The sequence below is a fragment of the Hymenobacter sp. FMD4 genome (genome assembly GCF_058932745.1).
The window spans coordinates 1-56,651 of sequence record NZ_JBZYWH010000027.1 but is presented as its reverse complement, the minus strand read 5'-3'; the positions used below and the strand labels follow the sequence as shown (position 1 = coordinate 56,651).

General features: G+C 58.5%; 49 protein-coding genes and 1 tRNA gene (1 of these 50 running past the window's edge). 19 read left to right on the top strand and 31 right to left on the bottom strand.

The window, feature by feature from the left end:
• On the bottom strand, positions 1-3,818 hold the 5' portion of the coding sequence (locus tag AC5FXY_RS19230; protein WP_493558340.1) for a DUF4394 domain-containing protein. 604 nt of this gene lie to the left of the window's left edge; only the first 3,818 of its 4,422 coding nucleotides appear in the window; its start codon is at positions 3,816-3,818; the stop codon falls past the left edge of the window.
• Between the two features lie 584 nt (positions 3,819-4,402).
• On the opposite strand from AC5FXY_RS19230, the gene AC5FXY_RS19225 reads away from it, so the two are divergent.
• Together AC5FXY_RS19225 and AC5FXY_RS19220 are read left to right on the top strand one after the other, a co-directional pair.
• Complete coding sequence (locus tag AC5FXY_RS19225) at positions 4,403-6,292, top strand: PAS domain-containing protein (protein ID WP_493558339.1); 1,890 nt, start codon at positions 4,403-4,405, stop codon at positions 6,290-6,292.
• 114 nt (positions 6,293-6,406) lie between these two features.
• Entirely contained in the window at positions 6,407-6,823 is a 417-nt protein-coding gene (locus tag AC5FXY_RS19220; protein WP_493558338.1) for an OsmC family peroxiredoxin, read from the top strand.
• A gap of 259 nt (positions 6,824-7,082) precedes the next feature.
• Here the strand turns inward: AC5FXY_RS19220 and AC5FXY_RS19215 are convergent, their stop codons facing one another.
• From AC5FXY_RS19215 to AC5FXY_RS19205, 3 genes are all read right to left on the bottom strand, one after another.
• Complete coding sequence (locus AC5FXY_RS19215; RefSeq protein WP_493558337.1) at positions 7,083-7,688, bottom strand: TetR/AcrR family transcriptional regulator; 606 nt, start codon at positions 7,686-7,688, stop codon at positions 7,083-7,085.
• A 184-nt stretch (positions 7,689-7,872) separates the two neighbouring features.
• The gene (locus AC5FXY_RS19210; protein WP_493558336.1) at positions 7,873-8,409 is read right to left on the bottom strand and encodes an MOSC domain-containing protein; all 537 of its coding nucleotides are present in this window, start codon (positions 8,407-8,409) and stop codon (positions 7,873-7,875) included.
• A gap of 42 nt (positions 8,410-8,451) precedes the next feature.
• Positions 8,452-8,934: a DUF2231 domain-containing protein gene (locus AC5FXY_RS19205; protein WP_493558335.1), complete on the bottom strand. Its 483-nt coding sequence runs from the start codon at positions 8,932-8,934 to the stop codon at positions 8,452-8,454.
• 548 nt (positions 8,935-9,482) lie between these two features.
• Here AC5FXY_RS19205 and AC5FXY_RS19200 point away from each other — a divergent pair.
• On the top strand, positions 9,483-10,208 hold the full coding sequence (locus AC5FXY_RS19200) for a Dps family protein (protein WP_493558334.1): 726 nt from the start codon (positions 9,483-9,485) through the stop codon (positions 10,206-10,208).
• A gap of 309 nt (positions 10,209-10,517) precedes the next feature.
• A tRNA-Leu gene (locus AC5FXY_RS19195) sits at positions 10,518-10,599 on the top strand.
• 70 nt (positions 10,600-10,669) lie between these two features.
• Here the strand turns inward: AC5FXY_RS19195 and AC5FXY_RS19190 are convergent.
• The 4 genes from AC5FXY_RS19190 to AC5FXY_RS19175 form a co-directional block, all read right to left on the bottom strand.
• Positions 10,670-12,238 carry an NFACT RNA binding domain-containing protein gene (locus AC5FXY_RS19190; protein ID WP_493558333.1) on the bottom strand — a complete coding sequence of 523 codons (1,569 nt, stop codon included), beginning with the start codon at positions 12,236-12,238 and terminating at the stop codon, positions 10,670-10,672.
• A gap of 283 nt (positions 12,239-12,521) precedes the next feature.
• Positions 12,522-13,289: an MBL fold metallo-hydrolase gene (locus AC5FXY_RS19185; protein WP_493558332.1), complete on the bottom strand. Its 768-nt coding sequence runs from the start codon at positions 13,287-13,289 to the stop codon at positions 12,522-12,524.
• A gap of 103 nt (positions 13,290-13,392) precedes the next feature.
• Positions 13,393-13,770, bottom strand: coding sequence for a response regulator (locus AC5FXY_RS19180; protein WP_493558331.1), 378 nt, complete (start codon positions 13,768-13,770; stop codon positions 13,393-13,395).
• A 59-nt stretch (positions 13,771-13,829) separates the two neighbouring features.
• The gene (locus tag AC5FXY_RS19175) at positions 13,830-17,903 is read right to left on the bottom strand and encodes a PAS domain S-box protein (protein WP_493558330.1); all 4,074 of its coding nucleotides are present in this window, start codon (positions 17,901-17,903) and stop codon (positions 13,830-13,832) included.
• Between the two features lie 139 nt (positions 17,904-18,042).
• On the opposite strand from AC5FXY_RS19175, the gene AC5FXY_RS19170 reads away from it, so the two are divergent.
• Entirely contained in the window at positions 18,043-19,176 is a 1,134-nt protein-coding gene (locus AC5FXY_RS19170; protein ID WP_493558329.1) for a glycosyltransferase, read from the top strand.
• Positions 19,173-20,087 (top strand): tRNA (adenosine(37)-N6)-dimethylallyltransferase MiaA, encoded by a 915-nt coding sequence (gene miaA, locus AC5FXY_RS19165; protein ID WP_493558328.1) that lies wholly within the window; start codon positions 19,173-19,175, stop codon positions 20,085-20,087. The genes AC5FXY_RS19170 and miaA overlap by 4 nt, the downstream gene beginning before the upstream one ends.
• Positions 20,088-20,149: 62 nt before the next feature.
• On the opposite strand, the gene pfkA is transcribed toward miaA, so the two are convergent.
• Positions 20,150-21,121, bottom strand: coding sequence for a 6-phosphofructokinase (gene pfkA, locus AC5FXY_RS19160; RefSeq protein WP_493558327.1), 972 nt, complete (start codon positions 21,119-21,121; stop codon positions 20,150-20,152).
• 272 nt (positions 21,122-21,393) lie between these two features.
• Here pfkA and AC5FXY_RS19155 point away from each other — a divergent pair, with 272 nt between their 5' ends.
• Positions 21,394-21,858, top strand: coding sequence for a tellurite resistance TerB family protein (locus tag AC5FXY_RS19155; RefSeq protein ID WP_493558326.1), 465 nt, complete (start codon positions 21,394-21,396; stop codon positions 21,856-21,858).
• 82 nt (positions 21,859-21,940) lie between these two features.
• On the opposite strand, the gene AC5FXY_RS19150 is transcribed toward AC5FXY_RS19155, so the two are convergent.
• The 4 genes from AC5FXY_RS19150 to AC5FXY_RS19135 form a co-directional block, all read right to left on the bottom strand.
• Entirely contained in the window at positions 21,941-23,137 is a 1,197-nt protein-coding gene (locus AC5FXY_RS19150) for an aspartate aminotransferase family protein (RefSeq protein ID WP_493558325.1), read from the bottom strand.
• A gap of 162 nt (positions 23,138-23,299) precedes the next feature.
• On the bottom strand, positions 23,300-23,788 hold the full coding sequence (locus AC5FXY_RS19145) for a hypothetical protein (protein ID WP_493558324.1): 489 nt from the start codon (positions 23,786-23,788) through the stop codon (positions 23,300-23,302).
• A gap of 24 nt (positions 23,789-23,812) precedes the next feature.
• Positions 23,813-24,304 carry a hypothetical protein gene (locus tag AC5FXY_RS19140; protein ID WP_493558323.1) on the bottom strand — a complete coding sequence of 164 codons (492 nt, stop codon included), beginning with the start codon at positions 24,302-24,304 and terminating at the stop codon, positions 23,813-23,815.
• Between the two features lie 30 nt (positions 24,305-24,334).
• A complete protein-coding gene (locus tag AC5FXY_RS19135; protein WP_493558322.1) occupies positions 24,335-24,880 on the bottom strand; it encodes an RNA polymerase sigma factor in 546 nt (181 codons plus the stop codon).
• A 249-nt stretch (positions 24,881-25,129) separates the two neighbouring features.
• Here AC5FXY_RS19135 and AC5FXY_RS19130 point away from each other — a divergent pair, with 249 nt between their 5' ends.
• From AC5FXY_RS19130 to AC5FXY_RS19120, 3 genes are all read left to right on the top strand, one after another.
• Entirely contained in the window at positions 25,130-25,699 is a 570-nt protein-coding gene (locus AC5FXY_RS19130; protein WP_493558321.1) for a hypothetical protein, read from the top strand.
• A 197-nt stretch (positions 25,700-25,896) separates the two neighbouring features.
• A complete protein-coding gene (locus AC5FXY_RS19125; RefSeq protein ID WP_493558320.1) occupies positions 25,897-26,538 on the top strand; it encodes a double zinc ribbon domain-containing protein in 642 nt (213 codons plus the stop codon).
• Between the two features lie 147 nt (positions 26,539-26,685).
• Complete coding sequence (locus AC5FXY_RS19120) at positions 26,686-27,210, top strand: hypothetical protein (RefSeq protein ID WP_493558319.1); 525 nt, start codon at positions 26,686-26,688, stop codon at positions 27,208-27,210.
• Between the two features lie 16 nt (positions 27,211-27,226).
• On the opposite strand, the gene AC5FXY_RS19115 is transcribed toward AC5FXY_RS19120, so the two are convergent.
• Complete coding sequence (locus AC5FXY_RS19115) at positions 27,227-27,967, bottom strand: DUF481 domain-containing protein (protein WP_493558318.1); 741 nt, start codon at positions 27,965-27,967, stop codon at positions 27,227-27,229.
• A gap of 289 nt (positions 27,968-28,256) precedes the next feature.
• On the opposite strand from AC5FXY_RS19115, the gene AC5FXY_RS19110 reads away from it, so the two are divergent.
• Positions 28,257-28,529: a DUF4242 domain-containing protein gene (locus AC5FXY_RS19110; RefSeq protein WP_493558317.1), complete on the top strand. Its 273-nt coding sequence runs from the start codon at positions 28,257-28,259 to the stop codon at positions 28,527-28,529.
• 55 nt (positions 28,530-28,584) lie between these two features.
• Here AC5FXY_RS19110 and AC5FXY_RS19105 read toward each other — a convergent pair whose 3' ends face one another.
• The 6 genes from AC5FXY_RS19105 to AC5FXY_RS19080 form a co-directional block, all read right to left on the bottom strand.
• Positions 28,585-29,541, bottom strand: a complete 957-nt coding sequence (locus tag AC5FXY_RS19105) for a transketolase family protein (RefSeq protein ID WP_493558316.1) — start codon at positions 29,539-29,541, stop codon at positions 28,585-28,587.
• Between the two features lie 53 nt (positions 29,542-29,594).
• Positions 29,595-30,374, bottom strand: coding sequence for a phytanoyl-CoA dioxygenase family protein (locus AC5FXY_RS19100; protein WP_493558315.1), 780 nt, complete (start codon positions 30,372-30,374; stop codon positions 29,595-29,597).
• A complete protein-coding gene (locus tag AC5FXY_RS19095; protein WP_493558314.1) occupies positions 30,371-31,780 on the bottom strand; it encodes a vWA domain-containing protein in 1,410 nt (469 codons plus the stop codon). Before AC5FXY_RS19095 ends, AC5FXY_RS19100 begins: the two co-directional genes overlap by 4 nt.
• Before the next feature lie 162 nt (positions 31,781-31,942).
• Positions 31,943-32,827 carry a transketolase gene (locus tag AC5FXY_RS19090; protein ID WP_493558313.1) on the bottom strand — a complete coding sequence of 295 codons (885 nt, stop codon included), beginning with the start codon at positions 32,825-32,827 and terminating at the stop codon, positions 31,943-31,945.
• A 170-nt stretch (positions 32,828-32,997) separates the two neighbouring features.
• Positions 32,998-33,447, bottom strand: coding sequence for a thioredoxin-dependent thiol peroxidase (gene bcp / locus AC5FXY_RS19085; RefSeq protein ID WP_493558350.1), 450 nt, complete (start codon positions 33,445-33,447; stop codon positions 32,998-33,000).
• 158 nt (positions 33,448-33,605) lie between these two features.
• On the bottom strand, positions 33,606-34,181 hold the full coding sequence (locus tag AC5FXY_RS19080) for a lipocalin family protein (protein ID WP_493558312.1): 576 nt from the start codon (positions 34,179-34,181) through the stop codon (positions 33,606-33,608).
• 235 nt (positions 34,182-34,416) lie between these two features.
• Between AC5FXY_RS19080 and AC5FXY_RS19075 the strand changes: the two genes are divergently transcribed.
• On the top strand, positions 34,417-34,920 hold the full coding sequence (locus AC5FXY_RS19075) for a cupin domain-containing protein (RefSeq protein WP_493558311.1): 504 nt from the start codon (positions 34,417-34,419) through the stop codon (positions 34,918-34,920).
• Positions 34,921-35,005: 85 nt separating this feature from the next.
• Here the strand turns inward: AC5FXY_RS19075 and AC5FXY_RS19070 are convergent, their stop codons facing one another.
• From AC5FXY_RS19070 to AC5FXY_RS19060, 3 genes are all read right to left on the bottom strand, one after another.
• Positions 35,006-35,173 (bottom strand): hypothetical protein, encoded by a 168-nt coding sequence (locus AC5FXY_RS19070; protein ID WP_493558310.1) that lies wholly within the window; start codon positions 35,171-35,173, stop codon positions 35,006-35,008.
• A 51-nt stretch (positions 35,174-35,224) separates the two neighbouring features.
• On the bottom strand, positions 35,225-36,934 hold the full coding sequence (locus AC5FXY_RS19065; RefSeq protein ID WP_493558309.1) for a phosphoglucose isomerase-related protein: 1,710 nt from the start codon (positions 36,932-36,934) through the stop codon (positions 35,225-35,227).
• 240 nt (positions 36,935-37,174) lie between these two features.
• Positions 37,175-37,411: a hypothetical protein gene (locus AC5FXY_RS19060; RefSeq protein WP_493558308.1), complete on the bottom strand. Its 237-nt coding sequence runs from the start codon at positions 37,409-37,411 to the stop codon at positions 37,175-37,177.
• Between the two features lie 384 nt (positions 37,412-37,795).
• Here AC5FXY_RS19060 and AC5FXY_RS19055 point away from each other — a divergent pair, with 384 nt between their 5' ends.
• Positions 37,796-38,653, top strand: coding sequence for a WG repeat-containing protein (locus AC5FXY_RS19055; protein ID WP_493558307.1), 858 nt, complete (start codon positions 37,796-37,798; stop codon positions 38,651-38,653).
• Positions 38,654-38,697: 44 nt separating this feature from the next.
• Here AC5FXY_RS19055 and AC5FXY_RS19050 read toward each other — a convergent pair whose 3' ends face one another.
• Both AC5FXY_RS19050 and AC5FXY_RS19045 read right to left on the bottom strand, forming a co-directional pair.
• Entirely contained in the window at positions 38,698-40,665 is a 1,968-nt protein-coding gene (locus tag AC5FXY_RS19050; protein ID WP_493558306.1) for a M23 family metallopeptidase, read from the bottom strand.
• 218 nt (positions 40,666-40,883) lie between these two features.
• Positions 40,884-41,579 (bottom strand): fumarylacetoacetate hydrolase family protein, encoded by a 696-nt coding sequence (locus AC5FXY_RS19045; RefSeq protein WP_493558305.1) that lies wholly within the window; start codon positions 41,577-41,579, stop codon positions 40,884-40,886.
• A gap of 162 nt (positions 41,580-41,741) precedes the next feature.
• Here AC5FXY_RS19045 and AC5FXY_RS19040 point away from each other — a divergent pair, with 162 nt between their 5' ends.
• Positions 41,742-42,533 carry a M48 family metallopeptidase gene (locus AC5FXY_RS19040; protein ID WP_493558304.1) on the top strand — a complete coding sequence of 264 codons (792 nt, stop codon included), beginning with the start codon at positions 41,742-41,744 and terminating at the stop codon, positions 42,531-42,533.
• 13 nt (positions 42,534-42,546) lie between these two features.
• Entirely contained in the window at positions 42,547-43,107 is a 561-nt protein-coding gene (locus tag AC5FXY_RS19035) for a hypothetical protein (RefSeq protein WP_493558303.1), read from the top strand.
• A gap of 309 nt (positions 43,108-43,416) precedes the next feature.
• On the opposite strand, the gene AC5FXY_RS19030 is transcribed toward AC5FXY_RS19035, so the two are convergent.
• Both AC5FXY_RS19030 and AC5FXY_RS19025 read right to left on the bottom strand, forming a co-directional pair.
• Positions 43,417-44,130, bottom strand: coding sequence for an alpha/beta fold hydrolase (locus AC5FXY_RS19030; protein WP_493558302.1), 714 nt, complete (start codon positions 44,128-44,130; stop codon positions 43,417-43,419).
• A gap of 133 nt (positions 44,131-44,263) precedes the next feature.
• Positions 44,264-45,646, bottom strand: a complete 1,383-nt coding sequence (locus AC5FXY_RS19025) for a UDP-N-acetylmuramate--L-alanine ligase (protein WP_493558301.1) — start codon at positions 45,644-45,646, stop codon at positions 44,264-44,266.
• A gap of 282 nt (positions 45,647-45,928) precedes the next feature.
• Between AC5FXY_RS19025 and dnaB the strand changes: the two genes are divergently transcribed.
• Together dnaB and AC5FXY_RS19015 are read left to right on the top strand one after the other, a co-directional pair.
• A complete protein-coding gene (gene dnaB / locus AC5FXY_RS19020) occupies positions 45,929-47,464 on the top strand; it encodes a replicative DNA helicase (protein ID WP_493558349.1) in 1,536 nt (511 codons plus the stop codon).
• 123 nt (positions 47,465-47,587) lie between these two features.
• A complete protein-coding gene (locus AC5FXY_RS19015; RefSeq protein ID WP_493558300.1) occupies positions 47,588-48,247 on the top strand; it encodes a hypothetical protein in 660 nt (219 codons plus the stop codon).
• A 66-nt stretch (positions 48,248-48,313) separates the two neighbouring features.
• On the opposite strand, the gene AC5FXY_RS19010 is transcribed toward AC5FXY_RS19015, so the two are convergent.
• The 3 genes from AC5FXY_RS19010 to AC5FXY_RS19000 form a co-directional block, all read right to left on the bottom strand.
• Positions 48,314-49,573: a PepSY-associated TM helix domain-containing protein gene (locus AC5FXY_RS19010; protein ID WP_493558299.1), complete on the bottom strand. Its 1,260-nt coding sequence runs from the start codon at positions 49,571-49,573 to the stop codon at positions 48,314-48,316.
• 89 nt (positions 49,574-49,662) lie between these two features.
• Complete coding sequence (locus AC5FXY_RS19005) at positions 49,663-52,200, bottom strand: TonB-dependent siderophore receptor (protein ID WP_493558298.1); 2,538 nt, start codon at positions 52,198-52,200, stop codon at positions 49,663-49,665.
• Between the two features lie 239 nt (positions 52,201-52,439).
• Positions 52,440-53,474, bottom strand: coding sequence for an LLM class flavin-dependent oxidoreductase (locus tag AC5FXY_RS19000; RefSeq protein ID WP_493558297.1), 1,035 nt, complete (start codon positions 53,472-53,474; stop codon positions 52,440-52,442).
• Between the two features lie 103 nt (positions 53,475-53,577).
• Here AC5FXY_RS19000 and AC5FXY_RS18995 point away from each other — a divergent pair, with 103 nt between their 5' ends.
• Both AC5FXY_RS18995 and ygiD read left to right on the top strand, forming a co-directional pair.
• Positions 53,578-54,168 (top strand): Crp/Fnr family transcriptional regulator, encoded by a 591-nt coding sequence (locus tag AC5FXY_RS18995; protein ID WP_493558296.1) that lies wholly within the window; start codon positions 53,578-53,580, stop codon positions 54,166-54,168.
• A gap of 342 nt (positions 54,169-54,510) precedes the next feature.
• Positions 54,511-55,341 carry a 4,5-DOPA-extradiol-dioxygenase gene (ygiD, locus tag AC5FXY_RS18990; RefSeq protein WP_493558295.1) on the top strand — a complete coding sequence of 277 codons (831 nt, stop codon included), beginning with the start codon at positions 54,511-54,513 and terminating at the stop codon, positions 55,339-55,341.
• A gap of 157 nt (positions 55,342-55,498) precedes the next feature.
• On the opposite strand, the gene AC5FXY_RS18985 is transcribed toward ygiD, so the two are convergent.
• The gene (locus AC5FXY_RS18985; protein ID WP_493558294.1) at positions 55,499-55,777 is read right to left on the bottom strand and encodes a hypothetical protein; all 279 of its coding nucleotides are present in this window, start codon (positions 55,775-55,777) and stop codon (positions 55,499-55,501) included.
• Between the last annotated feature and the right edge of the window lie 874 nt (positions 55,778-56,651).

The window sequence follows — 56,651 nt, the reverse complement described above, 5'->3', positions numbered from 1 at the left end:
ATGCTCGCATCGAAGCCGGCGGTGGCGCCGGGCTCCAGGTACACCACGGTTTCATCGGCCGAGCCGGTGGCGCCGCGCAAGTCCAGGCGCACCAGCGGGCCGGTGATGGCCGAATTACGCTGGAACACGGGGCTGGCGTAAGTGGTCAGGCGGGCGGCGTTGGTGAAGGAGAGCTGCGGAATCACCGTGGCCGGGGAGTTGCTCACCCGCACGAAGAAGCCCTGGCCCACGGCCAGCTGGTCGGTGCCGCCGTTGGTGCCGGTGCCGTTGGCCACGTAGCTGGAGTAGGTACCAGCGTACTGGCCGGTGGAGCGGTACACGTACACGGCGGCGTCCACGTTGGTGCGGCCCACCAGGTCCCAGTCGATGGGCGAGGGGTAGGGGTTGCCGAGCAGGTGCCAGCCCGATTCGGTCTGCGTGCCGCGCGTCAGGCCACCGACGGTGATAGGCCCGTTGTTCAGGGTGCCCACGAAGTCCACTGTCTGCGAGGCCGGGATGTTCACCGTGTAGCCGCGGCCCACCACCAGCGGGTCGGCCAGAGACGAGGGGGAGAAGTAGCCGCGGTCGAAGTCCTGCGGGAAGGGGTTGCCGCTGCTCGTCACGCGCTGCTCGTTGTAGCCGAACACGGTGGGGAAGGGCGTCACCAGGGTGGGCGTGGGCGAGGTGTTGTAGGCTGGGTTCACTACCGGGGTGTAGCCCGGCGTGGCCAGGTCGCCCACGTTTGAGCCGCTTACCGGCGACGAGTAGTGGCGGTAGCCCGGGCCGCCATTGCTGCCCCCATCGATGGCGCGTTGCACGGTGGCAGTGCCGGTGACGGCGCCGTTGGCATTCACCACGTGCGCGGTGCCCGTGGCGTTGGAAAGCAGCGTCAGGTTGCCGTTCGAGGCCAGGTTACCGTTGAGCAGCAGCACGCGTTGCACCTGCACCGGAGCCGCGGCCGTTACACCAGCTGGGCCGGCCGTCAGGTTGTTAAAGAAAGTAGTAGTACCGCTGATGGTCTGAGCAGCCGAACCGTTGAAGGCAATGGTGCCCGTGCCGGTGCCCAGGGTAGTGCCACCGTTGTTGGTAAAGCTGCCGTTTACCGTCAGCGTGCCGCCGTTGGCCGTGGTCAGCGTAGCGCCGCTGGCCAGCGTCACGTTGTTGGCTTGCTGGCCGTTACTCACCACCGGGTCGTTCGCTACGTTCGGGATGGTCACGTTATCCGTGGCCATGGGCACCTGCGGCGGCAGCCAGTTAGCGGCCGTGCCCCAATCGGTGCTCACGGCGCCAGTCCACGTCAGGCCAGCCGTGATAACCGGGCCGGGCGTTAGGAAAGCGGCCAGACCGGTCAGGTTGGAGCCGTTGCCGATGCGGCCCACCGGGTTGGCGGCGCCCGAAGTCAGGTCGATGGTGTAGAGGTTGTCAGCCGTGCTACCCGTAGGCGCTGCTACCAAGAAGGCCGTATTTACGGGCACGGCCGGATTGGTCAGGTCGGAATACACGTCGAAGTCCACGCCGGCTGTCACTGCAATGCCAGTGCTGCCTTGGTCCACGTAGGTGCCAGCATTGGCATCGGTGGAGCGCAGCAGCACGTTGCGAGCCTGGTCGTAGCCAAATAGGGTAGTCCCCGTGTTGGCGTTGTTGTCGTTGTTGATGTAGGCCACAGCCGACAGCGCCGGGGCACCGGCGGGGTTGCTCAGCGTGCCATCGGTGATGAAGGTGCCGTCGGCCGGGTTCATGCGCAGGTTGGCCTGGTTGGTAGCCGACGTGATGCGGATGCGGTCCGGCACGGGGTTGAAGTCGAAGCCGATGCCAGCAGCGCTGGCGCCTAGCGGCATCGCCTGCACCCCACCCACGGCCGATAGGGCGCCAGTGGTCAGGTTCAAGGTATACAGCTGGCCCTGCTGGGCAGCGGCATCGTAGCCCAGGGCGTACAGCTCACCGGTGGCGGGGCGGAAGTCAGTGCCCACCAGCACCTGGGTGCCTTGCAGGCCGGTGATGTTCACCGCCGTGCGAATAACGCCGGGGTTGCCGGAGTCAAACGATACCAGATTGCCGCCGGCCACGCCGTACAGCAAACGCCCGGTGAGGGCAGCCGTGGCGTTGGGCCCGTTCAGGAAGGCGGCTACATCGCGCACCGGAATACCCAGGCCGATGGTGCCCACCAAAGAGGGGTTGCCGGAGCCCAAATCCAGGGTGTACAAGTTGCTGTTGGCCTGTCCGCCGGGGTTAGCCGTTAGGAAAGCGCGGTTCAGCGAAGCGCCGCTGTCGAAGTAAATATCCAGGTCAACGAGGGCGTTGGCTGGATTCAGCGTCAGCCCCGTGGTGTTGCCCACGGTGTTGAGCGTGCCAGCATTCGGCGGATTTTGGATTGCCAGAATGCTCAGCGCTTCATCGATGTCAAAAAGCGTGGTGCTGGTGCTGCCCGGGTAGCTGTTGGTGTAGCCCACCGCGCCGATGCGCGGCGTGGCTCCGGCATTCGGGTCGCCGGCGGCGTAGGTGAGCTGGCCGTCGGTGGCGGCCAGGGCGCCGTTGTTGGGATTGAGGCGGTAGTCGGCCCGGTTCGTGCTGACGACGCGGATGCGGTCTACCGTGGGGTTAAAATCGAAGCCGATGTTATCGGAAGCGCCGCCCAGCTCCAGCCGGATAGCCGCCCCAATGGCCGTGGCCGCGCCCGTCGCTGGGTCGATGACGTAAAGCTGCGTGTTGGGGCCAGCTGTGGTAGCATCGTAGCCCATGCCGATGAGCTGCCCGGTGTTCGGCCGGAAGTCGGTGCCCACGATGCTCTGGCCTGCCGTTACGCCGGTCAGCGGTACGGCGCTGTTGATGAAGTTCGGCGTGCCCGAGTAAAACGAGAGCAGCGTGTTGTTGGTGTTCAGCGCGTAAAGCAACTGCCCGCTCGAAGCCGGCGTCGTGCGGTCGATGCGCACGGCAATATCAGTGATGCCCACGCCCGTGCCGGTAATCGCGCCGGAAAAGGTGGTAGCACCTGTCGTCAGGTTGAGGCGGTAGAGCAGCGAAATGAAGTTGCCGCTGCCATCTACTTGGTTTACGTTCAGGTAAGCGTTTTCAGCACCAGGCGACACAGTGAAGATGTCCAGATCAGTGCTAGCACCCGGGGCGTTGATGGGGGTGGCGTTGCCACCAGCCATGGGGTTCAGCGCAGCCACGGTGCTGAGCGTACCGGCGTTGGGCGAATCGGAGCGCAGCAGCAGGGAGCGTTGCTCGTCCACGTAATATAGCGTGGTCGACGCGGTTCCAATGTAGGAATTGGTGTACCCGGCTGCGCCCACGAAGGGGTTTTGGCCTGCGTTGGGGTCGCCGGCAGCGAAGGCCAGCGCGCCATCCGGAGCAGCTATAGCGCCGTTGTTGGGGTTGAGGCGGTAGTTGGTGTCGTTGGTGCTAACCACCCGAATGCGGTCTACCGTCGGGTTGAAGTCGAAGCCAATGCGCTCGGTAGCGCCGCCCAACTCTAGGCGTACCGCGGCAGCCCCAACGGGCGTAGCCACAGCCGTAGTTTGGTTGAGCACGTACAGGCGGGCGTTGGGGCCAGCCGTAGTGGCGTCGTAGCCCAGGGCAAACAGCTCGCCGGTAGCCGGCCGGAAATCCAGCCCTACCAACGTTTGCCCCGGCGTGATGCCAGTAATGGCCATGCGCGTCTGCGATGTAGCTGGCGCCGCTATGTTCACGGAGGTAAGATCGGTGCCAGAAAGGCCAAAGACTACTTGCGCATCGGCGGGGTTAGCGGCCAGCAATAAGCCCAGCAGCCCTGCCGACAGCACGGCGCGCCGGGTTCGGGAAACACAATTCAGCGGGGACCAAAGTAGGGGTGTAGGCATAAGCGACTAAATGGTAAATGAAGTGAGGAAACGGGGCTGGTAGTCTAGCCCGTCGGAAGGCAACAGCAAGACATACGGAAACGTAATCCAGATCGGATTGCATTATTCAATTAAATTGCTGTTAATAATAAAAGAATCGTCTAATCTGCTTTTCAGGTACTTGAATCAGTTACCAAAGGCTACGAAGCTGGCTTACGGTTATAGCAACAGCTCAGCGCACAAGGGCGACAGGTACTTGCAAACTTGCACCAGGGAAAGAGCTATTGGAAAGAAAACCAGAGAGCTGCACAACTGACTTAAGCCTGCGGATTAGCCGTAGCTAATGCTAGTCTTGAGCTACGCCGCAGCGCCGCCCCATTGCGCGTCGCATCGTTGCTGACGTTGTTAATCTAAATCGTTAACTGTCCCCGTTGGTAGCAGCAGTGGCAAAAGCTTTCCTACTAATGAATCAATTCTTTACCTTGCCAGTACAAGCTACGTGCAGGGGCGCCGGGCCTTTCTGCATGGAGCATATTATTAGTTTAACTCTTGTTGCTCATGCTACGCGCTGATTTTTCAGCGTGCAGCTGACGCGTTGTGTATTCATGCCGTTGACTCCTGAACACCAACCCAGCTACGAACGCCTGCAGACCGCCGTCGATGCGGCAGGGGTAGGTACCTGGGACTTGAACCCCCTCACGGGGGAATTAATCTGGTCGAGCCGCTGCAAGGAGCTTTTCGGCTTGGCGCCTACGGATGAGGTCACGTATGAGCGCTTCTGGGAAGCGCTGCACCCCGACGACCGGCCCCGCTTGGAAGCAGCCGTGCAACAGGCCCTAGACCCCACAGGCCAAGGCATCTACGACGAGGAATACCGCACCTTGGGGCTGCGCGCCGACAAGCCGCTGCGGTGGCTGCGCGCCACCGGGCGGGCCTTCTTCAATGACCAGCAGCGTGCCGTACGCTTTATTGGCACCGTTGCAGATATTACGGCCCAGCGCCTGCGCCACCTGCAACTGCAGCGCCTCCACGACTCGCCCCTTATTGGCGTCGTGTACTGGGACCTGGACAAGCCAGAGGTGGTGGAGGCCAATGGAGAGTACCTGCGCATCGTGGGCTACAAGGCAAAGGATTTGGCGGCGGGCAAGATTAACTGGGTCGAAATGACCCCGCCCGAGTACCAAGACGCCGACAGGCAGGCCAAAGAAGAGCTGCGTCGTTACGGCCAGCACCGGCCGTACAGCAAGGAATACATTCGGGCCGATGGCAGCCGAGTGCCGGTGCTGCTGGGCGGGGCGTTGGTCGAGCCAGGCTCGGGACTCGGTATTTCGTACTGCCTGGATCTATCGGTGCAGCGTGAGGCGCAGCGGCGCAGCGACGCCCGTGAGCGGGAGTTTCGCTTCTTGGCCGATACCATCCCCCAGATGGTGTGGACCTCCGACGTTTCCGGTAGCAATACCTACCTCAATCAGCGCTGGACGCAATACACCGGCCTCAGCCTTGATGAAAGCCTCGGCAGTTATGCCTGGCAAGCCGTGCTGCACCCAGCCGACCAAGCCGCCAGCCTGGAGCGGTGGCGACGCAGCCTGCGCACTGGGGAGCGGTTTGAGACGGAGTACCGCATCAAATCCCGCACCGGAGAATACCGGTGGTTTCTGGGGCAGGCCGAACCGCTGAAAAGTGCCTCTGGCCAAGTCGTAGAGTGGTTTGGTTCGTGTACCGACATTCATGAGCGGAAACAAAGTCAGGAAACCCTGCGGGCTAGCGAGGAGCGCTACCGCCTGACGGCCCTGGCCACCAACGATGCGTTGTGGGACTGGGACTTGGTCACCGATACCCTTACCTGGACGTCCGCCATCGAAAGGGTGTTTGGGCACGAAGCGCACCAAGTCCAAAACAACATTCACTGGTGGAGCGAGAACATCCACCCCGACGACGCGCAGCGCGTGCTCGAAGGAATACACGCCGCCATAAACAACGGCGCTGCAGGCTGGCATGATGAATACCGCTTCCGGCGAGCCGACGGCGCCTACGCGTTTGTGAGCGACTGTGGCCGCATCGTCCTCGATGAAAACAGTAAGGCGGTGCGCATGATCGGGGCCATGAAAGATGTAAGTCAGCAGCGTCAGGCCGAAGCTGCCTTGCATCGGTTCCAGGCCGCATTTATCGCCCTCGCAGATACTTTGCCGCAGCTGGTTTGGCTGGCCACCCCCACCGGGGAGGTGTATTGGTGCAACCAAGCCTGGATCCGCTACACCGGCGCCGATCCTGCGCAGCTTCACAATCAAGGCTGGTTGCCTTTATTGCTCCCGGAGCAGCAGTCCCACGTGCAGCAGAGCTGGCCAGCCAGCCAGCACGCCGCCCAGCCCTACACCGAGACGCTCAGCCTGCGCAATACCGATGGGCAGTACCACTGCTTTCGGGCGCATATCAAACCCCTGCACGACGAGTACGGCCAGCTTCAACACTGGCTTGCAACTTTCTCAGCTGTGTAAGAAGGTTAGGGTCCACGAACAGCCGGGGCCCTCACTCCGGCTGTTCGTGGACCCTAGCATGGGCCTGTTGGTCAGGTGAATCTGGATTTATACAATTGTACGCTAAGCCTTACTATGTCTATCAAGCGCTCCGCTACCGCCCTGTGGCACGGCCGTGGTACCGACGGCTCCGGCCAAGTGACGACCACCAGTACCGTGCTGCAGGAAACGCAATTCAGCTACCATTCCCGCTTTGAAGAAGGCATTGGCACCAACCCGGAAGAGCTAATGGCCGCCGCTCACGCTAGTTGCTTTGCCATGAAGCTGGCTTTCAACCTACAAACTGCGGGGTTTACGCCTGAGTACATTACCGCCCGTTGCGAAGTGGTACTTACCGATGGCTGCATTACTGAATCCAACATAACGGTGGATGCGGCCGTGCCCAAGCTGGCAACCGAGACGTTTTTGGAAATGGTGAGTGATGCCCGGCAAAATTGTCCGATTTCCAAGGTGTTGCGGGCAGATATCAAATGCGCCGCTACACTAGCCTGACGCGCGCGGCGCCGCCATCGGGGCGTGCTTTGCCATGCGTCGTAACAGTCTCTTTACCATGTTATGTGGCCTAATCGCATCAGCGTCGCTGTTAGGGAATTGAGCAAGCCGTGTACCGTCACGTTTCTTGCCGTATCAATGACCTATCTGGTGTGGGATGAAGGGAAAGGCGCCGCTGAGCTATTTCCAGAAGCTATGCGAGCTGATGTGCATACGCGCTATCGGGAACTGTCCTCGGCGGCCGACGTCATGCCATGGCTTATCTCTTCAGGCCGTTGAGCAGAAGCGTGAGGGTATAAGTCATCTTTTCCTGCACCGGGGCATAGTCCACTTCGTGGGCAAAGCGGGTGCGGGAGCGTTGCACAGCCTCTTGCTTGATCCCGTCGGCTACTGTCAGGAGCGCATCGGCGGCGCGCTCAGGCTGCATTTTTAAGAACTCACGATCCTCCATGCCTTCCTGCAGCAACTGTCCCAAAAACGTCAGTTCCTGTTCGCGTACTGCTTGGTACACGTCGTCGAACATGGGTTCCAAACGCTGCAGGCTCTCGATGCTGAGTTGGTGCAAATTCAGCACTTGGCGGTAATAATCGAGGCGACCGGTCAGGTAAGCTAGAATTTTATCGGTCGAACGGGTAAGCGGCTGCACCTGCTCTTGCAACGCCTCAAGGTAGCGCTCAGCCTCACGCAACACCACCTGGATGAAGAGGTCTTCCTTGTTCTTGTAGTAATAGTACAAGGACGCCTTATTCAGCCGGGCTACGTCGCCAATGTCCTGCAGCGTGGTCTTTTCGTAGCCAAAGCGGCTGAAGCATTGAGTAGCCGCCCGCAGAATATTTTCGCGCTTGTCATCCCTCTTGGCAGTCATAGTGGGCAAATGTAAAACTACTCTTGACTTTTCAAACGTATTGACATAACGTTTGAAAAGTCAAAATATAAGATGCGAGCGTAGTTCAATAATTTATAGTACAGTAGTTCGATGGCCGGGAAAAGCAACGGGCTACCCCGGCTTTCAGAGAAACCGGGGTAGCCCGTTGTCGGGGGTAATTGTACTAATTGCCTAATAGTTCGCGACTGACCTCCATGCTTACTGCGTCTCCAAGGCGGATGATGCCGCCCTGGACGATGCGGGCTGTAAGGCCCCCGTGGCCGCGCATGGCGTTGTAGCCGCCGGCGCCTAACTCTTCTTCCATGCGGGAGCAGGGGTGGCATTCGCCGGTAACTTCCAGAATTACCTCCTCGCCAATGCGCACGCGCTGGTTTTTAAGCGCCAGCAGATTTATACCACTCACAACAAGGTTGCGCCGTAGCTGGCCGGGGTCGATGGGCACCTGCAAGCCCAAAAAGCCAGCGACGGCGTTAAGGTGTTCGTGCTGGATAAGCGTTATCTGGCGTTTGCCGCCTGGCCGCGGGCGGGCGTGGTCACCGGCCAGATGGGCATCGGTTAGGGCCTCGACCTGAGGCAGCGCGAGCAGCGGCTGGCGCCGCGCCGGGCGCACCCCAATCCATTCCACGCGGCCCGTCTGCGGCAGGGTAGCCAACAGCCGCGCCACTAAGGATTTGTCGTCGCCGAAAAAAGGAAAAGCCATGCGCAGAAGGAGCCGATTGAAGAACCTTGTACGCTGCCGGGGCTATTCGTGGCTGTCGCCTGCCTTGTCGTCGTGGCCGCTGTCGCCGTCGATACCACGAATTTCGGGATGATTGATCTGCCCGCCTTCGAGGCCAGCGTGAGCCATCAGGCCGAAGCTTACGGCCGCTCCCAACAGAGTCAGCCGGCTCAGCATGGCGGTGCGGGAGTTGTTGCGTAGCGCCAGCGTAACCAGGGCCAGCGCCCCCGTGGCCTCCAGTACCCAAAAGGCCAGCTCGGCGGCTTCTTCGTGCTCATGAATCAGCTCATGCGTCACGCCCGGACGGTCTTCCACCAATTCCTCCGCACCTTCGCCTGTTAGCTGCACCGGAATACACAACAACGCCGACACCAACATGGCTACCAGCCCGGCACGGGTGAGTACTGCCTGGCGCTGCAGCACACCCGCTGCCAGCAGCATAACGCCACAAAGAGAGCCAAGAATAGGAAAGTGGTTAAGCAGCAGATGGAGGTGCGCTTCGTTCATAATAACTGCGGGCAGAAGAGTAAAAGGAATCCGAAATGTAGCGCGGAAAAACGGCATTCCGCAGCGGAAAGCCCTCAACTATCTACTAGCCGGGCAACTACAAACGGCGCTGCAGCGAAGGCTCCAACGGGCATTATTTTCATCGCACCTAGCACCGCGGCTGCCTGAACAGTCATGTGACTCTCGGAGTAGTCAAAAAAACCAGCTGTTTGAGCTCCGTAATCAGTGCTGGCCAAAGCCCTCAGCAGGATTCGCGCTGAGGAAGAACGCCTTCAGAATTAGCCCGCCCAGGGAATGGACCTGGAGACAACGCAAAAGGCACGGCAAGCCGTTGGATCAATCACAATGCCCTGGAGTAGCTCCGAACTAATGAGATGTTCTTCGGGGTAGGGGCACGGGTGGTAGGCTGACATGGCGGCTAAAGAAAGAAGCCTGCCCCAACCTCGGCTGCCCGCCCGGCGTAAGCCTTTGGATAGTCGCCATAGCGGTTATCTAACCAGTGTGGCGCCCCAATATCCCAATATTGACTCCCAATCTTTCTGACTTACATGGCAACCAAAACCACTAACAAAGCTGCTTCCTCGACGAAAAGCGCAGACAGCAAAGCATCCAAGGGCCGTACCACGGCCGCCCGCGGCCGCGCTACTGAAGCCAACGCAACCCACGACGATATCGACTCGCCAAATAGCCTAGCCAAAAACGAAACCGACACCCTGCAGCCCGTATTGAACCAGCAGGAGAACTCGCCGCGGGTGTTGCAGCGCTATGGCACGGTAGCGCAACGCCTGCCCATCGGCTTGGCCGAAAACGTGCGGCAATCCAGCGTGGACGCGCTAAACCAGCTGCTGGCCGATACCATCACCATCCGCGACCTGTACAAGAAGCACCACTGGCAGGTGGTTGGCCCGACGTTTTACCAGCTACACCTGCTCTACGACAAGCACTACGAGGAGCAAAGCGCCTTGGTCGACGACATTGCTGAACGCATTCAGATTCTAGGCGGTATTGCCCTGGCTATGGCCCCGGATATAGCCGAAGCTACTTCCATCCCACGCCCGCCCCGCGACCGGGAAGAAGCCCCAATACAGGTGTCGCGCCTGCTGGAAGCGCACGAAATTATTCTGAAGGAATGCCATGAGTTTGCGGATATAGCTGACTCTCTGGGCGATGATGGCACCAATGATTTGATTGTAAGCCAAGTTATCCGCACCAATGAATTGCAGGTGTGGTTCCTGTCGGAGCACATCGTGGATACTCCGCTGGCCCGCTCATAAGCCGCCCCAAACCAGATAGCCACGGCCGCTTCCGAAAACTCGGGAGCGGCCGTGGCTATTTAGCAGTTGAGTAACCGGAAGTTCTTTTGCAAAGCCCTGCATTACCGATAATGTAAAGGAGGCTCACGTCTGAGATAGGCAGAGGATACGAAGAAATTTATTGCCTGATTGCCTTAGCACTACGGTTTATCTGCGGGAAAACATCGGCGGTTACTTGCGCCAATACAAGTCAACTACTACTTTTGTCGCCACTTCGCCACCCTCGAATGGCGAAGCGGACGCCGACAACGCGTCGATTTATCGTGTTCTGCGCACGTGGTGAAATTGGTAGACACGCCATCTTGAGGGGGTGGTGCCTTCGGGTGTGGGAGTTCGACTCTCCCCGTGCGCACAGAAACAAGAGCGGCCCGCTTTCCTAGGAAGGCGGGCCGCTCTTGTTTTTCGGGTGGTGGTGCTTAGCGCTACGCCCGCTCAAACGGGTTGGCAGGAACCACCAGCACTACTTTTTCACGCTCTACTATCACCTGACCTGCTGCGGCTCCGCGAGGCTTGCGCACAAATTTCTTGGGGGTTACGGTCACCGGACAAAGCGAATCGTTTTGGCGACGCGAGTACCAGGCCGCTAGTTGGGCGGCTCGCTCCACCACGGGGCCAGGCACTGCTTGGCCCGGTCGCTGCCTGATAACGACGTGCGAACCAGTTACATCTTTGGCGTGCAGCCATAGATCGTCTTTGTGGGCATAACGCTGAGTGAGCAGATCGTTGTTTTGGGCATTGCGGCCCACCAGAATGGTGAATCCGCTGTCCTCAAATACTTTAAAGGGAAGCTCAGTGGCCGCTTTGCTTTGTATTGTAGGGTCGAGGCCGTGTTGCTTGCGCCAGGCGCGAAGGCTACGCAGGTCTGGCTGCGTAGGCAGCTCTTCCAGGCGCTCCAGGCACCATAAGGCTTCGGTTTCGCGCTTATCGGCCCGCTCAGTGAGTTGCTGGGTTTCGATCTGCTGGTTTTTGGCCTTGCGGTACAGGTTCTGAGCCGTGCGCTGAGGTGTTTCGCTGGGCTTGAGCTTGATGATTCGGGGCTGGTCGTCGCGGTAAAAATCCAGCAGCTCTACCTGCGCAGCACCCGCCGGAATCTGGTGTAGGTTGGCCATGATCAGGTCGGCGGTTTGGCGGTAGCTGGCTTCGTGCTCCAGGGCGTGAAGCCGCCGCCGAGCCATACTGGCGCTAGTAGTGGCTTCGTCGGCACGCTTCTCGAGTAGCTGCTGCAGCTGGCGCAATTCACTTTCGTAGGCCCCGCGCCCTAGTAGCAGCGGCACAAAAGTGCGTAACGCCCCGATTGGGTCGGCTGGGAGCGTCTTTTCTACCTCCCCCAGCGGTAGCAAGCTCAGGCGCGTGCGGCCTTCCAGGCTGATAATGTAGAGAGCTTTTGGCTGCGTTAGTGCCCCGAGCAGCTCCTGCAGTAGCGCTATGCGCTCGGGTTGGGTGGCAATATCATAGCCGCGGTTGCGGAGCCACTGCCGCGGCACTTCGCCGAGGGTGGGGTAGAGCCGGGCCGGATCGGGATGGGCGGCTACTTCAGCGGTGCTGGGCGAGGGGTAAATGGGTGCATGCAACAGCGAGGCATCGGTGGTTACGCGCTGCTGGAAAAGCTGAGCCGGGGCATCGGGGGACGGATAAAATACACCATTGGGCCGCGGGCCAAAGAGCTTTAAAAGCAACACGCCACCATCAGCGAAATGCAGCTGCAACACCCGGTCGTTTGGGGTAGCATCTACACGTGCTATCGTACGGCCCAGCATATCAGGTAGTAGATCTACAGAATTTTGGCGGGCGCGGTGGAAGCTTTCCGGCAGGGAAAGCAAGGGCTGCGTACCGGCCAAGTGCGCTTTCAGCCAAAACTCCGCGGTGCCATTTGTCAAACCGACTACCAACTCATCCTTTTCCTGCGAAAAGCACGCCGCCACGCGGTATCCTGATAAAGCTTTCGACAGGGCCGGAGCTAGCAGACGCAGGAAGTAATAGTTGTTGTGCATGTCGTGAAGCAGACTTAGGTGCTTGCGGTTTCGTACAGCTCCAGCGGGAGTTGATCCGGGTCAAAGAAAAAAGTGAAACGGCGACCGGTGAATTCATCCACGGGCTTGCCTTGAAGGTTGACCTGTCATATCATCTTCTGCCTTTTGCTGCAGGGTACTCAAAAACAGGAATGGGTCAGAGGCATGATGCAGCGTAGATCACCCTAGCTATATGTGCCGTATAAGCCCAAGCGCTTGTCAGCTGCTTAAGGCAGCCTGCATCAAGCCTGCACTGATCGGCTCTTTACACCTCCACGCGTAGCCCGTCATATGCTAGCCGCACGTGCGGCGGCAGCGTGGCTTCTACCTCGCGGTGCTTCCCCAGCAGGTGACTGATGTGCGTCAAATATGCTTGCTTAGGCTGCACGTCCTCAATGACTTCCAGGGCCTCAGCTAAATTGAAATGTGAGATGTGCGGCTCGTGGCGCAAAGCATTCAACACCAGTACGTCAGAGCCGCGCAACTGGTCACGCGATATAGCCGAGAGGTAGTTGGCATCGGTGACGTAGGAGAAGCGGCCTACGCGGAAGCCGAGCACCGGTAGCTTGTAGTGCAGCGCGCGGATGGGCTGAAATTCTATTCCTTCAACCTCAAAAGCATCAGTGTCACTGAGAATGGGAACGGTCTGAACCTGGGGTATGCCAGGGTATTTTTGCTCCGCAAAAATGTACGCGTATTCGCGTTTGAGCTGATCAAGCACCCGCTGCTCGGCATACACCGGCATGTCTTGGCGCTGCTTGAAATTGTAGGCCCGGATGTCGTCCATGCCGGCCGTGTGGTCCTTGTGCTCATGGGTGAACACCAAGGCATCGAGGCGGTCAATATTGGCGCGCAACACTTGCTGCCGAAAGTCCGGCCCTGAGTCGATGATAATGCTGCGGCCCTGCACCTGCAGGTGCACCGACACGCGCAGGCGCTTGTCGCGAAAATCCACCGAACGGCACACTTCGCAATGGCAGCCAATAACTGGAACGCCCTGCGAAGTACCCGAGCCGAGGAAAGTGACTTGCATTTATCTAGAAGTTAGAGTTGAGAAGTTAGAAGTGAGAAAAGAGGGGCCAGCAGGTCGCTAAACAAAGTCTCAGTTCTCACTTCTCAGCTCTCACTTCTACACCTTAGCCGATATGCTGCTTTACGGTGCGCACCAGCGCGTCGAAGTCCAGCGGTTTGGGCAGGTAATCGGTTATGCCGGCTTCGCGGAAATCGTCCATCGAATAGTTGTTGGCATTGCCGGTAATGGCGATGATGGGTACCAGGCGAATTTTATCCTCTTGGTGTTGGCGAACCTCGCGGGCCACCGTCATGCCGTCTTTCACCGGAATGTTGATGTCGAGCAAAATGCAGTCGATAGGTTGCGCTTCGAGCTGTTTCATCACCTCACCGCCGTTTTTGGCCGATACAATGCGGTATTTCTGCAACTCCAGGATCTTCTTGGTCAAATTCAGAATCACGGAGCTGTCCTCCGCAATCAGAATGGTTTTTGAGTCGGACATGACTGACAGCTAGGTTTTTTGGAGGATTGGAGGTAGGAGCGGTACGCGTGAAAAGCTTATTAGGAGGTGCTGGTTTGGGCTGGATACTCCGCTAGGAATTGTGCGAAGTAATGCAAAAGCACCTGAAAATCCTGCACGGTACTATCCGTACGGCCCTGCTTGAGGTCATGTTCCAAGTGTTTGGCTTGTTCGGCCAGCCGCGTCAGGCCTAAGGTGAAGCCCGTGCCTTTGAGCTGGTGCAGATGCGGCAAAATTTCCGCGTACTGACCGGCGTCCACCAGTGCTTTAGCCTCGTCCAGCAGCGGCCCGGCCTCGTGCTCAAAATCGGCGTACAGGCCCGAGGCGAAGTCGGCGCCACCGAGCTGGCGCAGTTGCTCCAAGGTTTCCTGATCGATGATGGGCCGATGGTCGTTGTCCTCTACAGGCAATAGGGCTGGAGAGGTTTCGGTGGCCGATGCACCGGCAGTAGGCTGCTCTTCCGGTTTTGGAGCGGCCGGAATCGGAATGCCCTGGGGGCGCCAGCGGCTCAATACTTCGAAGAGGTCTTGGCTTTTTACCGGCTTGGGCACATAGTCGTCCATGCCTTGCTGCACAAAACGCTCGGCATCTTCCTTCATGGAATACGCCGTCATGGCTACCACGGGCGGGCAGCTGGGACCCAGCCGGCGCCGGATTTCGCGCATAGCCGTGACGCCATCCATCTCGGGCATTTGGATGTCCATAAAGATGATGTCGTAACGCAGGCCACTGGTAGCTAGTCCAATGGCTTCGAATCCGTCGCCGGCTACATCGGTGCGGCAGCCTAGCTTATCGAGCAGGCGCACGGCTACTTTCTGGTTGATGGGGTTGTCGTCGACGAGCAGCACACGCGGAGCCTGTTCAAAGCGCATTACTTCGGCGCTGCTCCGGTCGCGCGAGGCCTGCCGCTCCTGCAGGATTTCCTCCTCGTTGGTGGCCACGCGGCAGCGGATGGTAAACCAGAACGTGGCCCCTTCACCCGCCACCGAATCTACCCCGATGCTGCCGCCCATCAGTTCCGCCAATTGCTTGCTGATGGCTAAGCCCAAACCCGTGCCGCCAAAGGATTTGGTAGGCGTGGTATCCAGTTGGGTGAAGTTGGTGAAGAGCAGCTTGGCATTTTCGGGCGAGATGCCGATGCCGGAATCCTGTACCTCGAAGCGCAGCGTATGCTCCACGCCATCGGTGAAAGTGGAAGTAGCGCGCAGCTTCACGCTGCCCTGCTGCGTGAACTTGATGGCATTGGAGGTGAGGTTACTGAGCACCTGCAGCATGCGCATTTCATCGGTAACGATGAAGCGCGGCGTGTGCGGGGTAATCTCGTAAGTAAAGTCCAGGTGCTTCTGCAGTGCCCGGTTGGCAAAGAGCGAGTGGATCTTTTCCAGGGTATAGTGCAGATCCATGCCCTCCTCGTTGAGCTCCATCTTGCCCGCCTGAATCTTCGACAGATCAAGGATGTCGTTCAGAATGGCCAGCAGTGCATCCGAGGATTTGCGCAGCGTATCGATGTACTCCTCCTGCTCCTCCGAAGCCACCGTCTGGTGCAGCAGATCGATCATGCCAATGATGCCGTTCATGGGCGTGCGCAGTTCGTGGCTCATGTTGGCCAGGAACTGGGCTTTGGCGTGCAGGGCCTGCTCGGCTTCGTCTTTGGCGCGGCGCAGGTTGTCGTTGAGCTTCTTAAGCTCCGTGATGTCGCGTCCGATGCCCTCGGTGCCCGCAGGACCGTCCTGTACTAGGCGGGCGTTGATAAGCACGCTCACGGAGCGGCCATCCTTATGACGCATGGCTATTTCGTAGTTGCGTACTTCGCTTTCTTGCCGAATAGCCTGTAGCAAGGCATTGCGGTCTACGGGATTTACGTAGTAATCCACAATGGGCGTGCCGATTACTTCCTCTGGCTCGTAGCCCAACATATCCTGCAAAGAGGGGCTTACCAGCGTCAGGATGCCTTGGCCATCGGTGCGGTAATACACGTCCTGGAACGACTCGAAGATGGCGCGGAATTTCTCTTCCTGCGCCGCTAGCTCCAGCTGCGAGCGTTTCTTCTCCGTGATGTCGTGGGCGATGCCCGAAATTTCCTCGAACGTACCGTCGTCAAGGTAGATGGGGTTGAGGTAGATTTCGCGCCAAGTATCGTGGCCGCGCACGTCACGCAGGCGCACCTCAAAACGCTGCGGCACACCCTCAAAGGCCCGCGTGTAATGCTCGATGAACAGCTGCCGGGCATCTTCCTCCATCATAGCCAAATCGGCGTGCCAGAGGTTGATGTTCAGAGCCGGGTGCACCCCGTTGCGGCGGAGGAAGTAGGCTGCATAGTTGCGGTTGAACGACGTCAGGCGCGACTTCAAATCCACCGACCACATCAAGTGCGTGCCACTTTCAAAAATGGCATTCAGCCGCGCGTTCTGCTTGTTGATCTGCACCTCATTGCGCTTCCGCTCGATGGCCAAGGCTACTTGGTTCGAGATGAAGTGCAGGATTTCTAAGTCACTGGGAGCGTACGCGTCAGTGTTGGAGTAGTCCTGCACCGCAATGACGCCGATAATCCGGTCGCCGATGCTCAGCGGGGAGCAAAGCATTACCTCCGGCATTAGTCCGTAGGCCGTGATGGTGCCATCGGCGATGAGCGCCTGCAAATCATGACGCAGCAGAATCTGCGGCTTGCCCGTGCGAATGATGTACTCCGAAACGCCCGACGAGAAGGGCCGCGTTACCATGGCCTTCTCACCCTGAGAGTTCTGATCGACGAAGTAGGCAAACTGCAGCAGCGTGCGCGCCTCGTCGCAGAGGGCAATGTAGAAGTTGTTGGTTTCGATAATCTTGCTCAGCTCCCGGTGAATGGCCCCGTACAACGAGTGCAGGTCCTTGGAACTGATGGCCAGATTGGCGATGCTGTAATACACCTTCTGCAGGCGCTCGGCCTTGATGCGGTCGGTGATATCGTGCAGAATGGCGCGGGTGCTTACCGGCTCGCCTAAGTCCCAATGGCAGGTGATGGAGCCGATGAGGTGCACGGGTTTGCCCGTTTTGGTCAGGAACACCGTTTCGAGCTTGTTCACCTTTTCGCCCTTGTACAGGTTGCGCAGCTGGTAGAGCAGCTTGGCCTTGTAATAGGGGTGCACCACGTCGCCAAGCGTCAGGTTGGGCAGCTCTTCATCGGAATAGCCCAGCTTTTCCGTCCACGCTTTGTTGACGAATAAAAAGTGGTTGTCGACCGATAGCGTCTGAATCAGGTCGTGGGCGTTGTCGAGAAAGTCCTGAAGACGGGTGCGGTTGTCGGTTAGGGCCTGCGCTGTTACCTGCCGGTCAGTGGTATCGTAACCGATAAAGTAGATGCCCTTGATGTCGCCGGTGACATCCTGAGCAAACTCTGAGTGCCAGAAGAGAGTGAGCAACTGGCCTTGTTTGGTTTGCAAGGAGCGCTCCACAAAATCGTGCAGCTGCTGCTGGGCTAGCGACAGCCGGAAGGCGTGCCGCCGGGGCTCCCGCTCAATAAGCGGCGCAAAGACCTCGAAGTACTCACGGCCCAGAATTTCCTCCCCGGAATAGCCGGTCAGCTGCAAAAAGTGGTCGTTGAAATCAGTAATGTGAGCCTCCTGGTCCAGCGCCAGATAACAAAGGCTGGCGCGGCTCAACACGTCGCGCATTTGTTGGTTGGAGCGCTCCAGGGCCAGTTCCTGCTTTTGAGTTTCGTAGCGGCGGCGGTCCTGGGTTACGTCGCGGGCGGTGAGCTGTACCAGCAGCCGGCCGTCGGGTAATTCCAGGCGGTGTAGGGTCACCCAGGCGTCGAGCGAGGTCTGGTCGGTATGCAGGCCATACCAGGCGCGCGAGTACTGCTTACCAGTACGAGCCGTTTGAAGCACCGCTTCCAGCAAGTCGGCATCAGAAGCCCAGTATTCCTCGGCCGTCTCCTCCGGCCGGACAAAGGCCATCAGGCCAGCATCAAGCAGGATAGCGCGGGTGGTGCCCAGCATATCTACCGCCCGCCGATTGCAATCCAAGAGCCGTCCTTGCTCATCATAAAGCAGGATAGCATCGAAAGCGCCATCAAATAAGGCACGGAAGACGGCAGCGTCGGTGCCCACTAAAGTCTGATCGGTAGAGAGTGACATGCGCAGTAGCAATGGCCGGAACAGTCCCGAGTGGAGCCGCCGCCGGTGACAAGCGGGTTAACCTCTTAAATTTGCCAAATATATCCTAACCCTTACGCCGAAACCTCGTCGGCGGATAAGGTTCATTTGTCGCCTTCCCGTGCGCCGCCTGCTTTTCGCCGTTACCACCGATCTGAATTACGACCAGCGTATGCAACGCATTTGTGCGTCGTTGGCGCAGCACGGCTATCAAGTACGGCTCGTAGGCCGCGAATGGCCCAGTTCCCAGCCGTTGAACGCACAGCCGTTTGAACAGGTTCGGCTGCGCTGTTGGTTCACCAAGGGCAAGATGTTCTACGTGGAGTACAATATCCGCCTGCTGCTGTACCTGCTGAGGCAGCGCGGCTGGCACGCCTACGCCGCCGCCGACCTCGATGCCGCCTTGCCCATCTGGCTGCGGGCCCGCCTCGCGGGGCAACCCTTCGTGTACGATGCGCACGAGCTTTTTACGGAAGTGCCCGAAGTAGTGCAGCGGCCGGCCGTGCAGCGGGTGTGGCGTTGGGTAGAGCAATTTGTGGTACCGCGGGCTACCCTGGCATACACAGTGGGCCCGGCGCTGGCGCGCTGGTTTTCGGAGCGTTACGCCCGCCCTTTTGGCGTGGTGCGCAACATCAGCCGGCTTCAAGATGAGGCCCCAAGGCCCGCCCAACACTCGGGCTACATCCTGTACCAAGGCGCCCTGAACGCCGGCCGGGGCCTGGAAGCCTTGCTGGAGGCCATGCCACAAGTAGCCGGGCGCTTGGTGTTATGCGGCGAGGGCGACTTATCAGAGAGCCTGCGTCGCCGCGCAGCCGAGCTGGGCCTGCTGCAAAGCGGCAAGGTGGACTTTCGCGGATACGTGCTGCCCGCCGAGTTGCGGCAGGTGACGCAGGGCGCGCTCATCGGCATCAGCGTACTAGAAAACCTCGGCTTGAGCTACTATTACTCTCTGGCCAACAAGTTTTTCGATTACCTGCATGCGGGTGTGCCCCAGCTCATTTCGCCCTTTCCCGAGTACCTAGCCCTAAATGAGCAATACAAGGTGGCGGAGGTAGTGCCGGAGCTTACGCCCGACGCCTTGGCAGCTGCTCTGAACTGCCTGCTTGCCCCCGGCTCGGAACGGTATCAGCAGCTGGCAGCCAATTGCCAGCATGCCCGCCTCGCCCTGAACTGGCAGCGCGAGGAGCAGGAGCTACTGCGCCTGTATGCATCCTTATGGCCGATGGCCACCCTTTCGGCTTCCATATCGGCATGAGCATTCCATCTGAAAAGCCACTCCTAATAACCATCACTGGCCCCACAGCTGTTGGCAAAACGGCCCTGTGCGTGCGCTTGGCTCAGCGCCTGGGCACGGAGGTAGTATCGGCCGATGCCCGGCAATTCTTTCGCGAAATGAGCATCGGGACGGCCAAGCCGACGCCGACCGAAATGCAGGGCGTGCCGCATCATTTCGTCGACTCGCACAGCATCAGCGAAGAGTACAGCGCCGGGCGCTACGAGGCCGATTGCCTGGCCTTGTTGGAGGAATTGTTTCAGCGGCACCGAGTTGTGATTCTGACCGGCGGCTCCGGGCTGTACCTGCAAGCCGTTACCGATGGGCTGGACGAACTGCCGCCAGCCGATGCCGCACTGCGCGCCCGCCTGCAGGCGCAGCTGGAGGCCGAAGGGTTGCCGGTGCTGCTAGAGCAGCTGGCCCAGCTAGACCCCGTCAGCTATGCCCGCATCGACCGCCGAAACCACGTGCGTGTACTGCGGGCACTGGAAGTGTGTATGAGTACCGGTCAGCCGTTTAGCTCTTTCCACGGCACTGGGCCCAAAGCAGAGCGACCGTTTCAGGTGCTCAAAATAGCTCTGACCCGAGAGCGGGAGGAACTGTACCAACGCATCGATCAGCGCGTGGATCAGATGCTGGCCGAGGGCCTAGTGGCCGAAGCAAAAAGCTTGCTGCCGTACCGTCACGTGCAGGCCCTGCAAACCGTCGGCTACCAGGAGATTTTCGGTTTTCTGGATGGCGACTATAATTGGGAGGAAGCCGTGCGCCTACTTAAGCGCAACACCCGCCGCTACGCCAAACGGCAGCTTACCTGGCTGCGTCGTGACCCGGCCTACCACTGGCTGCATCCGGATGAAGCGGATGAATGGCTGGTCTCCAATGCACCGATGTAACAGAGGGCTGATGCAGATGGAAAGAACTCCCCAACTCGTCAGCCCCCTGTCGCATTTGTGCATTAAACCGAGAGAATCTCTACCATGCGCATGAAGCTCTGATTGATGAGCTTCTTCTTATAAATGGTATCGTGGAAGGGGGTATACACCAGCTTCCGGTCTACGATACCTGCCATTACATTACGCATGCCGTTCACGAGGCCTTCCACCGCCGCAATGCCGATCTGCGAGGCCAGAAGACGGTCGGCAGCCGATGGGGCGCCGCCACGCTGAATGTGACCGATAACCGTTACGCGGGCATCCATTTCGGGAATGGCCTCTTTTACTTTGGTTGCAATGGAGGTAGCGTTGCCTTCCTCATCGCCTTCGGCCACAATGACCAGGAACGAGGACTTCTGCCGCTTCCGCGCTACCTGCAATGTCTCGATGATCGTGTCAAGGGATTGGACTTGCTCCGGTACGAGCACAATTTCGGCCCCACCGCCGATGGCGCACGGAATGGCGATGTAGCCCGAGTCACGGCCCATCACTTCCACAAAGAAAGCGCGGTCGTGCGAGTCGGCCGTATCACGAATTTTATCGATGGCTTCCAAAGCCGTATTCACCGCGGTGTCGTAGCCGATGGTGAAATCCGTGCCGTAAAGGTCGTTGTCGATGGTGCCGGGAGCACCCACCGTTGGAATGCCAAATTCCTCCTCAAACTTCATGGCGCCGGTGAAAGTACCGTTGCCGCCGATGGCTACCAGGCCCTCGATTTTGTGATTCACCAACTGGTCAAAAGCCTGCTGGCGGCCTTCTTTAGTTAGGAATTTCTGGCTACGCGCCGATTTTAGGATGGTGCCACCGCGCTGTACTATGTTGGCCACCGAGGTGGTATCCAGCTTCACGATTTCGCCTTTGATCATGCCAGAGTAGCCGCGCATGATGCCGTACACTTCGATGCCGTGGTAAAGGGCCGTGCGCACCACTGCACGCACGCACGCATTCATCCCGGGTGCATCGCCGCCGCTGGTAAACACTCCGATTCGTTTCATACTCGTAGGGGTCAGAAAAACGGGCCGCATCGCGGCCCGCCAAGGTGTGGCAAGTTAGCAGAACCGTCAACCATGCGCAGAGGTTGCAGACTTGAGCCCACAAATATGCAGGACAACGTGGCAGTTTTTTTTGATTTATCGTATTGGGACGTAGGAGCGAAGCAATAACTTAACAACGTTCCCACTGCACCCTGGCATTGGCCGCAGGCTAGCAGTTGCCTTTTCGGCGCACCTATAGGCCTTCACCCTTCACCGTTTTTTCTGCCTGACATATGTTTGGTTTCTTCGAAAGCGAACAAAACAAAAAAGTCCGCAGCCACATCCAAAACCTTGCTTCCCTGGCCCGCGTGGATGGGCACATCGACGAACGGGAAATGAACTTTCTGGTGGCAGTCGGCAAAAAAAACGGCTTGGGAGCCAGCGACGTGCGCAGCGTGGTGGCCAACTCGCAAAGTTTGAAAATCGTGCTTCCCGACAACGACTCTGAGCGGTTTGATCAGATCTTCGACCTCGTGGACATGATGCTAGCCGATGGCATAGTGGACGACAACGAAATGGACTTCTGCATCGACATGGCCGAGAAGCTGGGCTTTCGTAAGGCCATCGTAGGGGTGCTGGTACGTAAGATTTCGATGGGTGTGCGCGACGGCTTGCCCCGTGAACAAATCAAAGAAGAAGCGCAAGCCTTCTTGAATTTCAACAACAAAGCTCAGCCAGCCCACGGTAGCGGCCTGTAAAGGCTAATACTTATTATCATTTATTGCATTGCCGCACGGGCTATGGGAATTAAATCTTCCTATGGCCCGCGCGGCTGCGTTTTTATTGCCCCGTAACGTGGTCTATTGCCCGCAGCAGCGCAGCGCAGGCCACGTCGATTTCGTCGTCGCTGATGGTCAGCGGCGGGGCTAGCCGCAACGAGTTGTCGCAGAAAAGAAACCAATCCGTCAGCACGCCTTCATGCAGTAAGGCGCGGTCGATAATAGGCTTGAGCACGTCAAACGATTCAAACTCCACGGCCATGAGCAGCCCCACGCCGCGCACACCGCGGATGGCTGGGTGTACGAGCTGCCGCCGGAAGCGTGCGGCTTTCTCGGCTACGCCAGCCAGCAGCTGCTCTTCCTGAATCACGCGCAGCGTGGCCAACGAAGCCGCACAGCTGACGGGATGCCCCCCAAAAGTGGTGAGGTGACCCAGGATGGGATTAGTCTTGAAGCTGTGCATTATCTCCTGTCGTGAGATAAAAGCGCCAATGGGCATGCCGCCGCCCATGCCTTTGGCACAAAGCAGGATATCTGGCTCAATGCCATATTGCTCAAAGGCCCAGAACGTACCCGTGCGCCCGAAGCCACACTGAATTTCATCCAAGATCAATAGCGCACCTACTTCGTCGCAGCGGTGACGCAAGTGGCGCAGGTAGTCTTGCTCGGGCACGCGCACGCCAGCTTCGCCTTGCACCGTTTCGACCAGCACAGCGGCGGTGCGTTCCGTGATTTGAGTTAGATCCGGAAGTTGATTGAAGTGGATGTGGCGCACATCGGGCAACAGCGGGCGGTAGTTGCGTTTGAAGCTCTCAGAACCCGTTACCGATAGGGCGCCCTGTGTAGAGCCGTGGTAAGCATTATAACAGCTGATGAACTCGGTGCGGCCGGTGTGGCGCTTGGCCAATTTGAGGGCCCCTTCCACGGCCTCGGTCCCGGAATTGACGAAGTACACGCAATCAAGCGCATCGGGGAGGGTCTGGTGCAGGGCGTGGGCCAACTCGGCCGGTGGGGCCTGCACCAACTCGCCGTATACCATCAAGTGCAGGTACTTATCAAGCTGGTTCTGAATGGCGGCTAGCACCCGGGGGTGTCGGTGCCCCACGTTGCTTACGCCAATGCCCGAAATCAGATCCAGGTAACGGCGACCCTCCTGGTCGTACATCCACACGCCTTCGGCTCGCTCGATTTCGAGTAGCAACGGAAAATCAGAAGTTTGGGCCTGGTGGCGCAAAAAAAGCTGGCGAGGGGTAAGCATAAGGCGTGAAATCAGATCGAAGGCAAAATTACCGCTTGCGGCCGCAACTGGCTCTGGTCGGCTAGCGGAGACGGCCGCTCGGGGCAAAAACAACAGCTCTATAAAACAAACGGCTGCCTCATAAAGGCAGCCGCTGGCATTGAGAGATAGGGACGGGCTCGGTTACTGACTGCTGACTGGGTTGTCATCGGTCTTGCGGTCATCGAGGCGCTTGATGAGGGCGCGGGTAAATTCGCGCTCGGCCTGGTGCAGCTGCGCCACTTGGCGTAGGGTGATTACCTTCTGAAACTTATTGACGTAGTCCTTTTCCAAGTTGAGCTCGTTCTGGCGTACCGTGAACTGGTGGTCCAGCGCCGCCCGGATATCCTTGTCGCTCATGGTGGATAGGTCTTTGCCACGCAGGCCACCGCCTTCTTTTCGCAATCCGCGGCGCTTTTCGGTGAATTCTTTGTAAAGCGGCCAAAAGCGCTGCGACTGTTCCGGCGTGAGGGCCAGCTTATCGGTGATGTAGGCCACGCGGGCGCTTTCCAAGCGCTCCATGCGCGGGCCACCGCCCGGCTGATCGGGACGCTGCGCGCATACGGGGGCTGCGGTGCCGAGCATCAGCAACACCAGCAGGGAAAACAAATTGCGCAATGGGAGAGGATTCATATAACGGGAGAGAGGCTGCAAAGCTTAGAGGTAAATGTCGACGGAAGGCTGCTCATCGAGCGCGGCTTCCAGCTCAGCCGATGAGCCGGGCAGGAAGGCGGCCACTAAGTCACGGTCGGCGAGGGGGGAATCGGCCAGATCCTGTAAGGTGAGGCGGTCGTCCTGGGCAAGCAAGTACTGCACCACTTCGGCCTCGGGTACTACCGCCAGTTTACGTTCGGTCCCCGGCAAGGCCACGCGGGCTACGGTGCTATCGGCAACGGGCGTGCTGGTCACGGGGCTGTTAGTCAGGAAGTACGTGCCCAAAAATGCCACCAACAGCAGCACCGAAGCCAGTGCCGTGCGTACTGGGGCACTCAGCGCCGCCAGCCAGCCAAACAGTGGCGCGGTCTGGGAATCGGCCGGTTGAACGCGCTGCATGATGCGTAGCGGCAGCTTGTCGAAGTAAGCGTCCGGCGGCGGAGTCAGCGGGTGAGGCCGCCGCGGATGGTCGTCCAGACGAAAGGGCGTTTTCATATCAGTTAGAGGCCGCAGGGACCCGAAAGTTTAATCAGTGGCTTCGTTTACGTATTGTTCTATCTTCTTGACAGCGTGGTGATAGGATGCTTTCAGCGCCCCTACGCTGGTGCTCGTCACTTCGGCCATCTGCTCGTAAGGCATTTCTTCGTAATAGCGCAGGTTGAACACCAGGCGCTGCTTATCGGGCAGACGCAGAATGGCTTTCTGTAGCTTTTTCTCTACCTCGTCGCCGGCGAGGCTGTCGTCGGCTTCCAGCTTGGCCGCCAGCTCGGCCCCTACGTCATTGAGCGGCAGAAAGAATTTGCGGCGCTTGCTCTGCAGAAAGTTCAGGCACTCATTGGTTGCGATGCGGTAGATCCACGTGTAGAGCGACGCATCGGCGCGAAAGGTTTCTAGGTTCTTCCACACCTTCACAAACACGTCCTGCACCAGGTCGTCGGCATCGTCGTGGTCGATGACCATCTTGCGCACGTGCCAATACACCTTCTGTTGGTACTTGCGCACCAGCTGGTTGAAGGCCAGGTTACGAGAGGCCGGGTCACGGAATTTGACTAGGATTTCCTGGTCTTCCAAGTAACGGGGAGATAAGGTGGAGGCGGTTGGCGTATGCGTTAGATAAGAGACGGGGCCGCTGGTTTAAGCGAGGTTTGTTTTTTAGCAGGTATTGCACTGCAGTGGGGGCTGGCCCGATATTGCATCGTCCCAAGTACTGTCGCTGTCGGACTATTCACAACATCAATGCCTGCTAAGACTTTTTACCTTGATTCAGCTAAAACCGAAACCGTGTCGGTGCGCTGGAGCTGGCTGCGGCGCAATTTCACGTTGCTGCACGGTGGCCAGATTATCGGACAGCTAAACAAGGCCAGTGAGCTAAAAGCGGGTGCGTACTTTCCCTTGGCCGATGGCCGCATTCTATCAGCAAAGCTTATTGAAAAGATAGGGACACAGCACCTCGAACTGCTGCTCGATGGCGAGCCGCTGCCCGGCAGTGCTACTCATCCGTACGAATTGCTGCGCCAAGGCTTGGGCGTGCTGGTTTTTCTAGCCTCGCTGAATATCGCACTGGGTATACTGGCCGAGGTTAGTCAGTGGGAAATATTGCTAAGCCTTGGTTTGGGGTATCCATCGGCAGCAACCGGAGCAGTGTATTTGGGGCTTTGGTGGTGGGCCAAAGCCAAGCAAGCACCCGCTGCCTTTTATGTAGCCATCGGGTTACTGGCACTTGATTTCGTGGCTATTCTTCTTGCGGGGCCAAGCGGCAGCAGTGTCACATCGGGCATGTTTATGCGCTTCTTTCTGGGAATGATGCTGTACAGGGGAAGCCAGGGGGCTCGTGAGCTACAAGTTGCGCGGGTAATGGCAAGCGGCTTAGCAGAAAAGAAAACAGCTTGATATAGTGATGACTTTGTCGCCTGCTTCCACTTCCCAACACTCACATAATGATGTTATTGTTCTTGGGAAAGTGTAGTGTAGGACAAACTTCACATTCATAAAGTACAATGGCGTTGAATTGGGGTTCGGTAGCAGCACAGCTAAACCCTATTTTTACCTTCATCTATTTCCTAAACCGACCGACCGCCGTGAGTACCATGATTCAGTTTGTCGCCAACCATGACGACCTGTCCACCGACAAAGGTTTTCAGTTCAAGTTTTACTGCGACAAATGTCGGAATGGGCATATGTCGCGCTTTCAGCCCAGCGCAATTGGCATTGCGGGCAGCCTGATCAGCGCAGCGGGCAGCCTGTTTGGCGGAATTTTTCACCAGGCAGAAAATGCAGCTTACCACATGCAGCGTGCCGTGGGTGGCAAAGCCCACGACGAGGCAATGGAAAAAGCAGTGCTGGAAGGTAAAAACTACTTTAAGCAATGCACGCGTTGCGGCAAATGGGTGTGCCCCGATGTATGCTGGAACCACAATGCGGGTCTCTGCGAAGAGTGTGCTCCCGATGAGCACGAAGAACTGGCAGCGCAACAGGCGCAGACTGCGCGCGAGCAGATCTACGAAAAGACCAGGGCGCAAGACTACACCAAGCAACTGGACTTTGTGAACCGTGCAGCAGTGCTGCAGTGCGTAAGCTGCAACACCAAGTTGACTGCTACGCAGAAGTTTTGTCCTGAATGCGGCACCACCAATGCCGCTGCCCAAGCCAAGGAAAAATTCTGTGGCGACTGTGGCGCCAGCATGAAAGCCGAGCAGCGCTTTTGTGCCGAATGCGGCGCCAAGCAATAACCGTTACTCTAGGCACATTAACCTCGACCCAACGCGGCCCGATTGTGATAAACAATCGGGCCGCGTTGGGTCGAGGAGTGCAAAAAGCTTGGTATAAAATCCAAATGATGATATATTGAACGCTTCACCGACCATACTTCTTTGCTGATGAATCGTTCCTACCCGACCTCCGGCTATGATGTGCCCAAAAAAAACGTGTTGCTGATCAGCTGCATCGATCTGAGACTGATTGACGATCTGGCGCGCTTCATGGACCACGAAAACCTTACCAACCGCTATGACCATTTCATCATGGCGGGAGCTTCGCTCGGGGGCACTTTGTCCAATGCGCTAGAAGATTGGCAGAACCACGACCACAATCCTGATAAAGGCAAATTCGACGCTCGGCAGTTTAAATTTTCAGCTTGGCGAAATACCCTGGATGAGCACATCGCCATAGCCATTGCGCTGCATAAAATTGAGGATGTGTACATCGTGGAGCATGAAAACTGCGGCGCTTATAAGGCTTTCGTAAACGACGGTGAACTGAAGAAAGGGGAAAAGGCTTGTCAGCTCGCTAGCGTTAGCAGTTTAGCCGAACAGATTGAGCAGCAACACAAACTGAAAGTCCATTCCTTCCGCATGGATTTGCGAGGCGACGTGGAATTGCTCAGCAGCTCAAAAAGCGCTTAACAGCTAGACGAGCTCTTTACTTACGGGTATAAGATAAGCCTACCGTCAGGTTGTAGTTGACGGGGTTGCGACCGGCCAATACCCGGCTTTCGAAAGTGTAGTTACTGGTGGTATTGATAGCTATGCGCCGCGTGAGGCGCATAGCTAGCGTAGTGAGCTGGCTCAAGCGGTAATCCGAAAAATCGGCCAGGGAAGGCTGGTAGAAGGTGATGGCCGTAAAGGTGAATAGCTTGTGCGTATAAAGCAGCTTCAGCCGCAGTGAGTTCCGGGTGACGATGCGGTCCTTGCCATCGATAAAGTAAGTTGCTTCCCGGATCAGCAAGTTACTCAGCGCTATTTCGCGGGTCGCCAGCGAATCGGTGTAAAAGGCCCAGCCCGGCCCGGCGCCTACCTGTATGCGGTCGGCAATGCCCCGCAGGTTGCTGCGCTCGTACCCCCCAATGCCGTAAGCCCGAAACCGCCCTTTCCAATAGTAAGGAGTCGCATTCGCGAGCAGCTCCCGCTCGCGGAGACGGCGCTGCTGCTTGCCGTAAATGAAGTTGGCCGTTACGGGCAGACCGAAGTGCAAGCCGCGGGTGATGGTGGCCGTGTGGGTTGTGTTGACGAGGGTGCGGTACACCCCGCCCGCCGACACGGTACCGTTCAGGATGCCGGTGTACACAATCACGGTGGAGTCGGGGCGCTGGGCGAGGGCTTTGATTCCGGGAATAAGCAGAAATACGGCTAGCAGAATCAGGTTGCGAAAGGGAAAAGCCATGCACAAAAGTCCGAAGCGAAAAAATAATGCGCCAACCTCAGCCGGCAGCAACGGTCAGCCTAGATTGAGGCCTAGGTTATAATGCGCTGATGGAAAGCAAGATTGCTTATTGAAAAATATGGCCCATGACGCTTCCGGCTTTGCTTGGCGAATAGCTATAATCGATAGGTAAAATGGTATATTATTTACGCTGATTGGTGCTGCGCCAAGCGTGGAGTTGGAGACGCTGTGCCGTAAAGCCATGAGGCAACACGGTAACATTTGGTCATCCTTAAACACACCCACAGCCATGCCCAAGTACATAATCGAGCGGGAAATTCCGGGCGCTGGTGCACTCACCAGCGAACAGCTGAAAGGAATTTCGCAGACTTCCTGTGGCGTATTGCGCAACATGGGCCCCGAGATTCAGTGGATACACAGCTACGTAACTGGCGATAAAATCTACTGCGTGTACAACGCTCCAAACGAATCAATGATCCGGGAACATGCCCGGCAGGGCGGGTTTCCGGCCAACGCGGTGAACGAGGTGTCCACGATAATTGACCCAGTAACTGCCGAGTAAAAACGGACGGGCCGCGGTAGCTACCGCGGCCCGTCCGTTTAAGAACCCGACAATACTACTTGCGGCGGCTCATTACTTTCTCCACGGCGGCCACAATGGCCGTTTCGTTCAGGCCGTATTTGTCCATCAACTGGTCCGGAGTGCCCGATTCGCCGAACGAATCGTTTACGGCTACCATTTCCAGCGGCAGCGGCTCCTCGCGGACCAGCAACTGCGCAATGCTGTCGCCAAGGCCACCGTTCATCTGGTGCTCTTCAGCCGTCACTACGCAGCGCGTCTTGCGTGCCGAGGTCAATACGGCTTCCGCATCGAGCGGCTTAATGGTGTGGATGTTGATGATTTCGGCGTTGATGCCTTTCTCGGCCAGCAGATGCCCCGCCAGAATAGCCTTCCACACGAGGTGGCCGGTAGCGAAAATGCTTACGTCGGTACCTTCATTCAGCATCACGGCCTTGCCGATTTCAAACTTCTGGTCGGCCGGGGTGAAATTGGGCACCACCGGGCGTCCGAAGCGCAGGTACACGGGGCCTTCGTACTCCGCAATAGCCAGCGTAGCGGCCTTGGTCTGGTTGTAGTCGCAGGGGTTGATGACGCACATGTGGGGCAGCATCTTCATCATGCCCACATCTTCCAGAATCTGGTGGGTAGCGCCGTCTTCGCCCAGCGTTACACCGGCGTGCGAAGCGCAGATCTTCACGTTCTTGCCCGAGTAGGCAATGCTCTGACGAATTTGGTCGTACACGCGGCCGGTGGAGAAGTTGGCGAAGGTGCCCGTAAACGGAATCTTGCCGCCGATGGTGAGGCCCGCGGCCAGGCTCATCATATTGGCCTCGGCAATGCCCACCTGGAAAAAGCGCTCCGGAAAGTCTTTTACGAAGGCGTCCATCTTCAAGGAGCCAATAAGGTCGGCGCACAGGGCCACTACGTTGGGGTTGGTCTGGCCGAGTTCGTGCAGGCCAGCGCCAAAGCCAGAGCGGGTATCTTTTTTCTCGGTGTAGGGGAAGTCTTTCATGTATGAGGGTAGGAGAGGTTTCAGGTGAAAAGCCAGCCTGTGCAGGGCTGGAATTAAGCAGTAAAGTCTTCACGCCAGTGCAAGTCGGCAGGCAGGCGCAAGGAGGAGAATTCGAGATGAATCACGCGCCTGGGACGGGCGTCGGTGCTGCGGTGCGAGGCGTGCAGTGTGAGCGGTTTCATCAACATCACGCCCCCGGCTGGTACGGAACACACGGTGGCGTGCGGTGTAAACTCTGGCAACGCATCAGCCGGGATAACGCCATGTAAATGAGAGCCAGGCACCACTTTGAGGGCCCCGTTGGTAGCGTCGCAGGCGTCGAGGTGGATGCGCAGGGTACAAATGTTGTCGAGGTATTCGCGGGCCGGCTGTACGTTCACTCCCTCTGGCCGGCTGTTCCACGGTCCGAAGGCCGGGACATCGGCTTTGCGGACGATGGCCACCATCAGATCCTGATGCCATGCCACTACCCAGTTTGAACTGGCTGGCTTATCGAAGTAGATGGCTTTTACCAAGTAGTGCGGCGATGGAAGCAACTCCTGCAAAAGCGTTGCAAACCGATCATTCCAGATAAGCGGCCGCAGGGCCGGCAACTCATGAAGCAAATTGCGAATGGCAAACAAGTCGGCGGTGCGGCGGAAATTGTTCGAGCCTGCACTGGCCTGCTCAATTACCGCCAGCATGGCACCGATTTCCGACGCAGCGTACCCTTCTTCCACCACAGCATGGCCCTGGGTTTGCAGGGCGTGCAGCACGGACGTAAGGACGGTAGCTGACCCGCTTTCGGCGAAAGGCAGTTGGCCTGTCAGCTGAGTGGAGTAGCTGGTCATCATTTGCCAAAAATGCTAACCGATGTGGTTTGGCCACTGCGGATGGTGAAGTTGCGCACGTCGGTGAACTTACTGCCAGTAGCACTGCTGGTGCGGTACACCAGCCGGTACGTGCCTGGCTGCATGGGCAGGTTGAGCTTGGAACTGCCGCCCTCCGGCAGGTTGTACACCCAGGTTTGGGAGTCATCCTGATTCACGCGGTAGATGCTGCCGTAGCCTTTCAAGTCACTGAGAATGTTTAGGGTACCTGGTGCCTCGTACGTCACAATGGTTTCCTGACCCTGCTTTACCGAAATGCGCCGGATGATGCGCGGCAGCGTCAGAATTTCCACCTCGTAATTGCCCGCCAGCAGCTTCTGCTTGGCCCCAAAAGAGCGTGCCACCACGGTGGCAGGGCTGGTTTGGGCCCGTATCACGGCCTGCACGGTGCCATACGGATTGGGCGAAAGCTGCGGATTCTGCAGGCTCAGTGTGCCTTGCGGCGTTTTGAAGGTCAGAACATTAGCTTTGCCGGGCTTGATGGCTAGGTTGGGCTGCCGTACCGGCGGCACGGTGTTGATGACCAGATCATAGCTCTGCAACGGGTCCACATCGAGCACATCGGGCTGGCCTTTGGCATCGCGCCAATGCACGTAGTTGTACTCCGTGGCATCGGTCACGTTGTTGATGAATGTCATGTTGACGTTCGATTCCACTGGCCGGCCATTTTCATCGGTTAGATTAATGGCCACCGTAGTTTTGGCCAGGGTCTGGGCGATGACGTCATTGAGAATGGTGCGGAAAGTCTTGACGTCGGCGGCGTTGTAGTATTGACCCAGGCATTCAAGCTGTTTGCCGAACTCCTTCTCCGCCCCGATGCCAATTACGAATGGCTTCAGGAAGATGCGCTTGCGCTGCAGCGCTACCGAGGTAGCGCACGGGTCGCCTTTGCAGGATTCCAAGCCATCGGTAATCAGGATGAGCACGTTGCGGCTGTTGCGGTCGGCGGTAGGAAAATCGTTGGCCGATTGCAGCAGCGAATACGTAATGGGCGTGTTACCCTGCGGCGTCAGAGCTTGCAGCTTCTGCTTGATGGCTCCGGCGTTTTTGCGGGCGAAAGGCACTTCCAGCCGCGAATCCTCGCAGTTGTTCTGCTTGCTGTCGTACTGATGGCCGTAAGCGCGCAAGGCCAGTTCCAAATTGGGGTAGGCATTGAGCGAGTCCACCATGCGGGCCAGCAGGTTCTTGGCCACGTTCCAGCGCGGCTGACCTTCCCACGGCGCCAGCATCGAGCCCGAAGCATCGAGCACGAATAGAATGCGCGTGGTCTTGGGCTGATTGGAATCAGCACCTTGCTGGGCACACAGCGGCCCGGCCAGCAAAAAGCTGGTCAGCAGCAAAAGCCAGAATGTGTGCGTGCTTCGAACCATAAGTTGCCTCATTCTCGACTCTGTCTCCGAGAGGAGAAGAGCCACGGCGACGCGGGAGCTAAGTGAATGAAAGCTTGTGTCGGAACGTCATTAGGTCGTCCTGCTGAGCTGGCTGAAGCAGTAGGCCCACTTCGATAGGCCCAGCAGGACGTACACCTGCTGCTAGTAGTCCGAGTTTTGGTCCACCATGAGCTGCTGCAGAGCTTTTTCCAGCTGCTCATCGTTTGGGGCCACACCGTGCCACTTGTGGCTGCCCATCATGTAGTCGACGCCAAAACCCATCTGGGTATCCATCAGGATCATCACCGGTTTGCCTTGGCCGAGCATGGCCTGGGCTTCGTCCAGCGCGGGGAGTAAGGTTTCAAACTGGTTGCCATCGGCTTCGATTACCTGCCAACCGAAAGCTTCAAACTTGGCGCGCAGGTCGCCGAGGCCACCTACTTTTTCCGTCGGGCCATCAATCTGCTGGCCGTTGCGGTCCACTACCGCAATCAGATTATCCACCTTGTGGTGCGGGGCGTACATAGCCGCTTCCCAGATCTGGCCTTCCTGCAGCTCACCATCACCCATCAGCACAAACACGCGGCGGTCGTCGCCGTTGAGCTTCTTGGCCTGCGCCGCCCCAATGGCTACACTCAGGCCCTGGCCCAACGAGCCGGAAGCTATGCGGATGCCGGGCAAGTGCTCGTGGGTGGCGGGGTGGCCCTGCAAGCGCGAGTTGATTTTGCGGAAGGTGCTCAGCTCACTTACCGGGAAGTAGCCCGAACGGGCCAGTACCGAGTAGAATACCGGTGAAATGTGGCCGTTGGAGAGAAAAAACAGGTCCTGACCGACGCCGTTCATGTCGAAGGGCTCGGGCGTGTGCTTCATCACTTTGAAGTAAAGGGCTACCAGCAGATCGGTGCAGCCCAATGAACCACCCGGGTGGCCGGAATTCACCGCGTGTACCATGCGCACGATGTCGCGACGTACCTGGGAGGCAATTTGCTTGAGCTCGGTGATGGAGCGGGTCGCCGTGGCTTCGGCGGAAGGAGAAGAAGCAGACATATGAAGGGGAATGACTAAATGACTAAATGAAGACTGGACTGGTGGAGCTGCGGCGGCCCCCGGCCCCACTGATACGCAGCGCGTGGCCGACTGTAGCAAAAATCGGGATACCAATCGGGCCGGCCAAAAACCAAACCGGCGGACCCAAACAGGTCCGCCGGCGGTCTAGGTTATTTGAGCAGCTGCTCGGCGTGGTTTTTCGTGTCGGGGCGGCGAATGATGCGCTCCACGCGCCCTTCGGCGTCGATCAGGAACGTGGTGCGGGCCACGCCCCAGTAGGTGCGGCCGTAGTTTTTCTTTTCCTGCCACACGCCGTAGGCTTCCACCAGTTTCTTGTCGGTATCGGCCAGTAGAGGGAAGGGAAGCTCGTATTTTTCAGCAAAGCGCTGGTGCGATTCTACCGAATCGGTGCTCACGCCCAGCACTTGCACGCCGGCCGCCTTCAGCTGGGCTTCGCCGTCGCGCAGAGAGCAGGCCTGGGCCGTGCAGCCGGGCGTATCGTCCTTGGGGTAGAAGTAAAGAGCCACGCGCTGTCCGCGAAAGTCGGCGAGGCGTACGGGGTGGCCATGTTGGTCTTGGACCTCAAAATCGGGGGCTTGGTCGCCCGGGTTGAGCGTAATCATCGGGCCAAAGTTAGTGGGTTGGCTTAAAGTACCGCTGTCTTATCATCAGCCCGAAAGCAGGAAAGCGCCGAAGCCCCGGTAGCGCGCTACGCGCTGCCGGGGCTTCGGCAAAAGGATTGTTAAGGATTCTGTTTCCTGCTGCTGCGGGCCAAACGCTACGCGCTTAGCGGGTGTGCCTCGGGCTGTTCGGTGTAAATGAGTTTGCTGACATTGAAGCCTTTCTGCCGCGCTATTTCCACCAGGTTGTGCAAGGTAGGGTGGGTAAGATGCGGCTTGCGGCTGAGCACCCACAAGCCCTTGCGGTCGGGCGAGCCGACGAGGGCAAACTGGTATTCCGGGTCCAGCGTCAGAATCCAGTAGTCGCCTTCAAACGGCCACTGAAATTCTACTTTCAGCTTGGCATTGGTACTGGGGTCCGCCACGCGCGCCACGCCGTGCGCTACCTCTTCGGGGCCATTGATTGAGCCCTTGCGGCAGGTATTTTTTACTTCGATGCGGCCATCAGCCATCGGGCGGTACTCGGCCGTAACGTTTGTGCAGCGCCGCTCAAAGCGCTGGGGCAGGCGTGCTATTTCGTACCACAAGCCGGCGTAGCGGTGCAGATCGACGTGGGCGACGGTGCCCAACTCAGGGTGGCGACGGCGCGTGTAGGCGTACACGGCGGCGCCAGTGGTAAGGGCCGCCGCGGCGACGGTCCACAGGGAAGGTTTACGGATATTGGGCGTTTGCATAGCGGGTGTGGTTGTGCGGGGAGGTGTACGCAGGCCAGGACATGGGCGTTCGAAAGCTTCTGCAGCAGGGCTGACGAGAGAAAATTATTCAGTTGAGCCGGAGTTGATAAATTTGCCAAACGGCGCGCAACCTAGCTGGCCCCGATTGGGCTCTTACTAAAGAGCAGATCTGGCTTTAACCGATCAGCAGTTGTTGCGTTCAGCGCGCGCCGCTTTGTTTACCCTTCCTTTTATAATGAGCACCGACACTTCCAAGCAACAACTTTTCCTGCAAACCGAGCAACTGCTCCGCGAGCAAGGTTTTGGCATTGATAAGCAAGACCAGACGCGCCCGTGGGGCGGCTTCTTTGTCATCGACGAGGGCCAGGCTCAGCAGTTTGCCGATACCTATTTTGATGGTCTTTCTGTAGAAGAGCTGCGCATTTCGGGCAAGCTTAGCCCCAAGATTCTGATTGTGGCACCGCACCAGCGCCTCTCCTGGCAGTACCACCACCGCCGCGCCGAAATTTGGCGTGTAGTGCAAGGGCCGGTGGGCGTGGTGACTAGCGACACCGATGCTGAAGGCGAGCTGAAAACCTATCAGGTAGGCGAGCAAATCACGCTGCGCCAGGGCGAGCGGCACCGCCTCGTGGGCCTCGACGGCTGGGGTATCCTGGCCGAAATCTGGCAGCACACCGATGCCACCCAGCCCTCCGACGAAGACGACATTGTGCGCGTGCAGGACGACTTCGGCCGTTAGGCTTTGCTGATTGTCCAACATCAAAAGGCCACTACCGTAACAGGTAGTGGCCTTTTTTGCTTGCGCTTCTGGCGCTATCGTTTTATTACCACTCGGATGCTTTGCGAGTGGGCCCCTGCTTGAGCCGGATGGTGTACAGTCCTTCGACCAAGCCAGTGGCGTCAAAAGTTACTTTCTGTGCCCAGACCGTCTGGGTAGTGCCACCGGGCAGGGTCCGTAGGGACGTTGGATCCGTTTGGGTGATTCCAATCAACGCAGCAGCAGAAAACTGACGCGTCTCTCGTCGTCTTATGCGAAAGCTGTTTTAGGCCAGCTCGCTGATGAGCTTGCGGACGCCTGCCACAGCATCGGTACCGAGGTGCACGCGCAGAGTACGACGGTCGTAGTTCTGTAGCGCTTCCAAGTCGCCCTGGGCTTGGGCGTCCTTCAGGGTGCCAAAGGTGTACGAGCGGCCGGGCAGCGGCAGGTCGGGGTTGTTGTCGACGGTGAGCTGCAGGAACAGGCCGGTATTGGGGCCGCCTTTGTGGTATTGGCCGGTGCTGTGCAGGAAGCGCGGGCCGTAGCCAAAGGTGGTAGCCACGTGCAAGCGGCGCTGCAGCGCGGCGCGCAGCTCGTCGAACGCGGCGTTCAGCTCGGGCGTCTCGGTCAGGTAGGCCTGAATGGAAACGTAGTCGCCGGGGCTGGCCTGGAAAAACTGCGCTAGCAAAGCCTTGGCGCTGTCGGCAGCAGGGGCACTGTAGTAGGTCAGGCCGTCGGCCGAGAGGGTTTCGGCTTGCTTGGGCAGGCTGCCTTTCTCGGCCACTTCCTTCATCAGGCTGTCGGTGGCCGTTTTGGCGGCTTGCACGTTGGGCTGGTCAAAGGGGTTGATCTGTAGCACGGCGCTGGCTACGGCCGTGGCCACTTCCCAGCGGAAAAATTCCTGGCCCAGGTCCAGCGGGTCGTTCATCAGAATGCTGATAACCGGATGGCCGGCAGCTTGTATCGCCTCCAGTTGCTGCTGGTTATCGGCATCGGACTGATTGGTGTAGCCTACGTACACAAACACGCGGTCCGGCCCGTAGAGTGAGGTATCAGCTAGTGGCTCGCCGGCAATGGGCAGAATTCCTACGCCGTGCTTGCCGGTGCTTTCCGCAATGAGCTGTTCCAGCCACAGACCCAGGTCACTCAGCGAAGGAGGCGTGATGAGCGTGAGCTTGTCGCGGCCTTGCTGGGCCAGCACGCCGAGGGCCACGCCCAGCTCCAGGCCGGGGTTCTGCTCCACGTCGCCATTGGCGCCGGTGGCGGTCATCATGCCCACCGAGCGGCGCAGCAGCTCCGCAATGTCGATGCCGTACAGCGCAGCCGGTACCAGGCCGAAATAGGAGAGGGCCGAGAAGCGGCCGCCTACTTCGGTGAAGTTCAGGAATACGCGGCGGTAACCGAGGTTTTCAGCCGTAGCAATAAACTTGGAACCGGGGTCGGTGATGGCCACGAAGTTGTCGCCGGCTTTGTCACCTTTGATGGCCTTAATGCGGTCGTAGAAGTAGTCGCCGAAAGCCAGCGGCTCGGCCGTGGTGCCCGATTTGCTGGCCACGATGCACAGCGTGGTTTCGAGCGGCACGGCTTCTTCGATCTGACGCACCGTGCCGGGGTCGGTGGTATCGAGCACCAGCATTTCCATGCCACCTTCAGCGCGCTCGAATGATTTCTGAAACACAATAGGAGCCATGGACGAGCCGCCCATGCCCATCACGATGACGTGGGTAAAGCCGGCGGTGCGCACTTCCTGCACGAACTCATTGATTTCCGACACGCGCTCCTGCATGGTTTCGGCCACGCGCAGCCAGCCCATGTAGGCGCGCAGCTCAGCTTGGGCGGTGGGGTCTTGCACCCACAGCGCAGCGTCTTTTTGCCAGAAGCCGGCGGTGAAGTTTTTAGCGTTGAATTCGGCGATTTTGGCGTCGACAGCGGCCTGGTATTGGCCTAGGTGCAGTTCAGCGGCCGGAATGGCCACGGGTTGTAGCGTTTCTCCCATCAGAAAATCAAGTGGAAAAGAGGAATGACGTAGGGACGGAGCCTGCGCGTCGTACGGAATACCGGCCGCGCAGGCTGCGGGGTAAAAATGCTACTCCTTTCCGAAACGACAGGACTAGGCCACTAATTTTCCTCGCGTGAAATGCAGGTGCGTTCAATAAAAGGTTGACGGACAATACATAATTTGCCTGCATATAGCGGCAAATCTGTTTTTCTAATGCGAATTAGTTGCTTAGTTTATTTATGTATAGCGGCGTTGTTTTCTGTTGCGCTGCAGGCGCAGTCCCCCCCGGCACCCGAGGGTAACAAGCTGCAGCGGGTGCGCCGCCTTTACCCGGCGCCGCTGCCGCCCGGCGGGCTTGTTCCATTTTATTCCGAGTACCTCTGGGGCCTGTCCGATACGCTGGGTAATCTGGGTGTGCGGCCGGCTTTTGACCAGCCAGTTTTCCTGCAAGAAGGAGCTTATGTGCAGGTTCATTACTGCGAGGTAGATAAGCTGAAATCTTGGCGGCCACGCAGTAAAAGGTGGCGGCTTCGAGCAGAGGCCAAAGAGTTATGGATAAATGCCAAAGGACAATACCTGCTGACCAACAAGCGTCGCGTAGCTTACCTACAGCCGGATGGTAGTTTGAGGCTGAAAGCATGGCGCCGACGTTTTGTTGAGCCCGAGTATCAGTACCAAGTAGAAACCGCTAAGGAGCCTGATCAGAAGAACAGGCAGAAATGGTACTGGTACAACCGCCAACGGCGCTACCTAGGGGGAGACTTGGCAAGCCAGGCAACGCCGCGCATCAATTGGTACTACCTCCATACCGTGCGGGGGCAGCACTCGCCGCCCCCGCCGCCGCAGGCGCTATTCACCTTGCAAGGCCGGCGTCTTACTCCCTACCTCGGCGACATATCCCCTTTGCATGATGGGCGGTTGCGCTTTCGTGATTGGAACACAAAGCAGCATGGTTACTTAAACCGGAACGGCAAGGTGGTGGTGCCGGCGCAGTTCAGCTATGTCGGAAACTTCCGCTATAACCGTGCAGCGGTTAGTATTCTCGACAAGGAAAATGCGCCGTGGTATGGCTTGATCGATACAACAGGTGCCTACGTATGGCCTTTGCAGCGCCAGTGGCTGGAAGGGCCGGATGAAGCAGGTTTTGTCCGCCAAAGTATCAGCCTGAGCAACGGGCAGGAACGGTTCGAATACTTACTTCTAAACGGTCATCCGGCTTTTGCAGGCATGTACTTCCGATCCGCTGAGCCCTTTGTCGATTCGGTCGCTCAGGTCACCGATGAGGCCGGTAAGGTGTTTCTCCTGAACCGACGCGGCCACCTACGACTATTGCTTCCCGAAACATCTTCAAGCAGCATGGCTACCAAGCCGCAGGTAGCCGGTGAAGGCCCTTTTCACTTGCTGAATGCCAATGGCCACCGGCTTACCCCAGTGGAGTATGTTTGGGCTGAGGCCCTGATCGGTGGCTGGTTTGCGACCCGCCGAACTCCGGACGCCCCAGTGGTATTAATTACGCCACAAGGACAGGCCCTGCCGTTGCCCGCAGGCTACGTCCCCGATATGAACTACTATGGCCCTGCCGGGCGCCGATTGGTACCGTTTGACAACGGTCTGTTGAAAGTACGTTGGGGCAAACCGTTCAAGGAAGGTCAGCAGCCTAGACATGAGGCTTTTATGACCCGCAGTGGCCGTATCCTGGCCAGCAGTCTTGAATAGCCGAAGCAAACAAAAAGGCGGGACCGTGGCCCCGCCTTTACCGCTTACAGATTTAGTGTAAGCACTTTTTCATTGCCGGCCTGATCGGTGATGCGCAGGCGTGCCGGCCCACGCAAGGGCGGCCCAAGCGTGTCTTGCCGCTCGGTGAAGAGGGTGGCGGCTTTGTGCTCAAAGCGCAGCAGGCGGAATTGCCCGTTGATTTCAAGCTGGTAGCTAGCCAGGCCCGATAGGTCGTCGCCCACTTTGAAAACCAGCCCGCCCGGGCCCTTACTCACGAGCTTGGCCGAAGGCGGTATGGTATCGGTGAGCAGCCGGTACTGGCCAAACATGCGCGCCGCAAAGGTCAGCTCTTCGCCGTTCCACTTGCCGCCTTGGTAGATTTTGCCGTTGCCGCGAATTAGGTAAGCGGCCGTGCGCTGCTTGTCCACCACCGGTACCGGAGGCTTGAGCGTCACGCGCATGTGTTCCCACAGCGGGTAACGGGGGCTTTGCACCGTCCAGAGGCCGTCTTTGTAGCTCGTTTGCAGGTAGAGCGTGTCGAACAGCGTGTTCGGAGCAAAGGTCAGGTTGACGAGCTGATTTGAAAACAAGTGCTCCGCCTGAGCCGGAATGGCTGCCACTCGCTCAAAGCGCAGGGCACGCTTCTGGCCGGGCAGGCGCAAGGAATCAAACAGGCCGGCACGCAGGTCGTAGAGGTAGATGCTGCGGCTCTGGTCGGTGTAGCTGGGCTTGAGTTGCAGCTGGCGGTTGGCTCGTTGCAGGATCAGGTTGGGCGCCTGGCGAGCGGTGTCGTCGGCGGTTACGCGCAGGATGTTGCGCAGCACATCGTAGCGCAGCGCGGGCTTTTTCACGGCCGCGTTGCGCGTCTGCCAGTACTCCGGCTCCTCGCCGCGCAGCACCATGCGCAGGGGCGTGGTATTGCCGTACGAGTCGGAAAGGCGCATTTCCACAGTATAGAGCTTGCCGGGCTCCACGCGCAGTTTGCCCTTGGTGGGGCCGGTCTGGTAGATAGGCAGCACATTACCGTCATCCACCCACAGCTTTTCGAAGGTGCGGCCCGTGAGCTGGTGGTACTCGTAATCGGTGTGGTGGTTGATCTGACGCGACGCTTCCGGGAAACCGATGTTGTCGATGACGTGCGAGTAAAGCGGCTGCCCGTTTACCGTGACTTCCACGCGCTGCAGGCCGTTCTTGTTCCAGGCATTGTCGAAGCGGTCGAAGGCTTGGAGCAGCAGGCCCACGGTGCCGTGCGCTGCAATGGTATCGGCCACGCTGAAGCCGGCGCCGGGCGCGCCGGTGGGCGTAAACACGCGCTTCTCGAAGCGGCCCTGCACCCGGCCGTCGATGCTTAAGGGCTCCACGGCGGCGGCTACCACTGTGGGCGGCACGTGGTCCTGAATTTCGGGAAAGCCGCCCCACTGCAGCGGGTTCAGCTGGTGGTCTTGGGCGGTCCGCACTTCCCAGTGCAGGTGCGGACCGGCCGAGCCGCCGGTATTGCCCGACAGCGCCACTACCTCGCCACGCTTCACCGGGAACTGCCCCGGCTGAAAGTGCAGCTCTAGCTCGTAGCTCTGCTTCTCGTACTGGCGCCGCAGCAGCTCCTGAGCCACCGGACCACGGAAATGGTTTAGGTGGCCGTACACCGTCACCAGCCCGTTGGGGTGAGTGATGTAAAGCACGTTGCCGTAGCCGAAGCTGCTCTGCTTCAGGCGCGAGATGTACCCATCGGCAGAGGCGTACACGGGCAGGTCCGTACGGCCATCGGTCTTGATGTCGAGGCCGCCGTGGAAGTGGTTGGGGCGCAGTTCGCCCATGCTGCCGGCCAGCAGGTTGGGCTTGCCGGGCTTGATGGGAAACAGAAAATAGCCTTTGAGCGAAGCCGTATCGGGCGGGGCCACCGCGGCGGCTTCGGGCTGCACCGGCTTCTCCACCTTGCTGGTATCGGAAGTGCAAGCCGAAGGCAGCGCTGATACGGCCAGCATCAGCAGCTTGGAAAGAAATAGGTGATTCAACAACACAGGGGCAACAACGGGCTTGAGGCAACCAGAACAGGCCGCAAACAGGTGGAATACAGATGCAGATCGAAAAGAAAACTCCGCAGAGCTTCAAGCGCAATAAACGGACGCGAGCCTCCCAGCTTGTGCGAGGCCCGCAATACAGCCGCGCTGGAGGCTGGGCAAGGTGCCGCGCCACGGGTGCGGAAGTGTGGAACCGCGCCGCCGCGCCGGGCTTACTTTACGGCTAGTTCCAGCAGCTTTTCGCCTTCGAGGTAGCCGGTGAGCTGGTCGCCTACTTTGATGGGCCCCACACCGCTGGGCGTACCGGTAAAGATCAGGTCGCCCATCTTCAGCGTGATAAAGCGCGACACGTAGCTGATGATCTTATCGAAGTGGTGCAGCATCATGGCCGAGTTGCCCTGCTGGCGCACCTCACCGTTGATTTCCAGGCGGAAGTTGATGTTTTTCAGGTCTGCGAAGTCCGACACGGGCTTAAACGTGGGCGACAGCGGCGCCGAGCCGTCGAAGCCTTTGGCCAGCTCCCAGGGCAGGCCCTTGCTTTTGAGCTTGCTCTGCAGGTCGCGGGCCGTCAGGTCCAGGCCTAGGCTGATGGCGTCGTAGTAGGTATGGGCAAACTGTTCCTCGATGTGGCGGCCGTTTTTGCTGATGCGCAGCACCAGCTCGATTTCGTGGTGAATGTCTTGGGTGAAATCGGGGTAGAAAAACGGCATGCCGCGCTGTAGTAGGGCCGTATCGGGCTTGAGGAAGATGACGGGCTCGTCGGGAACTTCGTTGTTTAGCTCGGCAATGTGCTCGGCATAATTCCGGCCGATGCAAATAATCTTCATGAGAGGCAAGGTCAGGGGGAAGCGGGCAAACAACCCGTATAAGCAAAAGTACGGGACCAGAGTGGGCGAAGAAAATGCCATTTGCACTGCGGCGCTTACGCAAAAGGCCCTGCAGGCGTTAAGCGGCATACAACATTTGCCCCCGCTCGCGCCGTATAGCTACGCACAGCCGAGCTGGCCTGAAATGTGTATTCTCGCCGCCGAAAGCGGGATTGGCCCGTTTTCGACAAAGCTTTTTCTCTCATGCTCAAAAAAATCATGTTGGCCGCGGCCCTGTTCACAGCCACCGGCTGCGCTACCGTTCCGCTCACGGGCCGCTCGCAGCTTAGCTTGGTTTCGGATCAGGAAATGAACACCATGGCCGAACAGGAGTACCGCAAGGTGCTGTCGTCGAGCCGGGTAATCAGCAGCGGCAATGATGCAGCTATGGTGAAGCGCGTGGGCCAGCGCATTCAGCTGGCCGTGCAGTCGTACTTCCAGCAGCAAAACGCTTCGGCGCAGCTAGCGGGCTACAACTGGGAGTTTAACCTCATTGATGAAAAGCAGGAAAATGCTTGGTGCATGCCCGGCGGCAAAGTGGCCGTGTACACCGGCATCCTGCCCATCACAGCCGATGAAAACGGCCTTGCCGTGGTGATGGGCCATGAAATTGCGCACGCCGTGGCGCGCCACAGCAACGAGCGAATGAGTCAGCAGCTGGCCGCGCAGGGCCTGGGCGGCGTGTTGTCGGCGGCGGTGGGGCAGAATCCTTCCACCACGCAGGGCGTATTCATGCAGGCCGTTGGTGCTGGCTCGCAGCTGGGCTTGCTGAAGTTCGGCCGCAATCAGGAGTCAGAGGCCGACCGGCTGGGCCTGATTTTTATGGCCATGGCCGGATACAATCCCGACAGCGCCGTGTCGTTCTGGCAACGCATGGCGGCTAAAGAGCAAGGCGGCAACATCGAATTCCTTTCGACGCACCCCTCGTCTTCCACCCGCATCAGTGATATTCAGCAACAACTGCCTGAAGCCCGCAAATACTATACTGCTCGCTAGAGCGACCCCGCCCGTGTTTCAATCTTTCCGTTCCCGCTTTTTCGGGGCCGCCACGGTGGTGGCCCTTCTCCTGACCGGCTGCGAAGCCAGCAAGCAAGGATTCCCCGAATCCGGCAACGCCAAAAAGTCGGAGGAAAATCTGCCTATGCTTGCCTCGCCCAACCGGTTGGTCGCCGTGGTGGAAGCGGAGAAAGTGGGTTACAAAGTGCCCCGCGAGCAACTCATGCTGCTTTTCGGTCGGCAGTTCGGCGATGGCACCGTGATTGATAAAGCGCAGGTGCGGAAGGTGCAGAGCTCGGCCAAAGACAAACCCATGTATTTCCTGGTGGGCATGGGCCTGCAGAATGGCATGTTCCGGGCCATGGCCTTGCCGCTGGAGCTAACCACTGATAATGAGCTGTACCTCAGCTCCAACACCGAGCGCTACATACTGGCCGGCAAAGGCTGCCAGATGTGTTTCTTCAACTTCGGCGCCAACGGCATCACCGGCACGTCCTGCGGAGATAATTCGGGCGGCGGCACTTGCGACCTGACCGTAGAAGAGAAAAACACTTTTTTTCCCGCTAAGAAATGAGCCGCAAGTGGATCCTGCGCCTGTCGCTCACGGCCTTGGCCCTGCTCGTGACAACGGACCGGCGTAGGAAGCCTACGCCAGCGCCGCCAAAACCGGATGAGACTGATAAAGCAACGCCGCCCACCTCATGAGGTGGGCGGCGTTGCTTTATCAGCTTGATTTTTGGCAAGAAGCCATCTTATCCCTAACTATTTGGCCGTCATGTTGAACACCGCCAAAGCATCTCTGCAGCTTGGCACACTCATTTCTGAACAAGTACATCCCGAAAGCCAGGCCTCGAATGCGCTCAGTGGAGTGAGTCAATAAGCATCAGGGAGCCATGGGTACCGTAACGGCCTGCACGAAGCTACGAATCTTGTTGGCCAACACGGGCAGATCGACGCGGTCGAGCGGGTGCGGGGTGTTTGGCAGCACCTCGAAGCTGGCGTTTTGCAAGTATTCGGCAAACTGCCGGGACGCTTCCACACCGGCCGTTTTGTCCAGCTCACCCACCAGCACCTGTACAGGCACGGTGAAATCCGGTAGGTTCAGCTCGTGCAGGGCCGGCGCATTGCCGAGTTCCAGCATCATGGCAGCGGTGGACTCCACCACGGCCCGCCAGCCGGTGGTGCCGTGCGTTTGCTGCAGCAGCTCCACAAATTGTGGCACCTTGGCCTGCATCTTCTCCGCATCGAGCATCTTCACCTCCGTCGCGGCCGTTTCCGGCGACCAGTCGAACTTGGTACCCAAGGTGGTGATGGAGCGGATACGGCCGGGGTCGGTAACGGCGCTTAGGATGGCCGCGTAGCCGCCCATGCTGTAGCCAAACACGTGAACGTGGTCGAGCTGGTGTTCGGCCAGGAAGTAGCTCACGTCGGCCGCAAAATGCGTCATGGTGAACTGGGCCGGGTTTAACTCGCGGCCACCGTGCCCGCTGAAGGAAAAGGAGTGTACCTCAAAATCGGCGGCGAGCAGCTGAGCCAGCGGCTGCAGCTGATCCGAAGAGGCCAGCGCCCCGTGCAGCAGAAGAAGTGTAGGTTTCATAGCGGGTGTAAGCGCGAAGTAGCGCGGACTCTGTAGTCCGCGTCCCTAGATAATAATCTTTACCGTTGTACGGAAGGAAATACTATCTGTGGACGCGGGCTTACAGAGCCCGCGCTACTTTTTGTTGGTTGGGCTAACTGCCTATCACTTCACCAGCTAGCTGCACCAGATCCAGCCCATCAAAGGTGCCGGAAGTCATCATTAGTAGGTTAGCATTGTGCCAGTTCTGTTCGCGTAGGAACTCGGCTAGCTTGCGGCTATCGGTAAACACGCGCAGATCGGGGCGATGGAAGGCCTCAGCTACCTGCAAGTCGCTGAGCGGGGGCAGGCGCTTATGGGCCAGCACCTGCGGGTTAAAATACACCACAGCTACGTCCGGCGCGTCGAAGGTGCTTTCGTACTGAGGCAGGAAATCGGGATTAAGCGAGCTGAAGGTGTGCAGTTCCAGGCAGGCCACCAGTCGCCGCTGCGGAAACTGCTGCTTCAGGGCCGTGGAGGTAGCTTTCAACTTGCTGGGCGCGTGCGCAAAGTCTTTGTACACCACCGAAGAGTTGCCCTGCTTCACCAGCTCCAAGCGGCGCGCGGCGCCTTTGAAAGTGGCCACGGCCTCGTAGAAATCTTTGCCTTTGATGCCTAGCTGCTTGCACACTTCCTTGGCCGCCGAAAGGTTGCGCAGGTTATGCTCGCCGAAAATCTGGATGGGCACCAGCTCGTCTTTTTTCGTGACGAGGTAGGTCACGCCGTTTTTGATGACGTGCTCGTGCGGGCCGTAGCTCACGTATTTCACATCGGGGTTGGAAGGCACGCTCACCAGCTGGGCCTGCTCGTCGTCGCGGTCGAAGATGAGGGCGCCGGCTTTGGGCGTCATCCGGGCGAAAATGGCGAACTGCTCGCGGTAGTTTTCCTCCGTTGGAAACACGTTGATGTGGTCCCAACTAATGCCGGAAATCACCCCGATGTGGTGCTGGTAGAGGTGAAACTTGGGCCGACGGTCCACGGGTGAGGAGAGGTACTCGTCGCCTTCGATGATGATAATGGGCGCGTCGTCGGTGAGCTTCACCATCAGGTCAAAGCCTTCCAACTGCGCCCCTACGGCGTAGTCAAAGTCGCGGCCGTGGTGGCGCAGCACGTGCAGGATAAGGCTGGTGATGCTGGTTTTGCCGTGCGAGCCACCGATAACGATGCGCTGCTTGTCTTTCGAGGCCTCGTAGATGAACTCCGGGAAAGAGAAAATGCGCAGTCCCAGTTCCTGGGCGCGGTGCAGTTCGGGGTTGTCGGGGCGGGCGTGCATACCCACGATGACGGCGTCGAGGTCCTCGGTGATGCGGGCGGGGTCCCAGCCCATTTGGTCCGGCAGCAGGCCCGCCTGCTGGAGACGGGTGCGGGCGGGGTCGAAGATTTCGTCGTCGGAGCCGGTGACGTGAATGCCTTGGCGGTGCAGGGCCAGGGCGAGGTTGTGCATAATGCTGCCGCCCACCGCAATCAGGTGGACGCGTCGGTACGAAGGATAAGCCATGCGGGCAGTAGGAGGTACGCTACTTGAGGTACGGTGTGAAGCCGGACGGCAAAGGTAACGAAGCCAGGTTGGGTCAAGCCCTTTGGGGTGGGGGTAATTGAGGCAAAGTAGCGAAAACTCTGTCGGCAATCAACGGCGGCAAATACCCCATCGGGGCGTAGTTTTGTGGTCCTTTTCCGGTACTTTCGGACCGGGAGGACCTGCCGCACGATGATGGACGATAGCAACAGCCGCGTTAAACAACTGGCCGCCAGGGCCCATAAGGCCTGGAATAAGCCGGTGATGCCCGCCAGCCCTACGGGCAAGCTGCCGCCGCAAGCCCTGGACTTGGAAGCAGCCGTACTGGGTGCTCTGATGCTGGAAAAAGACGCGCTGACCAGCGTCATCGACATTCTCAAGCCCAAAAGCTTTTACAAAGAAGCGCACCAACAGATTTTCCAGGCCATCCTGAGCCTGTTCGATAAAACCGAGCCCATCGATATTCTGACGGTGACGCAGGAGCTGCGCTCCATGGGCACCCTGGAAATGGCCGGCGGTCCGCAGTACGTAGCCCAGCTAACGTACCGTATTCAGTCGGCGGCCAACATTGAGACGCACGCCCGCATCATCACCGAGCACGCCATTAAGCGCGAGCTGATTGCCATTGCCTCCACCGTCCACCGCGACGCCTACGAGGACACCCAGGACGTGTTCAACCTGCTCGACCAGACCGAGCAGGCGCTGTTTGAAGTGTCGGAATCGAACATTCGCAAGAACTTCGACGACATGCGTAGCCTGATGGGCAAGGCCATCAAGGAACTGGAAGAAAAAAGCAAGCAAACGGGCGGCCTCACCGGTGTAACGTCCGGTATGATGGCTCTGGACCGCGTAACGTCGGGCTGGCAGAAGTCGGACCTGATCATCATTGCGGCTCGCCCGGCTATGGGTAAAACCGCTTTCGTACTGTCTTGCATGCGCAATGCCGCGGTGCTGGACAAGAAAGCCGTGGCCTTCTTCTCGCTGGAAATGTCCTCGATTCAGCTCGTCAACCGTCTGATTTCGGCGGAAGCAGAACTGGATTCGGAAAAGATTAAGAAGGGCAACCTGGCGGATTACGAGTGGCAGCAGCTGAACCACAAGATTGCGACACTCTCCAACGCGCCCATCTTCATCGATGATACACCGGGCCTGAGCATCCGCGAGTTGCGCACCAAAGCCCGCCGTCTGAAGTCGCACCACGACATTCAGATGATCATCATCGACTACCTGCAGCTGATGACCGGCAACGGCGACGGACGCCCCGGCGGCAACCGCGAACAGGAAATTGCCTCTATTTCGCGGGCCTTGAAGGGTATTGCCAAGGAGCTGAACATCCCGGTAATCGCGCTGTCGCAGCTTTCGCGTTCGGTAGAAACCCGCGGCGGTGATAAGCGCCCACAGCTAAGCGACCTTCGCGAATCGGGTTCCATCGAGCAGGATGCCGATATGGTAATGTTCTTGTACCGTCCCGAGTACTACGGCATTACGGAGGACGAAATGGGCAACCCCACCCAGGGCGTAGGCGAGGTAATCATTGCCAAGCACCGTAACGGCGGCCTTGACAACGTACCGCTCAAGTTCATCGGCCGCTTTACCAAGTTCATGGACCTCGACGGCTCGGACTTCGCGCCTGAGGCCAGCTACAACACCGGCCAGCTGCCTGCCAGCTCCTTCGAAGACCCCGACCCTGGCTTTGCACCGGCGCCAAACACTATTCGCCTCGGTTCGCGCATGAACGATGCGCCCACGCCGCAGCCGTTCCCCAAAAGCAACTTCGGCAACGAAGACCCGCCATTTTAGGCGGCTGTCTCGCACCAGCAACAGCGCGTTTCGCCCAGCGGCAGGACGCGCTGTTTTATTATGCGGCCAAGCAAAACCCTTAGCTTGCCACGTTTTATATCGTCACCCTTCTCAATACTTGTTGTGAAATCTATTCTACTGCTGTTAGCTGGCCTTGGCGCGGGTACTGGCGCCTGGGCTCAGGCACCGGCCGCGCAGCCCGCTCACCCCTGGCTGCTAGGCGTAGGGCTAACATCCATGGCAGGCTATTACACTGGAACCAACGAGTCGATCGACGGGCTCACCTGGGCCCCTTCGCTGCACGGGCAGTTGGCGCTAGGCCCGCGGCTAGCGCTGCAGAGCGGGCTAGCCTACCAAAAGCGCACCACCGACCGCGACGAAAGCAGCGCTTCTGAGCGCTACGTGCAGCACAAGGTGCTTAAGTCGACGGTGGTGCCCGCGCTGCTGCGGTTTACTCTGGGCCGGGTGCCGCAAAAAGCGCAGTTTGCCCTGCTAGGTGGGCTTGCGTTCCGCCACTCCGACTTGGTAGACCGCGAAACCCGTTATTACCTGAATCCTGCCGCCTCCGGCACGTTTCAGAGCGAACGGGTGGAAAACCGCTTGGACGTGTTTCTTTCCATGGGGGCTGGGTTTCGCTACCAGCCGACCCCGCGGTGGGCGGGCCTGGCCGATGTAACGCTTAATCCGCGCTTGGGCGGCAGGCGCACCCAATACTACGAGCTGCTGCCCAGCGCCCTGCTTGCGGTGGGAATTGGCTATTGCCTGGGGACAACTCGCCCCTAAGCGGGGTAAATTTCACTTAAAACAAAACGGCCGCCGGAGTTCATTCCGGCGGCCGTTTGCTCGTTACTACGCGGCGTAGCTTAGCTTACGCTGCTTTTTTCGCTCTTTTTTCAGGCGGTTTAGCCACATAATCACGCCCGTGATAGGGAAGGTGAAGCCCAGCACGCACACGATAAGGGCAATAATCTTAGAAGGCATACCGTAAATGGCACCGGTATGTACCGGCTTGAAGCTGCGGCGCACACGCTGGCCCAGGTTGCGCTCCTCGAACGCCAGCTTGCCCAGCGGTTGACCGGTGTACTGATCGAGGTATAGCTCGTCAATGGCCCCCTCGTAAACGGCGTTGGCCTTGGTCGTCGCCACGCGTACGGCCTCTGAGGAGTCTTTGGGCAGGGAAATGGCGTAGGAAAGGGCCGTCGGTATCTGCAGACGAGCCACCGCGTAGGCTTGATCAAAGCCGATAGTGGAGCCCGGAACTTGGGCTACAAACGCGGACTTGGGTGCTTCCGGGCCTTTGGGGTCGGACTTGGTAACGGCGAAGATGCCGTTGTTGAACCACTCAAACGACCACGCTAGGCCAGTGAAGGCAAACACAAACAGAAACAAAGCCGAGTAAAATCCTAGTACGATGTGCAGGTCGTGGTTCAGGCGCTTCCAACTGGCATCCCACTTCACGGTGAGGCGTTGCTTGAGCACCTTGCCGGTAGCAGGAAACCACAGCACAATGCCCGTCAGGATGATGAACAGGAACATGATGGTGCTTACGCCCACGATGAGCTTGCCCACAGGCCCGCCCACCATGCCGCGGTGCAGGGCCATTACGGAGAAGAAAAAAGTGTCGCGGTACACGTACGGGCCTACTACAGCGCCGGTGTAAGGATTCACGAAGTACTGTGGGCCGCGGCCACCTTCGCCGCCACCTTTGCCCCCCTTTTCGCCCTTACCTTCCTTGTCGCCTTTTCCGGCTTGAGCACTGCGTGCACCCTCACCACGCTGTTCCCCACCACCGCTTCGCATACCACCTTCTTTGCCACCGGGGCCACCCGGGCCACCGGCCAAGGTGATTTCGGCAGTGCGGAGCGGGTCGGCGTAGAGCTTCACGCTGGCCACTTTGGCCTTGGGCACTTGCGCCTGCACAGCGGCCACCATCTGCTCGGGCGAGAGGCGCTGCGCGCCCTGCTGCTCCACAAAGTAGCGCTCTGGGTGCAAGCGCTGCTCCAATTCTTTCTCGAAGACGAGCACCGCGCCGGTCAGGCACACAATGGCGATGATGAGCCCTGAAACCAAGCTGAGGTACAGGTGAATGTTGCGGAAGAAAACCTTCATTGGATGTGCGGTGGCTAGGTATGCCGAACCCACCGAACCAAGGGGCCCGATGGGTTGGCGGCATTGAAGTGGGGATTAGCGGGTGAAGCTTAGAGTTTGTAAGAAAGCGTAGCCGAGTAATTGCGCGGGGCAATGGGGTTGACGCTGTTGTCGTCGTGCATGTTGTAGCTCAACTCATTCAGCAGGTTAGCAAGTTTCACGCGCAGCGAAAAGCGGTTGTAGGCGTAGCCCAGCGAGGCATCAAGCTGCGTGTAATCAGGAATGCTGATGAACTTGTTGGCATCGACGCCAGTCTGCCAGGGGCGGCCGGTGCTGGGGTCGAGCAGGCGCGGGTTGCGGCCCGCCAGCTTGTCGCCTACATAGTAGCCGGTGATGCCAGCCGTCAGGCCTTTGAGCACCGTATTTTCGAAGGTGTAGAACACGCTGGCGTTGGCGGTGTGCGCGGGGTTGTAGCGCAGGCGGCTGCCGTTCTCAAAGATGTTGCTGTTGGTATAAGCGGTATTGTTGTAGCTGTAGCCCGCAATTACCGACCAACCCATTACGGGCTTGCTCTGAATGTCCACCTCTACGCCCTTGCTGGTTACTTCACCGGCCAACTCCTGCGGGTTAGTGGTATTGGTAGCGCCTTGGAAGCGTGGATCGGTGGGCAGTACGCTCTGGATCTGGTTGCTGTTGACGATGCGGTAAGCCGTTACATTGGCCGACAGCGCGCCGTTGAATAGGTCGTTTTTCACGCCCACTTCGTACTGATCGATGATGGACGGCGGCAGTGGTTGGCCGTTCAGGTCGGCCACCGTGTTGGCCTGTGGGCTAAAAGAATTGGCGTACGAGGCAAACAATGACATCGTCTTCAGGGGCTGATACACCAGGCCTAGGCGCGGGGAGAAAGCGTTGTCGTAGCGACGGTTGAGTCTTAGTTGGCCTGCCAGCGGAGGCTGATTGTTGGGCTGAGGCTGACGGTTTACCACCGTGTTGTAGTAGTACACGTCGCTGGGCGTTTCCTGGTAGCTCCAGCGTAGTCCTACCAAGGCTTTTACTTTGTCGCTGAAGCTTAACAAATCTTGAACATAGAAGCCGGCGCGGCGGGTACCGGCTTTAGTGAGGATGTTGCGTTCCAGATCATCAAAGCCCTGCAGGCGCAGCGTGGGCTGCGAAATTTCCTTGGTCGGATCGAGCAGGTTGATGGCGTCGTAGGCGCTGATGGCCTGGTTGGGGTTGTTCGGAGTGGCCGGGTTGGTATAATTCAGCGTGTTAGTCTGGTACTGGTCGGCGTCGGCCCCAACTAAAAGGGTATGCCCTAGGAAGCCGGTGTGGAAGTTACCGGTCAGGTCCAGCTGGGCCAGGAAGTAGTTTTCGTCGGTCTGGGTGCGCTGCAGGCCGCGGTTCCAGTTGCCGTAGTTAGCCCCCGGCGTAATGATGCCTACCGGACGGGTAGCGGTGCGCAGCTCGTTGTCGTAGCGCTGGAAACCGGCCACCCCGCGCACTTGCCAGGTGTCATTTAGGCGGGAGGTAATGGTAGCGGTGGCGCTGGTCTGCGAGGTGGCGTTGTTTGCCCCAGGCACGTTCAGGAAACGGGTGCGCGAGGGCTGAAACACGTAATCGACGGCGCCAATGCCGAAGTCCGGCGTGCGGTTGTCGCGCAGGTAGTCGCCTTCCAGCAGCAGGTCGGTTTTGGGCGAAAGTTTGAAAATCAGCGACGGGTTCACGTAAAAGCGGTCCGACTTCACCTCGTCGCGGAAGCCGTTGCCCTGCTCGTAAGTCCCGTTCAGGCGGTAGGCTACTTTGTCGCTGCCCGCTACGGCGCCGTACACGTCCACCATCGGCTTCCAAAAACCGAAGGAGCCTACGCGCAGTCCCACCGCGCCGCCTTGTTCAAACTTGGGCTTCTTGGTCACCAGATTCAGCACGCCACCTGCGGCCACGTTGCCGTACAGGATGGCGGCGCTGCCCTTCAGCACTTCCATGCTTTCCAAGGACGAAGCCTCGGGCATCACGCCGTTGTTAAAGCGGATGCCGTTCTTAAAAGTGTTATTGGAACCGTAAGCAAAGCCACGGCTGCCCAATTCCTCCTGCGTGCCGCCAGTGGTACTGGTAACGTACAGGCCCGGCGTATTCACGATGGCGTCGCTCAGGCGCAATACTTGCTGCTGCTCCAGTGTCTGCTGATTCACGGTCACCACCGCCTGGGGCAGGTCCATGGGCCGAATAGGCATTTTGCTTACGCCGGTAGGGCGTTGGTTCACGGTGCGTGTCTCGATGATGGTCACCTCCGAAAGCTGCTGTGAGCTTTTAACCAGCGAAATCGTCGGCAGGCTCACGGTGCTGCGGTTCGGCACGTCCACCTCGATTTCCTGCGTCACGTAGCCCAGATAAGCTACGGCCAGCGTCTGTTTGCCGGTGGGGAGGCGCAGGCGGAATGAGCCGTCGGCCTCCGTGCTCGTGCCAATGGCCGTGCCCTTCACCATCACCGAAACTTGCTCTGCGGACTGCCCATCGGCTAGCACCACGCGGCCTACTACTTGTCCATGCGCTGCATAAGGATTAGTCGTGGGTTCGTCGCCGGGTTGATGATTATAAGCCAGCAAAGACTGTGCATTGACAGTTAGCGGAGCTAGGGCAAAAAGCAAGAAGGGCAGGGCGCGCGGCATTTGATATTTAGATTGTTTCTAAAGTGATGCAAAGCAACGCGCTGTTTAGATAGAATCCAAATAAAGAATTACGGGCTAGGTGCTTTTTAGGAAATAAGTGACGAAAATCATTTCCTAACGTCGGGCTGGACTTAGGCTTTCTGCTTGATAATCAGGTCGCAAAAACAAGGCACTGAAACGTGACGTTCCAGTGCCCTATGCAATGATCAGGTAGAAATCTAGGCGACTACTGCCGCCTTTTCCAGCTCAAAAGCTTCGGCCAGCAATTCGTAGGATCGTCGTCGATCCTCAAAATCGGCTGTGATAGTCACGGCTACAATTTCTTCCACCCCGTAAGAAGCCGCCAGCTGCGTAAGCTGCTCGTGCAGTTGCTCGGGAGTACCGCTGATGATGCGGCCGCGGTTATGCGCCAGCCGGCCCCGCTCTTCGAGCGAGTAGTCGTAAGCCAAGGCCTCCTCGTACGTCGGGAATGGGCCTCGCTGGCCTTGCTCGATGCGCAGCATCTGCAGCTCCATGGAGGCGCGTAGCTGCTGCGCTTTCTGATCGGTATCGGCGCAGAGCACAAATACGGCCACGTTGGCGGTGGGTGCCTGAAAGAATTCCGACGGCCGAAACCGCTCCTTATATAGCTGCATCAGCTTTGGGCCGCCGTTGGGGTTGATAAACTGCGCAAAGGAGAAAGCCAAGCCCAAGTGCGCCGCAAACAGGCCGCTTTGTCCGCTAGAGCTGAGCAGCCAAGGCTCGGGCACAGTAGGCGTTTGGGGCATGGCCTTCACCTTATCGTGAATGGTATCGGTCACCACTTCGTCGCGCAGAAAGGCTTTGAGGTCCATGAGCTGCTCGGCAAAGTCTTCGTCGCGGAAAGTATTGGCGGGATTGAGCACGTGGGCCGTGACGCGGTCGGTGCCCGGCGCGCGGCCGATGCCGAGGTCGATTCGGCCTGGGAACAAGGTTTCGAGCATGCGAAAGTTCTCCGCCACTTTCAGCGCCGAGTAATGCGGCAACATTACGCCGCCCGAGCCCACCCGGATGCGCTCCGTCTGACCTGCAAGGTGTGCAATGAGGACTTCCGGCGTGGAGCCCGCCAGAAAAGCCGTATTGTGGTGCTCCGATACCCAGTACCGGCTATAGCCCAGGCGGTCGGCCAGGCGGGCCAGCTCCACGGTTTCCAGTACAGCTTGCCGCGGCGTAGTGCCCGGCCGAACCGGTGACTGGTCGAGTATACTCAGGCGTATTTTTAGGGAAGTTTCCATAGATGCCGGTAAGCCTGCTTAACCGGTGGAGTGGGGCAGAGGTTCAGCTAAAGGAAAGACCGGCGGTTGGCTCTGCATACAGGGCTGTTGCGCATATTGCACCATGACCGCCAGCTCGCTAAGTCTGTTTCGAAGCTATTTTCAGCAAAAACTAGCTTTGTCTGACGAGCAGCTCATGGCAGTCGAAGCGCTGTTTGAGCCACGCACCCTGCTGCGGCATGAGCTGTTGCAGCACGCGGGTGAATTGGCGCGGGTAGGGGCCTTTGTGGTGCGCGGATGCCTGCGCAGTTACGTCATAGATGGCAAAGGCAAGGAGCATATTCTGCAGTTCGCGCCCGAGCAGTGGTGGATTGCCGATCAAAACAGCTTGACGCGCCAGGAGCCGGCCATGTTCTACATCGACGCCGTGGAACCCGCCGAGGTGATGCTGTTTGACGCGACGTTTTACCGCAAGCTAAGCCACATCACGCCCGGCTTCCCCACCTTTTTTACCACGCTGCTCCAAAATAACATGCGCACCATGCAGCGCCGCTTGGTACTTACACTTAGCGCCTCGGCCGAAGAGCGGTATCTGGATTTTCAGCACACGTACCCCATGCTGGCCCAGCGCCTGCCGCAGCGCATGATAGCTGCGTACCTGGGCGTCACGCCCGAGTCGCTGAGCCGCATCAGGCGGGATTTGGCGGGGCAATAGCAGGTAGCTAAAACTAAGGTTAGGACCGATTCTGCCTGTCTTTCTCAGGCCTATAAATGGCAGCACGGAAATCGGCTTGGCATCCAGGGCAAAGCAAACAACCTCACCGTGTGAGAATGAGCTCATATTTAGCAAGGTTCTCACTCGTCACCATGACCGGGGAAACTACGAGTTTACCCCGATCAACTCCATCATCTGCCTAGCTATCCAACTCATTTCTTACCATACATCAAGGCACCGGCCCTAAGGCCCAAGGTACCTTTGCATAGTACCTGACAGAACCATACAATGGACCGCAAGACGTTTCTGAAAACGCTGGCCGTTCTGCCCTTTGCCTCAGCCATGAATCTGCAAGATCTTCATACCGTTTCTTCCTCGTTTCAGAAAAGTGCGAAGATGCCGGTGCTTTTCATCGGGCACGGCTCGCCGATGAACGCGTTGGAAGACAATTCCTTCACCCGCGCCCTTAAGCAAATGGGCGAGGACATTCGCAACAAGCAAAAGCCCAATGCCATCCTCGTGGTGTCGGCGCATTGGCTTACACGCGGTTCCTTCGTGACCCTGAACGAGCGGCCCGAGACCATCCACGACTTCGGGGGCTTTCCGCAGGCGCTGTTCGATATGCAGTACCCCGCGCCTGGCTCTCCAGAGTATGCGCGGCAGGCCATAGCGCTGGTGCCCGATCTGCACGGCTCCGACGAGTGGGGCCTCGACCACGGCACCTGGACGGTGTTGCACCACCTCTTCCCGGCGGCCGATGTGCCGGTGTTTCAGCTTAGCCTGGACTTCCACAAAGCGCCCGAGCAGCATTTTGCCCTTGCCGCGCAACTGCAGGAACTGCGTAAGCGCGGTGTACTCATCGTGGGTTCCGGCAATGTGGTGCACAACCTGCGTCAGAGCATGCCCAAACTTATGGCCGGCGACGCCACGCCCTACGACTGGGCCGTGGAGTTCGATGAGTATGTAAAGCGCAAAATCGATCAGCGCGACTTCCGTAGCCTCTTCGATGTGCAGAAAGCTGGTGCCAGCGGCCCGCTCTCCGTACCCACCCCTGACCATTATTGGCCCTTGCTCTACACGCTGGCACTAGCCGATAAAGATGAGCCCATTACGCACACCTTTGAGGAAGTCTCCTTCGGCGGGCTAAGCATGCGCACGGTGGCTATTGGGTAAGCATCATGTTATTATAGATGTCATCTACTTCGCATCCACTTGCTAGCATTACTACTCTATATAATACTGGGTTTTCAAGAGAGGCCCTTTCCTAGCCTTATGCTTTAAATAACAGCTAGCCAATTGGGCTTAACGCAAGGTTAGGGTATGTTAACAGTCACGCACCATAGCCGGTAGCGGCTAGGTTTACGAAGACGAGGAAATGAAAGGCGTATTTATCGTAGCGGGAGACCACACGGCGAAATTGCTTGAGGCAGGCATAGAGGCGCTCTAGGCGGTGGCGCTGCGCGTTGTAGGCACGCGGGCGGGGGCGCTTACGCTGGGGCATGATGACGGCGTGCGTGTCTGGGCGGGCTAGTTTTACGACGAGCGGGGCGGCATCATGGCGCTGGCCGGCCATGAGGAAGCAGCGGCCTTTGGCCACTGCGTGCTTCATACTTAGCCCGGCACGGCTGCTGTACTGTTATGTTGCGCGCCCCGGCAGCATGCTGGTGCGCCCGCTCCATAGTGGAGTACACCCGTGGCGCGTGCAGCGTCGACTCGTCCTGCAGCGCTTCAAACAGTCGCTGTCCATTCCGGCTAGGTACCAGCGCCGGAATGAACGCGAGTGTAGGTGGTGTGCTAGCTGCCGCGCTAATGGGACAGGGACCGCCACCGCGCCCTGTTGCGCATTAGCCACAGCACCGCTTCCACCAACTGCCGGTTGTCGCGCCCGCCACTGGTGCCTGATCAGCCCGGCAACAAGGGTGCCAGCCGCGCTTATGAGCATCTATCTACATCGACTCTATCCAAGATGCTCAACTCAAGATTCTCACACCTATTGGTTACACTTCCTAGCCTCTTAGGAGGTGCCTTAACAGTCACGGATGGTCAAGTACAGGTACCGCCCTTGAGTGGGTTGGTGCTGAAGAACTGACCGAGCATTTGCCCTAGCCTCAACGACGGCCAGTATTTAAGGGGTACTCAGGTGATGTGCATGCCCTTTAAAAAAATAGGAACTTATTGAACCTAAGCCTTGCCCAAAGTGTCTATCTGGAAGCGCCAGCAAAAAGTGCGGCGCTTTACTCGGTTTCCCCACGCCACAAGGAGGGGGACGGCCACCGGCGGAAGCGTTGCCATATTTTTTCCGGCGCGGTGAACTTCCCCAAGTGCTTCAGGGTTAGGTCTTGGGCGCACCGGGGGCCGCGCTTGCAGAAGTGCAAGCACCTGGAAAAAGCACCGAGGGTATTGCGGGTTCGGAAATGACCTGGTACTTTTGTCCTCCCGATCAAACGGAACGGGGCAGCGAGCGAGGAAATCGACACGCTCCG

What these genes read in the sequence shown, in the direction of transcription:
- AC5FXY_RS19225 (WP_493558339.1), top strand. Translation starts at nt 4,403, where the DNA reads ATGCCGTTGACTCCTGAACACCAACCCAGCTACGAACGCCTGCAGACC.
- AC5FXY_RS19220 (WP_493558338.1), top strand. Translation starts at nt 6,407, where the DNA reads ATGTCTATCAAGCGCTCCGCTACCGCCCTGTGGCACGGCCGTGGTACC.
- AC5FXY_RS19215 (WP_493558337.1), bottom strand. Translation starts at nt 7,688, where the DNA reads ATGACTGCCAAGAGGGATGACAAGCGCGAAAATATTCTGCGGGCGGCT.
- AC5FXY_RS19210 (WP_493558336.1), bottom strand. Translation starts at nt 8,409, where the DNA reads ATGGCTTTTCCTTTTTTCGGCGACGACAAATCCTTAGTGGCGCGGCTG.
- AC5FXY_RS19205 (WP_493558335.1), bottom strand. Translation starts at nt 8,934, where the DNA reads ATGAACGAAGCGCACCTCCATCTGCTGCTTAACCACTTTCCTATTCTT.
- AC5FXY_RS19200 (WP_493558334.1), top strand. Translation starts at nt 9,483, where the DNA reads ATGGCAACCAAAACCACTAACAAAGCTGCTTCCTCGACGAAAAGCGCA.
- AC5FXY_RS19190 (WP_493558333.1), bottom strand. Translation starts at nt 12,238, where the DNA reads ATGCACAACAACTATTACTTCCTGCGTCTGCTAGCTCCGGCCCTGTCG.
- AC5FXY_RS19185 (WP_493558332.1), bottom strand. Translation starts at nt 13,289, where the DNA reads ATGCAAGTCACTTTCCTCGGCTCGGGTACTTCGCAGGGCGTTCCAGTT.
- AC5FXY_RS19180 (WP_493558331.1), bottom strand. Translation starts at nt 13,770, where the DNA reads ATGTCCGACTCAAAAACCATTCTGATTGCGGAGGACAGCTCCGTGATT.
- AC5FXY_RS19175 (WP_493558330.1), bottom strand. Translation starts at nt 17,903, where the DNA reads ATGTCACTCTCTACCGATCAGACTTTAGTGGGCACCGACGCTGCCGTC.
- miaA (WP_493558328.1), top strand. Translation starts at nt 19,173, where the DNA reads ATGAGCATTCCATCTGAAAAGCCACTCCTAATAACCATCACTGGCCCC.
- pfkA (WP_493558327.1), bottom strand. Translation starts at nt 21,121, where the DNA reads ATGAAACGAATCGGAGTGTTTACCAGCGGCGGCGATGCACCCGGGATG.
- AC5FXY_RS19155 (WP_493558326.1), top strand. Translation starts at nt 21,394, where the DNA reads ATGTTTGGTTTCTTCGAAAGCGAACAAAACAAAAAAGTCCGCAGCCAC.
- AC5FXY_RS19150 (WP_493558325.1), bottom strand. Translation starts at nt 23,137, where the DNA reads ATGCTTACCCCTCGCCAGCTTTTTTTGCGCCACCAGGCCCAAACTTCT.
- AC5FXY_RS19145 (WP_493558324.1), bottom strand. Translation starts at nt 23,788, where the DNA reads ATGAATCCTCTCCCATTGCGCAATTTGTTTTCCCTGCTGGTGTTGCTG.
- AC5FXY_RS19140 (WP_493558323.1), bottom strand. Translation starts at nt 24,304, where the DNA reads ATGAAAACGCCCTTTCGTCTGGACGACCATCCGCGGCGGCCTCACCCG.
- AC5FXY_RS19125 (WP_493558320.1), top strand. Translation starts at nt 25,897, where the DNA reads ATGATTCAGTTTGTCGCCAACCATGACGACCTGTCCACCGACAAAGGT.
- AC5FXY_RS19120 (WP_493558319.1), top strand. Translation starts at nt 26,686, where the DNA reads ATGAATCGTTCCTACCCGACCTCCGGCTATGATGTGCCCAAAAAAAAC.
- AC5FXY_RS19115 (WP_493558318.1), bottom strand. Translation starts at nt 27,967, where the DNA reads ATGGCTTTTCCCTTTCGCAACCTGATTCTGCTAGCCGTATTTCTGCTT.
- AC5FXY_RS19110 (WP_493558317.1), top strand. Translation starts at nt 28,257, where the DNA reads ATGCCCAAGTACATAATCGAGCGGGAAATTCCGGGCGCTGGTGCACTC.
- AC5FXY_RS19105 (WP_493558316.1), bottom strand. Translation starts at nt 29,541, where the DNA reads ATGAAAGACTTCCCCTACACCGAGAAAAAAGATACCCGCTCTGGCTTT.
- AC5FXY_RS19100 (WP_493558315.1), bottom strand. Translation starts at nt 30,374, where the DNA reads ATGATGACCAGCTACTCCACTCAGCTGACAGGCCAACTGCCTTTCGCC.
- AC5FXY_RS19095 (WP_493558314.1), bottom strand. Translation starts at nt 31,780, where the DNA reads ATGGTTCGAAGCACGCACACATTCTGGCTTTTGCTGCTGACCAGCTTT.
- AC5FXY_RS19090 (WP_493558313.1), bottom strand. Translation starts at nt 32,827, where the DNA reads ATGTCTGCTTCTTCTCCTTCCGCCGAAGCCACGGCGACCCGCTCCATC.
- AC5FXY_RS19080 (WP_493558312.1), bottom strand. Translation starts at nt 34,181, where the DNA reads ATGCAAACGCCCAATATCCGTAAACCTTCCCTGTGGACCGTCGCCGCG.
- AC5FXY_RS19075 (WP_493558311.1), top strand. Translation starts at nt 34,417, where the DNA reads ATGAGCACCGACACTTCCAAGCAACAACTTTTCCTGCAAACCGAGCAA.
- AC5FXY_RS19065 (WP_493558309.1), bottom strand. Translation starts at nt 36,934, where the DNA reads ATGGGAGAAACGCTACAACCCGTGGCCATTCCGGCCGCTGAACTGCAC.
- AC5FXY_RS19060 (WP_493558308.1), bottom strand. Translation starts at nt 37,411, where the DNA reads ATGAACCTGCACATAAGCTCCTTCTTGCAGGAAAACTGGCTGGTCAAA.
- AC5FXY_RS19045 (WP_493558305.1), bottom strand. Translation starts at nt 41,579, where the DNA reads ATGGCATTTTCTTCGCCCACTCTGGTCCCGTACTTTTGCTTATACGGG.
- AC5FXY_RS19040 (WP_493558304.1), top strand. Translation starts at nt 41,742, where the DNA reads ATGCTCAAAAAAATCATGTTGGCCGCGGCCCTGTTCACAGCCACCGGC.
- AC5FXY_RS19030 (WP_493558302.1), bottom strand. Translation starts at nt 44,130, where the DNA reads ATGAAACCTACACTTCTTCTGCTGCACGGGGCGCTGGCCTCTTCGGAT.
- AC5FXY_RS19025 (WP_493558301.1), bottom strand. Translation starts at nt 45,646, where the DNA reads ATGGCTTATCCTTCGTACCGACGCGTCCACCTGATTGCGGTGGGCGGC.
- dnaB (WP_493558349.1), top strand. Translation starts at nt 45,929, where the DNA reads ATGCCCGCCAGCCCTACGGGCAAGCTGCCGCCGCAAGCCCTGGACTTG.
- AC5FXY_RS19010 (WP_493558299.1), bottom strand. Translation starts at nt 49,573, where the DNA reads ATGAAGGTTTTCTTCCGCAACATTCACCTGTACCTCAGCTTGGTTTCA.
- AC5FXY_RS19000 (WP_493558297.1), bottom strand. Translation starts at nt 53,474, where the DNA reads ATGGAAACTTCCCTAAAAATACGCCTGAGTATACTCGACCAGTCACCG.
- AC5FXY_RS18995 (WP_493558296.1), top strand. Translation starts at nt 53,578, where the DNA reads ATGACCGCCAGCTCGCTAAGTCTGTTTCGAAGCTATTTTCAGCAAAAA.
- ygiD (WP_493558295.1), top strand. Translation starts at nt 54,511, where the DNA reads ATGAATCTGCAAGATCTTCATACCGTTTCTTCCTCGTTTCAGAAAAGT.
- AC5FXY_RS18985 (WP_493558294.1), bottom strand. Translation starts at nt 55,777, where the DNA reads ATGAAGCACGCAGTGGCCAAAGGCCGCTGCTTCCTCATGGCCGGCCAG.